At 65.4% G+C, this 55592-nt stretch carries 50 protein-coding genes and 1 riboswitch (1 of these 51 running past the window's edge); of the genes, 21 read left to right on the top strand and 29 right to left on the bottom strand.

The features are described 5' to 3' along the window. The 4 genes from PQU96_RS07755 to PQU96_RS07740 form a co-directional block, all read right to left on the bottom strand. Positions 1 to 693, bottom strand: the 5' portion of a protein-coding gene (locus PQU96_RS07755) for a cobyrinic acid a,c-diamide synthase CobB (RefSeq protein WP_272771719.1). The gene continues 612 nt to the left of window position 1, outside the view; the window shows 693 of its 1305 coding nt (coding positions 1-693); the start codon lies at positions 691 to 693; its stop codon lies off the left edge, out of view. 147 nt (positions 694 to 840) lie between these two features. After that, on the bottom strand, positions 841 to 1458 hold the full coding sequence (gene cobO / locus PQU96_RS07750; protein ID WP_272771718.1) for a cob(I)yrinic acid a,c-diamide adenosyltransferase: 618 nt from the start codon (positions 1456 to 1458) through the stop codon (positions 841 to 843). Then, positions 1455 to 2204 carry an ABC transporter ATP-binding protein gene (locus PQU96_RS07745; protein ID WP_272771717.1) on the bottom strand — a complete coding sequence of 250 codons (750 nt, stop codon included), beginning with the start codon at positions 2202 to 2204 and terminating at the stop codon, positions 1455 to 1457. The genes cobO and PQU96_RS07745 overlap by 4 nt, the downstream gene beginning before the upstream one ends. Beyond that, positions 2204 to 3232 (bottom strand): FecCD family ABC transporter permease, encoded by a 1029-nt coding sequence (locus tag PQU96_RS07740; RefSeq protein ID WP_272771715.1) that lies wholly within the window; start codon positions 3230 to 3232, stop codon positions 2204 to 2206. The genes PQU96_RS07745 and PQU96_RS07740 overlap by 1 nt, the downstream gene beginning before the upstream one ends. A gap of 105 nt (positions 3233 to 3337) precedes the next feature. Then, a riboswitch (cobalamin riboswitch) is annotated at positions 3338 to 3549 on the bottom strand. 134 nt (positions 3550 to 3683) lie between these two features. On the opposite strand from PQU96_RS07740, the gene PQU96_RS07735 reads away from it, so the two are divergent. The 4 genes from PQU96_RS07735 (at position 3684) to PQU96_RS07720 (ending at position 7847) form a co-directional block, all read left to right on the top strand. Next, positions 3684 to 4262, top strand: coding sequence for an RBBP9/YdeN family alpha/beta hydrolase (locus PQU96_RS07735; protein WP_272771714.1), 579 nt, complete (start codon positions 3684 to 3686; stop codon positions 4260 to 4262). Positions 4263 to 4346: 84 nt separating this feature from the next. Beyond that, a complete protein-coding gene (locus tag PQU96_RS07730) occupies positions 4347 to 5729 on the top strand; it encodes a PepSY-associated TM helix domain-containing protein (protein WP_272771712.1) in 1383 nt (460 codons plus the stop codon). Positions 5730 to 5842: 113 nt separating this feature from the next. After that, entirely contained in the window at positions 5843 to 6952 is a 1110-nt protein-coding gene (locus tag PQU96_RS07725) for a Card1-like endonuclease domain-containing protein (RefSeq protein ID WP_272771710.1), read from the top strand. 160 nt (positions 6953 to 7112) lie between these two features. After that, positions 7113 to 7847 (top strand): substrate-binding periplasmic protein, encoded by a 735-nt coding sequence (locus PQU96_RS07720; RefSeq protein ID WP_272771709.1) that lies wholly within the window; start codon positions 7113 to 7115, stop codon positions 7845 to 7847. A gap of 59 nt (positions 7848 to 7906) precedes the next feature. On the opposite strand, the gene trpE is transcribed toward PQU96_RS07720, so the two are convergent. Together trpE and PQU96_RS07710 are read right to left on the bottom strand one after the other, a co-directional pair. After that, positions 7907 to 9373: an anthranilate synthase component I gene (trpE, locus tag PQU96_RS07715; RefSeq protein WP_272771735.1), complete on the bottom strand. Its 1467-nt coding sequence runs from the start codon at positions 9371 to 9373 to the stop codon at positions 7907 to 7909. Positions 9374 to 9698: 325 nt separating this feature from the next. Then, the gene (locus PQU96_RS07710; RefSeq protein WP_272771708.1) at positions 9699 to 10394 is read right to left on the bottom strand and encodes a phosphoglycolate phosphatase; all 696 of its coding nucleotides are present in this window, start codon (positions 10392 to 10394) and stop codon (positions 9699 to 9701) included. Between the two features lie 179 nt (positions 10395 to 10573). Between PQU96_RS07710 and PQU96_RS07705 the strand changes: the two genes are divergently transcribed. Continuing rightward, entirely contained in the window at positions 10574 to 11746 is a 1173-nt protein-coding gene (locus tag PQU96_RS07705) for a hypothetical protein (RefSeq protein ID WP_272771707.1), read from the top strand. 136 nt (positions 11747 to 11882) lie between these two features. Here PQU96_RS07705 and PQU96_RS07700 read toward each other — a convergent pair whose 3' ends face one another. Then, positions 11883 to 12611 (bottom strand): SDR family NAD(P)-dependent oxidoreductase, encoded by a 729-nt coding sequence (locus PQU96_RS07700; protein WP_272771706.1) that lies wholly within the window; start codon positions 12609 to 12611, stop codon positions 11883 to 11885. Continuing rightward, positions 12608 to 13294 carry a ribulose-phosphate 3-epimerase gene (gene rpe / locus PQU96_RS07695; RefSeq protein ID WP_272771705.1) on the bottom strand — a complete coding sequence of 229 codons (687 nt, stop codon included), beginning with the start codon at positions 13292 to 13294 and terminating at the stop codon, positions 12608 to 12610. Before rpe ends, PQU96_RS07700 begins: the two co-directional genes overlap by 4 nt. Positions 13295 to 13435: 141 nt before the next feature. On the opposite strand from rpe, the gene apaG reads away from it, so the two are divergent. The 3 genes from apaG (at position 13436) to PQU96_RS07680 (ending at position 16491) form a co-directional block, all read left to right on the top strand. Continuing rightward, positions 13436 to 13813, top strand: coding sequence for a Co2+/Mg2+ efflux facilitator ApaG/CorD (gene apaG / locus PQU96_RS07690; protein WP_189372643.1), 378 nt, complete (start codon positions 13436 to 13438; stop codon positions 13811 to 13813). A gap of 48 nt (positions 13814 to 13861) precedes the next feature. Next, positions 13862 to 15655: an ABCB family ABC transporter ATP-binding protein/permease gene (locus tag PQU96_RS07685; protein WP_272771704.1), complete on the top strand. Its 1794-nt coding sequence runs from the start codon at positions 13862 to 13864 to the stop codon at positions 15653 to 15655. Positions 15656 to 15738: 83 nt separating this feature from the next. Next, the gene (locus PQU96_RS07680) at positions 15739 to 16491 is read left to right on the top strand and encodes a substrate-binding periplasmic protein (protein ID WP_272771702.1); all 753 of its coding nucleotides are present in this window, start codon (positions 15739 to 15741) and stop codon (positions 16489 to 16491) included. Between the two features lie 2 nt (positions 16492 to 16493). Here the strand turns inward: PQU96_RS07680 and PQU96_RS07675 are convergent, their stop codons facing one another. The 5 genes from PQU96_RS07675 to PQU96_RS07655 all read right to left on the bottom strand — a co-directional run bounded on the left by PQU96_RS07675 (position 16494) and on the right by PQU96_RS07655 (position 22783). After that, positions 16494 to 17207: a 3'-5' exonuclease gene (locus PQU96_RS07675; RefSeq protein WP_272771701.1), complete on the bottom strand. Its 714-nt coding sequence runs from the start codon at positions 17205 to 17207 to the stop codon at positions 16494 to 16496. Next, positions 17204 to 19105, bottom strand: a complete 1902-nt coding sequence (locus tag PQU96_RS07670; protein ID WP_272771700.1) for a DUF294 nucleotidyltransferase-like domain-containing protein — start codon at positions 19103 to 19105, stop codon at positions 17204 to 17206. Before PQU96_RS07670 ends, PQU96_RS07675 begins: the two co-directional genes overlap by 4 nt. 72 nt (positions 19106 to 19177) lie before the next feature. After that, positions 19178 to 21139 (bottom strand): acetate--CoA ligase, encoded by a 1962-nt coding sequence (gene acs / locus PQU96_RS07665; RefSeq protein WP_272771699.1) that lies wholly within the window; start codon positions 21137 to 21139, stop codon positions 19178 to 19180. A 409-nt stretch (positions 21140 to 21548) separates the two neighbouring features. Further along, positions 21549 to 22163: a UPF0149 family protein gene (locus tag PQU96_RS07660; RefSeq protein ID WP_272771698.1), complete on the bottom strand. Its 615-nt coding sequence runs from the start codon at positions 22161 to 22163 to the stop codon at positions 21549 to 21551. A 206-nt stretch (positions 22164 to 22369) separates the two neighbouring features. Continuing rightward, a complete protein-coding gene (locus PQU96_RS07655) occupies positions 22370 to 22783 on the bottom strand; it encodes a hypothetical protein (protein ID WP_272771697.1) in 414 nt (137 codons plus the stop codon). 83 nt (positions 22784 to 22866) lie between these two features. Between PQU96_RS07655 and PQU96_RS07650 the strand changes: the two genes are divergently transcribed. Next, the gene (locus PQU96_RS07650; RefSeq protein ID WP_272771695.1) at positions 22867 to 23778 is read left to right on the top strand and encodes a pseudouridine synthase; all 912 of its coding nucleotides are present in this window, start codon (positions 22867 to 22869) and stop codon (positions 23776 to 23778) included. Between the two features lie 181 nt (positions 23779 to 23959). Here the strand turns inward: PQU96_RS07650 and PQU96_RS07645 are convergent, their stop codons facing one another. Further along, positions 23960 to 24808, bottom strand: a complete 849-nt coding sequence (locus PQU96_RS07645) for a 23S rRNA (adenine(2030)-N(6))-methyltransferase RlmJ (RefSeq protein WP_272771694.1) — start codon at positions 24806 to 24808, stop codon at positions 23960 to 23962. 96 nt (positions 24809 to 24904) lie between these two features. Next, positions 24905 to 25666 carry a pseudouridine synthase gene (locus PQU96_RS07640; protein ID WP_272771693.1) on the bottom strand — a complete coding sequence of 254 codons (762 nt, stop codon included), beginning with the start codon at positions 25664 to 25666 and terminating at the stop codon, positions 24905 to 24907. A gap of 148 nt (positions 25667 to 25814) precedes the next feature. On the opposite strand from PQU96_RS07640, the gene PQU96_RS07635 reads away from it, so the two are divergent. Then, positions 25815 to 27635, top strand: coding sequence for a gamma-glutamyltransferase family protein (locus tag PQU96_RS07635; protein ID WP_272771691.1), 1821 nt, complete (start codon positions 25815 to 25817; stop codon positions 27633 to 27635). A gap of 671 nt (positions 27636 to 28306) precedes the next feature. Here PQU96_RS07635 and PQU96_RS07630 read toward each other — a convergent pair. The 4 genes from PQU96_RS07630 to PQU96_RS07615 all read right to left on the bottom strand — a co-directional run bounded on the left by PQU96_RS07630 (position 28307) and on the right by PQU96_RS07615 (position 33888). After that, positions 28307 to 29704 carry an EAL and HDOD domain-containing protein gene (locus PQU96_RS07630; RefSeq protein ID WP_272771690.1) on the bottom strand — a complete coding sequence of 466 codons (1398 nt, stop codon included), beginning with the start codon at positions 29702 to 29704 and terminating at the stop codon, positions 28307 to 28309. A gap of 173 nt (positions 29705 to 29877) precedes the next feature. Then, positions 29878 to 31461 carry an ABC transporter substrate-binding protein gene (locus PQU96_RS07625; protein WP_272771689.1) on the bottom strand — a complete coding sequence of 528 codons (1584 nt, stop codon included), beginning with the start codon at positions 31459 to 31461 and terminating at the stop codon, positions 29878 to 29880. 112 nt (positions 31462 to 31573) lie between these two features. After that, positions 31574 to 32674: a GNAT family N-acetyltransferase gene (locus tag PQU96_RS07620; RefSeq protein ID WP_272771688.1), complete on the bottom strand. Its 1101-nt coding sequence runs from the start codon at positions 32672 to 32674 to the stop codon at positions 31574 to 31576. Next, the gene (locus tag PQU96_RS07615; RefSeq protein WP_272771687.1) at positions 32671 to 33888 is read right to left on the bottom strand and encodes a BtaA family protein; all 1218 of its coding nucleotides are present in this window, start codon (positions 33886 to 33888) and stop codon (positions 32671 to 32673) included. Before PQU96_RS07615 ends, PQU96_RS07620 begins: the two co-directional genes overlap by 4 nt. Before the next feature lie 228 nt (positions 33889 to 34116). Here PQU96_RS07615 and PQU96_RS07610 point away from each other — a divergent pair, with 228 nt between their 5' ends. From PQU96_RS07610 to PQU96_RS07600, 3 genes are read left to right on the top strand one after another with little or no spacing between them, the layout of a single operon-like run. Next, entirely contained in the window at positions 34117 to 34386 is a 270-nt protein-coding gene (locus PQU96_RS07610) for a FeoA family protein (RefSeq protein ID WP_272771686.1), read from the top strand. Positions 34387 to 34393: 7 nt separating this feature from the next. Continuing rightward, the gene (gene feoB, locus PQU96_RS07605; protein ID WP_272771685.1) at positions 34394 to 36238 is read left to right on the top strand and encodes a ferrous iron transporter B; all 1845 of its coding nucleotides are present in this window, start codon (positions 34394 to 34396) and stop codon (positions 36236 to 36238) included. A 14-nt stretch (positions 36239 to 36252) separates the two neighbouring features. Further along, complete coding sequence (locus tag PQU96_RS07600) at positions 36253 to 36417, top strand: FeoB-associated Cys-rich membrane protein (RefSeq protein WP_272771684.1); 165 nt, start codon at positions 36253 to 36255, stop codon at positions 36415 to 36417. A 90-nt stretch (positions 36418 to 36507) separates the two neighbouring features. Here PQU96_RS07600 and PQU96_RS07595 read toward each other — a convergent pair whose 3' ends face one another. Continuing rightward, on the bottom strand, positions 36508 to 37410 hold the full coding sequence (locus PQU96_RS07595) for a LysR family transcriptional regulator (protein ID WP_272771683.1): 903 nt from the start codon (positions 37408 to 37410) through the stop codon (positions 36508 to 36510). 119 nt (positions 37411 to 37529) lie between these two features. Between PQU96_RS07595 and PQU96_RS07590 the strand changes: the two genes are divergently transcribed. After that, positions 37530 to 38393 (top strand): MBL fold metallo-hydrolase, encoded by an 864-nt coding sequence (locus PQU96_RS07590; protein WP_272771682.1) that lies wholly within the window; start codon positions 37530 to 37532, stop codon positions 38391 to 38393. After that, positions 38387 to 39082, top strand: a complete 696-nt coding sequence (locus PQU96_RS07585; RefSeq protein ID WP_272771680.1) for a DsbA family protein — start codon at positions 38387 to 38389, stop codon at positions 39080 to 39082. Before PQU96_RS07590 ends, PQU96_RS07585 begins: the two co-directional genes overlap by 7 nt. Positions 39083 to 39159: 77 nt before the next feature. Here the strand turns inward: PQU96_RS07585 and PQU96_RS07580 are convergent, their stop codons facing one another. From PQU96_RS07580 to PQU96_RS07565, 4 genes are all read right to left on the bottom strand, one after another. After that, positions 39160 to 39762, bottom strand: a complete 603-nt coding sequence (locus PQU96_RS07580; RefSeq protein WP_272771678.1) for a hypothetical protein — start codon at positions 39760 to 39762, stop codon at positions 39160 to 39162. Positions 39763 to 40008: 246 nt separating this feature from the next. Then, complete coding sequence (locus PQU96_RS07575) at positions 40009 to 41187, bottom strand: branched-chain amino acid ABC transporter substrate-binding protein (RefSeq protein ID WP_272771677.1); 1179 nt, start codon at positions 41185 to 41187, stop codon at positions 40009 to 40011. Positions 41188 to 41285: 98 nt separating this feature from the next. After that, positions 41286 to 42347 carry an ornithine cyclodeaminase gene (gene ocd, locus PQU96_RS07570; RefSeq protein WP_272771676.1) on the bottom strand — a complete coding sequence of 354 codons (1062 nt, stop codon included), beginning with the start codon at positions 42345 to 42347 and terminating at the stop codon, positions 41286 to 41288. A 66-nt stretch (positions 42348 to 42413) separates the two neighbouring features. After that, entirely contained in the window at positions 42414 to 43445 is a 1032-nt protein-coding gene (locus PQU96_RS07565; protein ID WP_272771675.1) for a histone deacetylase family protein, read from the bottom strand. Between the two features lie 124 nt (positions 43446 to 43569). Between PQU96_RS07565 and PQU96_RS07560 the strand changes: the two genes are divergently transcribed. Together PQU96_RS07560 and PQU96_RS07555 are read left to right on the top strand one after the other, a co-directional pair. Beyond that, entirely contained in the window at positions 43570 to 44049 is a 480-nt protein-coding gene (locus PQU96_RS07560; protein ID WP_272771674.1) for an Lrp/AsnC family transcriptional regulator, read from the top strand. 222 nt (positions 44050 to 44271) lie between these two features. After that, complete coding sequence (locus PQU96_RS07555) at positions 44272 to 45057, top strand: hypothetical protein (protein ID WP_272771673.1); 786 nt, start codon at positions 44272 to 44274, stop codon at positions 45055 to 45057. 218 nt (positions 45058 to 45275) lie between these two features. Here PQU96_RS07555 and PQU96_RS07550 read toward each other — a convergent pair whose 3' ends face one another. Then, positions 45276 to 46736: an efflux transporter outer membrane subunit gene (locus PQU96_RS07550; protein WP_272771672.1), complete on the bottom strand. Its 1461-nt coding sequence runs from the start codon at positions 46734 to 46736 to the stop codon at positions 45276 to 45278. Positions 46737 to 46827: 91 nt separating this feature from the next. Between PQU96_RS07550 and PQU96_RS07545 the strand changes: the two genes are divergently transcribed. From PQU96_RS07545 to PQU96_RS07530, 4 genes are all read left to right on the top strand, one after another. Continuing rightward, entirely contained in the window at positions 46828 to 47445 is a 618-nt protein-coding gene (locus PQU96_RS07545; RefSeq protein ID WP_272771671.1) for a TetR/AcrR family transcriptional regulator, read from the top strand. Between the two features lie 84 nt (positions 47446 to 47529). Further along, entirely contained in the window at positions 47530 to 48645 is a 1116-nt protein-coding gene (locus PQU96_RS07540) for an efflux RND transporter periplasmic adaptor subunit (protein ID WP_272771670.1), read from the top strand. Further along, positions 48642 to 51731, top strand: coding sequence for an efflux RND transporter permease subunit (locus PQU96_RS07535; RefSeq protein WP_272771669.1), 3090 nt, complete (start codon positions 48642 to 48644; stop codon positions 51729 to 51731). Before PQU96_RS07540 ends, PQU96_RS07535 begins: the two co-directional genes overlap by 4 nt. A 70-nt stretch (positions 51732 to 51801) precedes the next feature. After that, positions 51802 to 52608, top strand: coding sequence for an oxidoreductase (locus PQU96_RS07530; protein WP_272771668.1), 807 nt, complete (start codon positions 51802 to 51804; stop codon positions 52606 to 52608). Between the two features lie 247 nt (positions 52609 to 52855). Here the strand turns inward: PQU96_RS07530 and PQU96_RS07525 are convergent, their stop codons facing one another. From PQU96_RS07525 to PQU96_RS07510, 4 genes are all read right to left on the bottom strand, one after another. After that, positions 52856 to 53851: an aldo/keto reductase gene (locus tag PQU96_RS07525; protein WP_272771667.1), complete on the bottom strand. Its 996-nt coding sequence runs from the start codon at positions 53849 to 53851 to the stop codon at positions 52856 to 52858. Positions 53852 to 54250: 399 nt separating this feature from the next. Then, entirely contained in the window at positions 54251 to 55267 is a 1017-nt protein-coding gene (locus tag PQU96_RS07520; protein WP_272771666.1) for an NADP-dependent oxidoreductase, read from the bottom strand. 30 nt (positions 55268 to 55297) lie between these two features. Beyond that, complete coding sequence (locus PQU96_RS07515) at positions 55298 to 55441, bottom strand: alpha/beta fold hydrolase (RefSeq protein ID WP_272771665.1); 144 nt, start codon at positions 55439 to 55441, stop codon at positions 55298 to 55300. A gap of 60 nt (positions 55442 to 55501) precedes the next feature. Continuing rightward, positions 55502 to 55592 (bottom strand): IS3 family transposase (locus tag PQU96_RS07510; protein WP_272771416.1); only part of this gene is annotated, 91 nt, incomplete at its 5' end.

Here is a 55592-nt window from a genome sequence, read left to right as displayed (position 1 = left end):
CAGCAGTGGCGGCAAGGCCGGCTGCGCTTGCGCTGCCGGCGCAAACTCGGGCAGCGCCGCCAGCACCGCGTCGTCCAGCTGCAGCGCGTCGGCCAGCGCGTCCAGCCGCGCGGCGAGATCGGGCAGCTCGGACGGCAGGTGCAGGCCGAGGTGGCGCTCCGGCAGCGACTCGGTCTGTCGTGGCAGGTGGCCGACCACCGGCAGATCCGGCGTGCCGCAGGCGCGGATCATGTCGGCGTGGCCTGTGCTTGCGACGCGGTTGGCCAGCATCCCCGCCCACGGCAGCTGGCCGTGATCGCGCAGGCCGCGGGCGATGGCCAGCGCGGTGCCGACCATCGCCGAGCAGTCCAGCACCGCCAGCACCGGCACACCGAAGTGGCGGGCCAGATCGGCGCTGGACGGCTTGCCGTCGTACAGCCCCATCACGCCCTCGATCAGGAGGTAGTCACACTCCCGCGCCGCCTCGGCCAGCAGCGCGTGACACTGCGCCTCGGTGCACATCCACAGGTCCAGCACGTCCACATTGCTGCCGCTGGCGGCGGCCAGCAGCATCGGGTCGATGAAGTCGGGGCCGGTCTTGAACACGCGCACCCGCTGGCCGGCGCGCGCGAGCTTGCGGGCGAGGGCCGCGGTGACGGTGGTCTTGCCCTGGCCGGAGGCGATGGCGGAGAGGAGGAGGGCTTTGCAGCTCATGGGCTTGCTTTCATTTCGATGGGCGGGGCAGGCCACGCATGGGTGTGCCGTTGCCAGCACGATGGTGATGGCCGGCAAGGTTGGCCGCAATGCGGTTGCGGCCAACCTTGCGCCGAAACAGGGCCGGCGTGATGGTTTGTCGGGGTGTTACCACTCAATGCCCGGTTGCGCGGCGATGCCGGCGGCAAACGCGTGCTTGACCAGCGTCATCTCGGTGACGGTGTCGGCAGCGTCGATGACGGCCTGCGGCGCGCCGCGGCCGGTGACGATCACGTGCTGCTGTGGCGGGCGCGCGGCGATGTCGGCCAGTACCTGCTCCACGTCGAGGTACTTGTACTTCAGCGCGATGTTCAGCTCGTCCAGCAGCACGAGGCCGATGCTCTCGTCTTGCAGCATGGCGCGAGCCTTGTCCCAGGCCTCGCCGGCGCGGGCGACGTCGCGCTCGCGGTCCTGCGTGTTCCAGGTGTAGCCCTCGCCCATCGCGTGGAACTGCACCTCGTCGGGGAAGCGGCGCAGGAAGCGCTCTTCGCCAGTGGACATGGCGCCCTTGATGAACTGCACCACGCCGACCTGCATCTCGTGGCCGAGGCCGCGCATCACCATGCCGAAGCCGCTGGAGCTTTTGCCCTTGCCGTTGCCGCAGTTGACGATGAACACGCCGCGGTGCTGGTCGGCGGCGGCGATCTTGGCGTCCATGATTTCTTTCTTGCGCGCCATGCGCCCGTTGTGGCGCTCGGTGCGGCCTTGGTCTTCGGTGTGGCTCATGATGGGTGTCCGGGTAAAAAGCAGGGGTGGCCTGCGTGGTGGAGTCGGGTTAGCGGATAGCCGAGCACGGCGGCGAGGTGTTCGGCGCCAAGTTCGGCCAGCGGGTACTGGCGGTGCGCGCCGTGCTCGTCGAGCAGCAGCGCGTGGCTGGCGCAGGCCGGGGCCAGCTGCAGGTCGTGGCTGACCAGCAGCACCGCCTTGCCCTCGGCACGCCAGCGGCCGATCTGCTGTTGCAGCGCGGCCTGATGGGCGAGGTCGAGCGAATTGGACGGCTCGTCGAGCAGGATCAGCGGCGCGTCCTGCGCCATCACGCTGGCGAGCGCCACGCGTTGACGCTCTCCGCCGGACAGCGCCTGCAGCGGCCGCGTCGCGAGGCGGCCGAGATCGAAGGCATCCAGCGCTGCGGCGACGCGTTGCGTCTTGTCGCCAGCGTCCGGCCAGGCAAAGCGCGCGGCGGCGACGGCGTCTTGCACCGCGTAGTCAAAGGCGTCGTGGCTGGCCTGCGGCAGCAGGGCGAGGCGTTGCGCGCGCTGGCGCGGCGTCAGCTGCGACAAGGGTTGGCCGCAGAGGCGGATGTGGCCGCCGTCGGCGCAGCGCAGCGCGGCCAGCGTGGCCAGCAGCGTGCTCTTGCCGCAGCCGTTGCGGCCGGCGATCCACCAGCATTCGCCGGCGCGGACTTGCCAATCCAGTGGCTGCAGCAGCGTGCGGCGGCCCTGGCGAAGGGTGAGCTGGTCACAGTGCAGCATCAGGCTAGCCTCCGGCGGGTACGTTGCAGCTGCCAGAACAGCACCGGCACGCCCAGGAGCGCGGTCAGCACGCCGACTGGCAGCTGCATCGGCGCGACGACGGTGCGCGCCAGGGTGTCGGCCAGCACCAGCAGCGCGGCGCCGCTCAGCACGGCGGCGGGGATCAGCCGGCGCAGGTCCGGCCCGCACAGCAGGCGGCAGGCGTGCGGCACCATCAGGCCGACGAAGCCGATGCTGCCGCCCTGGCTGACGGCGCTGGCGGTCAGCACCGCGGCCAGCACCAGCAGCAGGCGGCGCAACGTGGCCACCGGCACGCCCAGCGTCAGCGCGTGGTCGCCGTGCAGCGCCAGCAGGTTGATCGCCGGCGCCTGCCACCACGCCAGCAGCGCGGCCGGCAGCAGTACCAGCCACGGCCACGGACGCAGCGGCGTACCGGCGATATCGCCGACCAGCCAGAACACCATGCCGCGCAATTGCGCGTCCGGCGCGATGGTGAGCAGCAGCGAGATCAGTGCGCCGCAGGCGGCGGACAGCAGCACGCCGGTGAGCAGCAGCAGCACCGTGCCGCTGCTGCGCGCGAAATCGCGGCGCGCCAGCAGGAACAGCAGCGCCGACAGCGTCAGCGCGCCGGCGACGGCGGCGCTGTCTACCTGCCACAGCGCCAGCCCCAGCCACAGCGCCAGCAGCGCGCCGACCGAGGCGCCGCCGGAGACGCCCATCACGTAAGGATCGGCCAGCGGATTGCGCAGCAGCGACTGCATCAGCACGCCGGCCAGCGCCAGCGAGGCGCCGGTGACCCAGGCGGTCAGCGCCCTCTCCAGGCGCAGGCTGAGCAGGGTGTCGGCAAGTGTGCTGCCGTGGCCGCTGGCGGCCAGCCACAGCTCGCCGGCGCCAAGCGCGATGGAGCCGCTGCCGCAGGCGAGCAGCAGGCTGCCGCCGCTGAGCAGCGCCAGCAGCGTCAACAGGGGCAGGGTGGGTAAGCGCAGGGCGCCGCGCAGCGGGCGGTCCAGCGTCAGGCTGTGGGACATGGGCGCGATATCGGAATCGCGGAAGGGGCAGGCGTCAGGCGCACGGATCAGCCATCTGACCGGATGCCGCCCTCCGCAGCATGTGTCGGGACGCACTGCCGGGCAGTGCGCGCGTTCGCCGTGGCCGGTATCCGGGCTGGTTTCGCCGTCTGCCCGCCTTCCCGTGATGACTCACAGTGGCGATGGGCAGGGCGGTCGTGACGGCAGGGCCGCTGGACCATAGAAACGCACCGTTGCGGGGGCAGCACAGGTCTCACCTGTTTCCCGTTTAACTTGCCGGCATGCGCCGGCGAAGCACCAAGGCAGTCTGCGATTTTAGCAGATCGGCATCGGGCGCTGCCGGCTTTTGTATTTCCAAAAAGAATAACAAAACAATAATTGATTATTTTTGGAAATATAGGGGCGCGGTTAAGGTGACGGCAGAATCTTTCCACACTTTGGGGGCAGCAGCATGGCGCACGATTTTTCCGGCTTCGACTACATCATCCAGCCGGGCTGGAACAATTCCGGCCCCGAGCACTGGCAGAGCCACTGGCAGCAAACGTTGGCCGCCACGCGGGTGGCCAACCACGACTGGCAGACGCCGCAGCTGGACGACTGGCTGGCGGCGCTGGACGCGGCGGTGGCCGCCGCCACGCAGCCGGTGATCGTGATCGCGCACAGCCTGGGTTGCGCCGCGGTGGCGCACTACGCGGCGCGCTACGGCAACCGGCTTGCCGGTGCGTTGCTGGTGGCGCCGGCGGACGTCGAGCGTGCCAGTGCCCCGGCCGCACTGCAGCCGTTTGCGCCTTTGCCGGAAGAGGCACTGCCGTTCCCGGCGCGGGTGGTGGCCAGCGACAGCGATCCGTTCAGTCTGCCGCTGCGCAGTGCGCGGATGGCGGCGCTGTGGCAAAGCCCGCTGCACTGGCTGCGCGACGCCGGCCATGTCAACACCGCCTCCGGCCACACCCGCTGGCAGGACGGCTTCACCCATCTGGCCGCGCTGGTAGCCGATATCCGGCGGCAGCGGCAGGCGTCGCGCTGCGCCTGAGCGCGGCTGCGACATAGTGTCGCACCGCCTTGTGGCCGTTGCGGCCAACCTTAACAATGCCGGCCTTCCCCCTCACCGAGAACGATGATGGCCGTCATTGCCGAAAAGAAGACCCCCCGCTACTACACGGTGGCCTGGCGCTGGCATTTCTATGCCGGCCTGCTGGTGGCCCCGTTCATGATCATGCTGGCCATCACCGGCATGGTCTACCTGTTCAAGCCGCAGCTGGATCAGATGATGTACGGCAGCCTGCTCAACGTGCCGGCCGCCAGCACCCCGGCGCACCCGGCCGACCACCTGGTGGCGGCGGTGAAAGCGCAGTACCCGGATGCCAGCGTGCTGCGCTACCAGCCGCCGGCGGCGCCGGATCGCAGTGCCAAGATCATCGTCAAGACCGCCGACGCCAGGCTGGGCGTGTACGTGGACCCGTACCAGGGCAAGGTGCTGGGCACGCTGGACGAGAACAACAACCTGCAGGCCATCATGCTGAAGCTGCACGGCGAGTTGCTGGCGGGCAAGCCTGGCGATTACCTGATCGAGCTGGCTTGCAGCTGGGCGCTGGTGCTGCTGGTGTCCGGCCTCTACCTGTGGTGGCCGCGCGGGCGCGGCAAGCTGGCGGTGTTCTGGCCGCGCTTCAGCGCCGGCGGCCGCGCCTTCTGGCGTGACATCCACGCCGTGACCGGCTTCTGGAGCGCGATCTTCCTGCTGTTCATGCTGCTGTCCGGCCTGGCCTGGACCGGCTTGTGGGGCGCGAAGTTTGCCGCGGTGTGGAGCCAGTTCCCGGCGCAGATGTGGGACGACGTGCCCAGGTCGGACCGGAAGGCGCTGAGCCTGAACAGCACCGAGGAGAAAGTCGTGCCGTGGGCGGTAGAGCCGATGCCGCTGCCCAAGTCCACCGATCCGCACGCCGCGCATAAGGGTGCGGCAGTGCAGGCGGCCACGCCGCAGGTCGCGCTGCAGCAGGTGGTGGACACCGCCAACGCCCGTGGCGTGGTGCCGGGCTACAACATCGCGCTGCCGGACGGCGACGAGGGCGTATTCACGGTGTCGGTATTCCCGGACGATCCGCGCAACGAGGCCACGCTGCACATCGACCAGTACAGCGGCAAGGTACTGGCCGACATCCGTTTCAAGGATTACGCGCTGGTGCCCAGGGTGGTGGAGTTCGGCGTGGTGGCCCACGAAGGCAAGTTCTTCGGCCTCGCCAACCAGTTGCTGATGGCGGCCATCTGCCTGCTGGTGCTGCTGGGCAGCGTCAGCGGCCTCGTCATGTGGTGGCAGCGCAAGCCGGCCGGCCGCCTGGGGGCACCCGCCGACGCGCCGGACACCCCGCTATGGCGGGGCGCGCTGCTGATCATGCTGGCGCTGGGCGTGGTCTTCCCGCTGGTAGGCGCATCCTTTGTCGTCATCCTGCTGCTGGACTGGCTGCTGCTGCGCCGCGTGCCGGCGCTGGCCTTCCTGCGCTGAGCGTTGCTGCCTGCGGCCAACCTTGGCCGCATGGCCGCATGCGGCCGGCGACGCGGACAGGGTGACGGCTTGCGTCTAGAATCAGGGAGACCATTCCCTGAAGGGCGCTCCCCGTGCACCTGCTCGCCTTTGTTGACCATGTCGTCAGCGACATCATTACCCCGGCGCTGGACGCGCGCTTCGAGATCGACCGGGTGACGCTGCTGTGCCACCGCGGTCATCTCGATCTCGCCTTCGATATTGTCGGGGTCTGCAACAAGCTGCACCTGAACGCGGCGGTGGAGACGCTGCCGGCGGACAGCCAGCCGCTGGCGCTGCGGCAGCGCCTGCAGGAGCTGGTGCAAAGCGGGGTCTGCTTCAATATCAGTGCCGCGTCGCCGGTGCAGGCGGCGCTGGCCTACGACCTGGCGCGCGAACACCGGCTGCCGCTGATGGCGGTGGAGCACGAGCGCGACCGACTGATCTGGCTGCTCGGCGGCGAGAACAGCCGCCTGCACAGCGGTACCGAGATCGCCGAGGGCTTGTCGCTGGAGGCGTACTTCGCGCTCTACGGCAGCCGCATCCTCGCCATCCACTACCGGCTGGAGCGGCGCAGCCCGCGCCACGAGCAGCTGGCACGCGATCTGGCCGAACACGCGGCGCTGCGGCCGAAGTCGCTGTCGCTGCTCAACCGGCTGTGCAACGACCTGGACGACGAGCAGTTCAGCCAGCATCCGCTGTCCAGCGGCGAGCACGTGCTGTACGACTGGCTGCTGGCCAGCGGCATGGTGGAATTCCGCGACAGCGGCCACATGCGCTGCCTCGATGCGCGGGCGCGCTTCTTTCTGGCCGGCGGCTGGCTGGAGGTGTGGCTGCTGTCGCAGGTGGCCGAGCTGGCGCAGATCCTGCCGGTCAGCGACGCCGCCGTCGGCGTCAAGATCAGCCATCGCAATGTCGAGAACGAGTACGACGTGGCGATCCTGTGCAACAACCAGCTGTACCTGATCGAGTGCAAGACCGCCGCGCCCACCAGCTTCCAGCAGCGAGGCGTGGGGCTGGAAAACCTGTTCAAGCTCAACAGCGTCGCCGGCCTGGGCGGCCTGCACGCCAGGGCGATGCTGGCCAGCCTGTACGTGCCCACCGAAAGCGAGGTCGGCCGCGCCGAATCGCAGCGCATCACGCTGCTGGCCGGGCCGCAGCTGCGCCAGGCGCGCGAGTACCTGCGCGAGTGGCTGATGAGCTGAATCCGGCCGGTCCGGATGGGTTGCGGGCGCTTTGGCGGCGTGCCTGGTGGTGTCACTGCCACAGTGACCAAATATGTCGCCGTATTTAAGAAAAAAATAATTCTTTGTGACAGGCTTTCTGCTATCTTTGCCGCCGATTTCATTCTGCCAGATGGTTGCCATGCGCCTGATTTTGACCTTGCTGCTGGCCACGGCCAAGCTGGCCAGCGCCGGCAGCCTGCTGATTGCCACCGAACACTTTCCACCGTACCAGATCGAACGCGAGCAACAAGTCACCGGCTTTGTCGCCGACAAGGTGATCGCGATGCTGCGTCAGGCCAATCTGCCGTACCGGCTGCGCGCCTATCCGTGGCAGCGCGCCTACAACACGGTGCTGGCAACGCCGGAATCCTGCCTGTTCTCGGTCACGCGTACGCCGGAGCGCGAGGCGCTGTTCCAGTGGATCGGGCCACTGACGCACAGCGAGTGGACGCTGTACGCGCTGCGCGGTCGTTTCATCCCGTTTTACCGTCTCGACGACGTGCGCCACCTGCGCATCGGCACCTATTACGGCGACGTGCGCGACAGCTATCTGCGCGAGCACGATATGAAGGTCGACGCCGCACCGCAGGACCGCGACAACATCGACAAGCTGCTGCAGCACCGCATCGACCTGTGGGCCAGCGACCGTTTCACCGCCAACGGCCTGCTGCTGCAGCGGCAGCTGGGCGCGCGCATCCAGCCGGTGCTGGCCTTCAACCGTGTCAACCTGTACCTGGCCTGCAACCGCAAGCTGGATGCCGGCGTGGTGCAGCAGCTGCGGCAGGCGCTGACCATGCTCAAGCGCGACGGCAGCTGGCACGGCATCGAGCAGCGCTACGCCCGCTGGCCGGACATGCCGCAACGCCTGCCCTGAAATGCATTGCGGCCAACCTTGTGACAAGGTTGGCCGCAGTGTTTTTCAGCGGATGTGAATCAGGCGTCGAGGCCGTGCTGCACCAGCTCGGCGGCCCGGATCACCGCGCGCGCCTTGTTCTGCGTTTCCAGCCATTCCGATTCCGGCACCGAGTCCGCCACCACGCCGGCGCCGGACTGCACGTACAGCACCTCGTTCTTGATCACCGCGGTGCGGATCGCGATCGCCAGGTCCATGTCGCCGGTAAAGCCCAGATAACCGACGGCGCCGCCGTACACGCCGCGCTTGGTCGGCTCGAACTCGTCGATGATTTCCATCGCGCGCACCTTCGGCGCGCCGGACAGGGTGCCGGCGGGGAAGGTGGCCTTCAGGATGTCGATATTGGAGACGTCGGGCTGCACCTTGCCCTCGACACTGGACACGATGTGCATCACGTGCGAGTAGCGTTCGATGATCATGTTCTCGGTGATCGCCACGCTGCCGGTGTCGGCGACGCGGCCAACGTCGTTGCGGCCGAGGTCCATCAGCATCACGTGCTCGGCGATTTCCTTCGGATCGGCCAGCAGGTCTTCCGCCAGCGCCAGGTCCTCTTCGCGCGTCTTGCCGCGCGGGCGGGTGCCGGCGATCGGGCGCACGGTCACGGTGTCGTTCTCGCGGCGCACCAGGATTTCCGGCGAGGCGCCGACGACGTGGAAATCGTCGAAGTGGTAGAAGAACATGTACGGCGACGGGTTCAGGCTGCGCAGCGCGCGGTACAGCGCCAGCGGCGATTCGGCGAACGGCATGCTCAGCCGCTGCGCCAGCACCACCTGCATGATGTCGCCGTCGAGAATGTAGTTCTTGGCATCGCTGACCGCCTGCTTGAACGCGTCCTCGCCGTATTCCGACACCGCCTCGGTGGCAACCGACGGCAGCGACAGCGGGATGGCCACCGGCTCGCGCAGCTTGCTGCGCAGCTGGCCGAGGCGGGCGTTGGCCTTCTGCAGCGCGTTCGGCACCGCCGGATCGGCGTACACCACCAGGTACAGCTTGCCGGACAGGTTGTCGACCACCGCCAGCTCTTCCGACAGCATCAGCAGGATGTCGGGGGTGCCGACCGGGTCCGGCTTTTGCGTGGCGGCCAACCTTTTCTCGACGTAGCGCACGGTGTCGTAGCCGAAGTAGCCGACCAGGCCGCCGGTAAAGCGCGGCAGTCCGGCGATAGGCGGGGTGTGGAAGCGCTGGCTGAAGGCCTCGATGAAGGCGAGCGGGTCGCCTTCGTGGCGCTCGATCACCTTGTCACCGTATTCCACCTGCACGCCCGTGCCCTGCACCCGCAGCCGGGTGGTGGCCGGCAGGCCGATGAAGGAGTAGCGGCCGGAGCGTTCGCCGCCGACCACCGATTCCAGCAGGTAGGAGTAGGGCTGGTTGGCCAGCTTCAGGTACACCGACAGCGGGGTGTCGAGGTCGGCGAACAGTTCGAGGGTGACGGGGATGCGGTTGTAGCCTGCGCTGGCCAGTTCGGAGAATTGTTGTGGTGTCATGATCGTTCCAGGGTGTCAGGTCAAAAGGAGCGGGGCGGGGCGGCGTCTAGCGTCGCCATCGCCAACTGGCACGATCGGGCTGGAATCTCATGATGCAGGCTTTATCAAGTGTGGATGCGTAAACGGAACGGCTATTCTTGCGCAAAAACGCCTGCGCCGTACAGAGGTAGCAGGCGTGGCCGCGCTTAGAACCTGTTCACGATCTGCTGCGCGTCGGCGATACGGCGTTAAAAACGGCTTCGGAATGCTCATTTACTACTTGTAAATTCCGCTTCCTCAGCCGTTTTCGCCTTGTCTCGCTCTAGCTCGCTAGATCGTGAACACGTTCTTATACGCGCAGGTTTTGCGGTACTTCGGCGGATTTTTTCAGCAGCGCGAACAGCTCGACCAGGCTGTCGATCACCAGGTCGGCGTGCAGGTTGGCCGCATCGCGGTAGCCGTAGCTGACGGCCACGGCGGCGCTGCCGGCGGCGCGGGCGCACAGCACGTCGTTTTCCGAATCGCCGACCATGACGATCTGCTGCGGCGTGATGCCCAGCACCTCGGCGACATGCTGCAGCGGCAGCGGCGACGGTTTTTTCTCGGGCAGGCTGTCGCCGCCGAGGATCAGGCTGAAGGCGCTGTCGATGCCCAGTTGCGCCAGCAGCGGCACGGCCAGCCGTTCGGACTTGTTGGTGACCACCACCAGCGGCAGGCCGAAGCCGTGCAGCAGCTTGAGGCCTTCGGCGGCGCCGGGGTACATGCGGGTGTGCACGGTCAGGTGGCGGTGGTAGTGCTGGATGAAGAAGGTGAAACCTCGTTCCCACAGCGCCGCGTCGGCTTGGCCGTCGCGTTCGTCGGTCAGTGCGCGGTGCACCAGGCTGGCGACGCCGTCGCCGACGTGGGACTGGATGCGTTCGGCGGCCAGCGGGGCGAGGCCCAGTTCGGCGCGCATGGCGTTGGCGCTGGCGGCGAGGTCGGCGATGGAGTCGACCAGGGTGCCGTCGAGGTCGAAGGCGACGGCCTTGATATGTGTCAGATTCATGGTTCGGCGAGGGCGGACGGTGTCGTGACGGCGGGCGCCACGGGTTGAAGATGGGGATCGATTATACCGGAAGCCGCGCCCGCCACCGCCATGCCTTGCTTGCCGCGTAAATGACAAATCAGTAGCATGGACGGTTTTGTCGCACCGGCATGGCCGGCGGCTTCCATCGAAAGGACATCATGAAACCTCGTGCACTGGCTGTTGCCGTGACGCTATCCGGCCTGATGCTGGGCGGCTGCGCGTCGCCGCTGGCCAACAAGACCGCAGACGCGGCGGCGATCCAAACCATCGAACAGAACGCGCGGCTGGCGCGCTACAACTTCGACGGCGAGGTGCGCGTCAAGGCCATCCGCCTGCCGGGCAAGGTGGAAAGCCTGGTGGAAGGCGACGTGATTGGCGAAGTGGCCAGATCGTTCAGCCTGGAGCTGCGCGGCGCGGTGGACATGAGCAAGAGCCGTGTCGAGATGACGCCGACCTTCCGCTTCAGCCGGCCGAACGCCGAGACCTGGCTGCGCCTGCCGATGCTGGCCGAGCTGAACACGCTGACGCTGTGGGTGGACGCCTCGGTGCTGGATCTGGCGATCCCGGCGCTGCGTGGTGAGCACAAGGGCAAGTACGTGATGTTCCAGGCGCCACAGGACAAGGTGAAGAAGCTGCCGATAGACGCGGTGCTGGCGGAGCTGCCACAGGTGGCGAAGAACATCTACGCCGCCATCGACAGCAAGGCCTACACCTTCCAGCCGCTGGACGAGGCGGCGCGCAAAGCCGGCGCCAGCTACCGCATCCGCCTGACGCTGGACCCGCTGGCCGAGGCGAAGATGAGCAAGCAGGCGGTGCAGGAATTCCTGCAGCTGGCACGCCGTCACGCCGGCGAGCACCAGAAGGAGGTGGAGGAATTCGCCACCGCCGTCGGCCCGCTGCTGGACGCGTCGCAGGAAGAACTGCAGACCAGCTCGCAGACCGACCTGCTGGTCAGCCGCAGCGGCAAGCTGCTGGGCGTCAGCGAGCTGCGCGAGTTCTCGATGCCGAAAGAGAAGGAACTGGCGGTGACGGTGGCGTCCACGTTGCGCCTGAGCAACCACGAGCAGCCGGTGTTCAGCATGCAGCCGACGGCGAACAATGTAGTGAGCTTCACCGATCTCACGCCGCCGTCGTGGCTGGGCGGCAAGCATCCTGCCGATGAGGGGGAGGATGCGGTCGAGGGCGACGACGAGGTGGCGGTGGACGAGGCGGCGCAAGCGGCAGAGGAGGCCGTTGCCGCGGCGCCGGCGGTCAAGAAGCCGGCCAAACCAGCCAAGCAGGCCAAGCCGGTGGCGAAGCGCAAGCCGAAGCCGGTCGCCCGCGCCCAGTAAGGCGGCAACAGCAAAACAGCCCGTCACATCGTGACGGGCTGTTTTGCATTGCGGCCAACCTTGTGTGCCATGACGGCGTAGCGCCGATGCGGACAGGACACGCAGTACGGCGGCGTAACGCAGGGTCAGGGGGCGCCTACAGCTGGCGGATGTCCAGCACCGGCACGCTGCCGAAGGCTGCGCTGTGCAGGTAGGCGACAATCGCCGCCGCGGCGGCGGCGGGCGACGTCAGCTGGCCGTCGGCCTTCAGCGCGTCGAAGCGCGGCTTGTGCGGAAACTGCGCCGGATCGGCGGCGCGGATCTCGCCCTGCATGCCGGTGTCGATCACGCCGGGATACAGCGACACCGCCAGCACTGGCCTGGCGACGCCTTGCTGTTCGGCGGCCAGGGTGCGGGTGAAGTGGTCGACGCCGGCCTTGCTGGCGCAGTACACGCTCCAGCCGGGGTAAGGGTTGGCTGCGGCGCCGGAGGAGATGTTCAGCACGCGGCGCACGCCGCCGTGGCCGGCGCTGTGCGCGACAAAGGCGTCGCACAGCAGCAGCGGCGCGGTCAGGTTCAGTGCGATGGCCGTCTCCGCCACGCCGGGCGGATAGGCGCCGACCTGCGCGATCGGCTGCACCGTGCCGGCGTTGTTGATCAGCGTCAGGCTGTCACAGTCGCCCAGCGCCGCCAGCGCACGTTCCATGACTAGCGGCAGCAGGCTGCTGTCGGTCAGGTCGGCATCCAGCGTGATCAGCTGCGGGTGTTCCGGCAGCGCGCTGCAGTCGCGCGCGACGGCGACCACGTGGCCACCGTCACGCAATAGCTGCGCGGTGAGCGCCGCACCCAGCCCGCGCGAGGCGCCGGTGACGACGTAGCCGTTCACTTGCGGCCAACCTTGGCCAGTTCGGCACGCATCGCGTCGATCACCGCCTTGTAGTCCGGCTGGCCGTAGATGGCGCTGCCGGCAACAAAGGTGTCGGCGCCGGCGGCGGCGATCTCGGCGATGTTGTCGACCTTCACGCCGCCGTCCACCTCCAGCCAGATCTCGCCGCCGTACTTGGCGGTGTACTCGTCGATGCGCTGGCGTACCGCGCGCACCTTGTCCAGCGTCTGCGGAATGAACTTCTGGCCGCCGAAGCCGGGGTTGACCGACATCAGCAGGATCATGTCCAGCTTGTCCATCACGTGGTCGAGGTGGGACAGCGAGGTGGCCGGGTTCAGCACCAGGCCAGCCTTGCAGCCGGCGTCCTTGATCAGGCCCAGGGTGCGGTCGATGTGGTGCGACGCTTCCGGGTGGAAGGTGATGATGTCGGCGCCGGCCTTGGCGAAGCTGGCGGCCAGTGCGTCGACCGGGGTCACCATCAGGTGCACGTCGATCGGGGCGGTGGTGTGCGGACGGATCGCCTCGCACACCAGCGGGCCGATGGTCAGGTTCGGCACATAGTGGTTGTCCATCACGTCGAAGTGGATGATGTCGGCGCCGGCGGCGATCACATTGCGGACTTCCTCGCCCAGGCGGGCGAAATCGGCGGACAGCAGGGACGGGGCAATACGGAATTGGCTCATGGCTTTATACGGGGCGGGGCTGGAAATGCCCGCCATTGTACGACATTGCCCCGCCGGACGGCGACGCGTGCGCCGGTTCGGCGCTACAATCGGCCTCTGCTGCCGGGCATGTTGCCCCGCACCATGCCGGAACCGCCACCCATGAACGACGACTACCAGATCACGGTCGAGGCCGAAGCCTTCTACCAGCAGCAATACTCCAACGCCGACGCCGGCCAGTACGTGTTTGCCTACCGCATCACGCTGCGCAATACCGGGCGCCACCCGGCCAAGCTGCTGTCGCGGCACTGGATCATCACCGACGCCAACAACGACGTGCAGGAAGTGCGCGGCATGGGCGTGGTCGGCGAGCATCCGCACCTGCAGCCGGGCGAGAGCTACAGCTATACCAGCGGCGCCACGCTGCGCACCCCGTACGGCAGCATGCAGGGCAGCTACCAGATGCAGGCCGACGACGGCACGCGCTTCGAGGCGCCGATTGCGGAATTCCACCTGATCGCGCCACGCACCCTGCACTGATCCCCGATCACCCGTACCCGACCCCTGTATCCAATCAAGAGCAGCCGAATGCGACCAGCCGCCCATCATCAAGCCACGCCCCCGACCGACCGGGATGACCTGAAAACACTGAAAACCCTGCTGCCCTACCTGTGGAGCTTCAAGTGGCGGGTGCTGTTCGCGCTGTCCTGCCTGGTGTCGGCCAAGGTCGCCGGCGTGATCACGCCGCTGTTCCTGAAGGACATCGTCGACCAGCTGTCCATCCCGGCGACCTTGCTGGCAGTGCCGGTGCTGGCCCTGGTCGGCTATGGTTTCGCGCGGCTGGTGTCCAGCGTACTGGGCGAATTGCGCGACGCGATCTTTGCGCGGGTGATCCAGGGCGCGGTGCGCTCGGTGGCGCGCTCGGTGTTCGCGCACCTGTTCCGGCTGTCGCTGCGCTTCCACCTGGAGCGCCAGACCGGCGGCATGAGCCGCGACATCGAGCGCGGCACCAAGGGCATCGGCTTCCTGCTGAACTTCACCGTGTTCAACATCCTGCCGACGCTGGTGGAAATCGCGCTGGTGATGGGCATCCTGCTGTATCGCTACAACGTGTGGTTCGCGGTGGTGACGCTGTCCACCATCGCCATCTACATTGCCTTCACGCTGATCATCACCGAGTGGCGCACCGTGTTCCGCCGCACCATGAACGACCTCGACTCCAAGGCCAACAGCAAGGCGGTGGACGCGCTGATCAACTACGAGACGGTGAAGTACTTCGGCAACGAGCGCTACGAGACCGAGCGCTACGACGGCAACCTGGCGTCGTGGGAGCACTCCGCGATCAAGAACCAGGTGTCGCTGTCCATGCTCAACGCCGGCCAGGGCGTGATCATCGCCACCGGCGTGACGCTGATCATGTGGCTGGCGGCGCGCGGCGTGGTCAACCGCGAGATGACCGTCGGCGACGTGGTGCTGGTGGCCACCTTCATCACCCAGCTGTGGGCGCCGCTGCACTTCCTCGGCTTCGTCTACCGCGAGATCAAGCACTCGTTGGCCGACATGGAGCGCATGTTCACGCTATTGAACGTCGACGCCGAGGTCGACGACCATCCCGCCGCGCAAACGTTGGCCGCAAAGCAGGTGGCAATCCGTTTCGACAATATCGGCTTCGGTTACGACGCCAAGCGCCAGATCCTGCACGACATCAGCTTCGACATCCCCGCCGGCCACACCGTGGCGGTGGTCGGCGCCAGCGGTGCCGGCAAGTCGACGCTGTCGCGGCTGCTGTTCCGCTTCTACGATGTCGGCAGCGGCGCGATCCGCTTCAACGGCACCGACATCCGCGAGCTGACGCAGGACAGCCTGCGCGCGCACATCGGCATCGTGCCGCAGGACACGGTGCTGTTCAACGACAGCATCTACTACAACATCGCCTACGGCCGCCCCGGCGCCAGCCGCGAGGAGGTGATCGAGGCAGCGAAGTCGGCGCACATCCACGACTTCGTGATGGGCCTGCCGGACGGCTACGACACCACCGTCGGCGAGCGCGGCCTGAAGCTGTCCGGCGGCGAGAAGCAGCGCGTGGCGATTGCACGCACCCTGCTGAAAAACCCGCCGGTGCTGATCTTCGACGAGGCCACCAGCGCGCTGGATTCGCGCACCGAAAAGGCGATCCAGACCGAGCTGTTCGACATTGCGGCCAACCGTACTACCCTGATCATCGCGCACCGCCTGTCCACCATCGCCGATGCCGACACCATCATCGTGATGGAGGGCGGCCGCATCATCGAGCGCGGCCATCACCGCCAGCTGCTGGCGGCGGGCGGCCGTTACGCCGAAATGTGGCGCCTGCAGCAGGAAAGCGAGCTGGTGGAGGGCTGAGCGCGCCGATTGGCGTCACCGTGGCGGGGATGTGCGGTATAGTATGTTTTGAATAAAAACTTAAAAATAATCAGGTCATTGTCATGGTTCGATTGCGAGTGGCACTGTGCATCTTGTTGGCCGGGCTCCCGGCCCTGGCCGGCGCCAAGGGCGTGGTCGAGCTGCTGTTCGCCGTCGAGGACGACTGGTATCCCTATGCCGGCGTCCGCGACGGCCAGGCGGTCGGCCTCACCGTCGACATCATGCGCGCCATCTACCAGCAACCGGGCGTGGTGGTGCGCTTCCAGCCGCTGTCCTACAGCCGCTGCATGGAGGTGGCGCGTACCGCACGCTACGCCGGCTGCTTCACTACCTCGCGCAACGACTTCTACGAGCCTTACTACCGCTATCCGCAGCTGCCGTTGCTGGAAGGGCAGATCCGCATCTACAGCCGCAGCAACCGGCCGGAGCGCGATCTGGACATGAAGTCGCTGGAAGGGCAGGAGGTCGGCGTGGTGCTCAGCTACGGCTACGGCAAGGAGTTCGACGCCAATACCGCGATCCGCAAGGAGTACTCCACCCGCGAGGTCAACGCCTTTCGCAAGCTGAAGGCGGGGCGCATCCCCTACGTGGTGGCGTGGGAAGGTACCGTCAACCACATGCTGCGACAGAACCCCGATCTGCGCGGCTGGCTGCGGCCGGTGGGCAAGCTGGCGCCGGGGCCGGTGTACGTGTCCTTCTCCAGGGCGCATCCCGATGTCGAGCATCTGGTCAGCCGTTTCGACGCCGGCATGGCGCAGCTGCGCAAGAGCGGCCGGCTGAGGCAGCTGGAAAGCCGCTGGCTGGACGGCGACTGACGTTACCAGCTGTCGCGGCGGCGCCGGCTCTCGCTGGCGGCTAGCGCCTGCGGCGTGTCGATGCCGCGCTCCGCCGCCCGTTGTAGCGCCACCTGCAGCAATTGCGCCGTCGCCAGACAGTCCGAGATCGCGTTGTGGCGCTGGAAGTTCTCGATGCCGAAGGTGTCCAGCCACTCGTCCAGCGCCACCGTGTTGCAATAGCGGTCCGGAAACAGCGCCGGCATCAGCCACGCCAGATCCAGCCACTTCGGCTGGTAGCGAATGCCCAGAAAGCGGCGCATCGCCTGCGCGATCATCGCCTGGTCGAAGTAGGCGTGGTAGGCCACCAGCGGCGTGTGGCCGCTGTACTCCAGAAAGCGCAGCAGCGCCTCGGCCGGCTCCAGTCCCTCGCGCTGTTCCGAACCGCTGATGCCGTGGATCAGGATGTTTTCGGTGGAGGACACCGTATCCTGGCGCAGCACCGTCTCGAAGGCGTCGGCGGGGTTGATCACGCCGCGATCCAGCGCCACCGCGCCGATGGAAATCAGGTGGTCGTGGCGTATGCGCAGGCCGCTGGCCTCGACATCGACCACCAGATAGCGCGTGCTGCGGCTGTCCTGCTGCCAGTCGTGCGCCGGCAGCGCCTGCCAGCGCCGCAGCCGCTCAAGCTGCCCGTCACTGAGCTGCGGTTTGCCGTCAGGGCGGAAACGGTCCAGCCAGCCGCTCAGCCAGTTCATAGTTGGTACATCACCTTCAGTTTCTGCTGCAGTTTGCGCGCCTGGCGGAACGACTCCTTCAGGATGCGGCGGTCGAGCGGGTTCAGCTTGTCCGGCTGGATCAGGTTGTCGCCGGGGCGGCCGTGCTCGTCTTCCAGGTGCTGGTGGCGCAGGCGCAGCATCTGGATGAAGTTGAAGGCGTCGATGATGGCGGCGGTTTCCTCCGGTGCCGAGCCGGTCTGTTTCGCCGCGCGTTCCAGGCGCTTGATGGTGCTGCTGGCGGCGATGCCCTTGGCCAGCGCCAGCACCCGCGCGGCGTCGACGAACAGCCGTGCCGCCGATTTCTTCAGGTCGATGTAGCCGCCCTGTCCGTTGTACTCCTCGGTGCTGAAGTCGCGCAGCAGGCCCAGCGGCGGTGCCACCGTCAGCGCGTTGTCGGCCAGCATGCGCTGGAACACGCTGTTGTCCTGGCTCAGCGCGAGCAGCCGCTTGTGCAGCTGGTTGGCCAGATAGCGCTTGCCGTACAGCGGACGGAAATCGAAGAAGATCGAAGCGTTGAGCAGCGCCACCGGGTCCGGAGCGCGGATCCAGCGCGCGAACTTCTCCTGCCACTCTTCCAGTGTCAGGCACCATTCCGGATTGCCGGCCATGATGTTGCCCTTGCACAGCGGGAAGCCGCAGCGGTCGAGGTCGGCGTTCACGTCGCGGGCAAAATCCAGCAGCCGCATGTTCAGCTGGTCCTTGTCCATTGCCTCCGGGCACAGGTAGATGATGCCGTTATCCTGATCGGTGCTGAAGGTCTGCTCCTCGCGCCCCTCGGAGCCGAACGACAGCCACGCCCAGTCGACGCCGTACAGGTCGTGCCGCTGCAGGTTCAGCTCGATCACGCGGCGGGTGATGCCGTCGTTGAGCGCGGAGATGAATTGCGTCAGCTGCTCGGCGCCGACGCCCTGGCCCAGCATGTTCATGGTGAACTGGCGCAGGTCGCGGCCAACCTGTTGCAGGGTGTCGATGTCGGCGGCGGTTTCCACCGCGTAGCGCAGCTGGCGCAGCCCGACGCGCTGCATGGCGAACAGGTCGCGTTCCGAGATCACGCCTTGCACCAGATTGTCGTCGTCCACCGCCAGCACGTGGCGGATGCCGTGCATCGCCATCGCCAGCGCCGCGTCGTAGGCGGTGGCGTCCTGGGGCAGGGTGTGCGGCTTGCGCGACATCACCTGCGAGATCGGGCAGTCCAGCGCCAGCTTGGGCAGCACCACCCGTTTCAGCACGTCGGACTGGGTGAAGATGCCCTGCGCGATGCCGGCCTCATTGACGATGACGATGGAGCCGACGCCGGTTTCGCCCATCAGCGTCAGCACCGTCTCCAGCGGGTCGTCGGCGCGGGCGGTGACCGGCGGCCGCTTGCACAGCTCGTGCAGCTTGGTGGCCATCGACTGCTGTTCCAGCGCCCGTTGCGAGAACTGCGCCTGCATCTGCTTGCGCGACTGGCTGAGCAGGGTGGAAATGTGGCTGGCGCAGAAGCGGTTGAACACCGGGCTGATCAGCAGCAGCTGCTGGAAGTCCTGGTTGTCCAGCTGGTAGCAGAACACGTCGTCCACCGCGCTGTAGGTGCAGATGGTGGCGCGCTGACCGCTGGCGGCGCCGATAGGGAAACACTCGCCGCTGCCGATGATCACGTTGCCGGAGGCGGCTTCGCCGTCCTCGCGCGACAGCACCTTGCCGCGCTGCACCACGAAGAAGTGCGGCGGCGGCCCCATGTCCGGGGTCAGGATCAGGCTGTCTTTCGGGTAGTAGGCGAGCTTGGCGTGCTGGCCGAGGAAGGCCAGCGCCGCGTCTTCCATGCGGTCGAACGGCGAGTGCTTGCGCAGGAATTCAACGGTGGCGCTGACCAGGGTCGCGTTGGCGGTACGGCTCATGGGACGGTTTCCGTCTGGCGAAAAAACGCCCCGGCAGGACCGGGGCGACTGAGGTTACGCAGCGAGCCAGGCTTACTGCGGTTCTTGCAACTGTTGCAGGATCTGCGGATTTTCCAGCGTGGACACGTCCTGGGTGATTTCCTCGCCCTTGGCGATCGAGCGCAGCAGGCGGCGCATGATCTTGCCGGAGCGGGTCTTCGGCAGGTTCTCGCCGAAGCGGATGTCGTCAGGCTGTGCGATCTTGCCGATCTCGTGTGCGACCCAGGCCTTCAGCTCGGCGGCGACTTTCTTCGCGTCCTCGCCAACCGGGCGCTCGCCCTTCAGTACCACGAAGGCTACCACCGCTTCGCCCTTCACCTCGTGCGGCTTGCCGACCACGGCGGCTTCCGCCACCAGCGGGTTGGCCACCAGCGCCGATTCGATCTCCATGGTGCCGAGGCGATGGCCGGACACGTTCAGCACGTCGTCCACGCGGCCCATGATCCAGAAGTAGCCGTCCTGGTCGCGGTTGGCGGAGTCGCCGGCGAGGTAGTACTGGCCGTTGAACTCTTCCGGGAAGTAGGTCTTCTTGAAGCGGTCGGCGTCGTTCCAGATGGTACGCACCAGCGACGGGAACGGCTTCTTGATCACTAGGAAACCGCCCTTGCCGGCATCCACCGGGCCGCCGGCTTCATCGACGATGTCGGCGATGATGCCTGGCAGCGGCAGGGTGCACGAACCCGGCTTGGTGGCTACCGCGCCCGGCATCGGCGCGATCATGTGGCTGCCGGTCTCGGTCTGCCACCAGGTGTCGACGATAGGGCAACGGCCGCCGCCGACGACTTCGTGGTACCACATCCAGGCTTCCGGGTTGATCGGCTCGCCGACGGTGCCGAGCAGGCGCAGGCTGGACAGGTCGTACTGTTTCGGCAGATCGGCACCGAGCTTGATCAGCGAGCGGATCGCGGTCGGCGCGGTGTAGAAGATGCTGACCTTGTGCGCTTCGATCATGCGCCAGAAGCGGCTGGCGTCCGGGTAGGTCGGGATGCCTTCGAAGATGATCTGTGTGGCGCCGAAGGCCAGCGGGCCGTAGGCGACATAGCTGTGGCCGGTGATCCAGCCCACGTCGGCAGTGCACCAGAACACGTCGTCATCCTTGGCGTCGAAGGTCCAGCGATAGCTGTTCAGTGCGCCCAGTAGGTAACCGGCGCTGCTGTGCTGGATGCCCTTCGGTTTGCCGGTGGAGCCGGAGGTGTAGAGGATGAACAGCGGGTCTTCCGCGTTCATGGTCACTGGCGGGCAGTCGGCGGACTGGTCGGCGGTCAGCTCGTGCCACCAGATGTCGCGCTCGCCCCAGGCCACCTGGCCGCTGGTGCGCTGCAGAACCACCACTTTCTGTACCGATTCGCAGCCGCCCAGGGACAGCGCCTCGTCGACGGTGGCCTTCAGCGGGATCTGCTTGCCGCCGCGCACGCTTTCGTTGGCGGTGATCACGATCTTGGCGCCGGCATCCTGGATGCGGTCGCGCACGGCGCCGGCGGAGAAGCCGCCGAACACCACCGAGTGGATGGCGCCGATACGGGCGCAGGCCTGCATCGCCACCACGGCGTCCGCCACCATCGGCATGTACACCACCACGCGGTCGCCTTTGGCGACGCCCAGCGATTTCAGGCCGTTGGCGAAGCGCGACACGCGCTCGTGCAGCTGCTGGTAGCTGATGTTTTCGACTTTGCCGTCATCGGCTTCGAAGATGATCGCGGTCTTGTTGGCCTTGGTGGCCAGGTGACGGTCGATGCAGTTGTAGGAAACGTTCAGCTCGCCATCGGCAAACCACTTGAAGAACGGTGCATTGCTGTCGTCCAGCACGGTGGTGAACGGCTTGCTCCAGGTCAGCAGCTCGCGTGCCAGATTGCCCCAGAAGCCGGCGTAGTCCGCTTCGGCAAGCGCGGCTTGGGCGTTGTAGGCTTCCATGCCGGACAGGGTGGCCTTGGCGCGGAAAGCGTCGGAAGGAGGGAAGCTGCGGGTTTCTTTGAGCACGGATTCGATAGCTGACATCGTTGGTTTCCTTTTGCTTTGCAGAGTGAGGTCGAGCGTTTGAGGCTGTTTGTTCGACGCGTCGGGTCAATCGTAATTTGTTATGGCGTGCTTGTTATGGCCCTGAAAACAGTGTGGGCTTGTCATGGCTTCAGAATGTACGAAAGCGGTGTTGCCTGACTAATCGCAAATTCTGATAGCAAAAATCACCCCGAGCGATGTTGCACTGCAAAAAATTATATTTATCAGTGGCTTGCGTTAGAGTTTTTGCTATTTTCCTGCTGCCGGTGCGGCGTGAAAATAGTGCGTGGCGGGGGTGGATGGGCTGTTGTTTTTGCGAGTGGGATGAGGTGCGGGAGTGGCGGAATGGCACGAAAAAGGCCGCGGCGGCGGGTGCCGGCGGCGGCCTGGATGACAGCGGCGGACGCGCTCAGTCGTCGTTGGCTTCGCTTTCCGCGTCTTCCATCTCCTGGCGCAGCGCGGCGAAGAAGTGGTAGATCTGCGCCACCGAGGCAGAGATCTCGCCCAGCCATTCGGCCTTCTGCTCGGCGCTGGCGCCGTCGAGGAAGGGGCGCATCTCCGGATCGGGATGGTGCTCGAACGCCAGCGCCATGATCGGCGCCAGCGCGCCGGCGGCCTCGGCATCGTCAAACAGCAGCGTCCAGTCGTCGTACAGGATCTGCATGCCTTCGCTGAAACCCTCAGCCCACTCGTTGCCGTGCACCACGCCGTGCTCGTCGGCGTCCAGCCACGGATGGAAGTCCTCGCCTTTTTCCAGCGTGCGCGCGATTTCCAGCCAGTGGCCCATCACCAGTGTCGCGAACTTGTCGAAGGCCTTGGGCGAGGGGAAGGCGGCCTCGTCGTCGAAGGCGGCGCCGAGGATGGTCGGCAGGCAGTCGACCGGCTTGATCGCCTCCGGCCCGGCGTGCAGCGCCGCGAAAAAGCCGTCCAGCTTCTCCAGCGACATCGCGCCCTGTGGTGCCAGTTGGCTCAGGGTTTCGCCCAGGCGCTGGTAGTCTTGTTCGGTCATCGGTTTGAATTTCATGGTCTGGCCTTGGCGGTAAGCGTTAGGGGCGGCGTGCGGCCAACGTTGGCCGCAGGGCAGTGTTCAGAGAGTACTCACGATCCCGCACGCTCACGCGAGACAAGGCGAAAACGGCTGAGGAAGCGGAGTTGACATGGGGTCAATGAGCATTCCGAAGACGTTTTTAACGCGGTATCGCTGAAGCGCAGCAGATCGTGAACAGGTTCTCAGGGCGGCAGCGGCCGGCCCGGCTTGGTGGACAGGTGGTAGTGCTCCATCAGCAGCTGGTGCGCCTGCTCGGCGACGCCGCGCAGCGTTTCGCCACGCGGGTGGTCGGCGAACTGCAGGCTGTCGTCCAGGCTGCGCAGCGCACGGCGGGCGGCGGTGCACAGGTCGACGGCGATGGCGTAGTCGGTGAGGCTCAGCACGCGGCCGTTGCGGATCTTGCGGAAATAGACGCCGGCCATCTGCGCGTATTTCTCGGCCAGCGGCTGCGCGGCGAGGCCGTCGTCGGCCAGCAGGCTGTCCAGCAACGACCAGACCGCGTTGACAGCGGCGTCGGCCCGCGCCAGGCGTTTGGCCAGCTGCGCGTTTGCTTCCTTGTTCGGCTTGGCGGCGGCCGGTTTCTTCTTTACAGCCATGTTTCTGCGCTTTCGCGATGCGGTGAAGCCGGCATTTTAACGCGCCTGCTGCCAACTGGCGCGCATCGCCTTACAATCGCGCGATGAATCAACGCGTTTCCCCCATCCCCGAGCGCGCCGGCGTGGCGCCGAGCTTCCTGCAACTGCCGGCCGGCGACTGGCCCGACCTGCTCAGTTTCCTGACCGAACGCTTCGCGCACATTCCCGCCGCGGTGTGGCGGGCGCGGCTGCAAAACGGCGAGGTATTCGACCACCAGGGCCTGCCGCACCGTCTGGACAGCCCGTATCCGGCCAACCGCCGCGTGTGGTACTACCGCGATGTGCCGGACGAGGTGCCGGTGCCGTTTGCGGCCACGGTGCTGTACCGCGACGAGCGGCTGCTGGTCGCCGACAAGCCGCACTTTCTCGCCTGCATCCCCGGCGGCCGCCACCTGCGCGAGACGCTGCTGGGCCGCCTGCGCCGCGAGCTGGAGCTGCCGCAGCTGACGCCCATCCACCGTCTCGACCGCGAAACCGCCGGCGTGATGCTGTTCTGCATCGACCCCGCGCACCGCGCCGCCTACCAGCGCCTGTTCCAGACGCGCGAGGTGCGCAAGACCTACGAGGCGATCGCGCCGTGGCGCGACGATCTGGCCCTGCCGCTGGTACATCGCAGCCGCCTGCTGGAGCGCGACGACTGCTTCCGCATGCACGAGGTAGCCGGCGAGGCCAACAGCGAGACGCGCGTCGAGCTGATCGCCCGTGCCGGCACGCTGGCGCACTATCGGCTGTCGCCGCTGACCGGGCGCAAGCACCAGCTGCGCGCGCACCTGACCGCGCTGGGCATCCCCATCGTCAACGACCCGTGGTATCCGGCGCTGCTGCCGGACAAGGCGGTGGACGACTTCAGCCAGCCGCTGCAACTGCTGGCGCGCAGCATCGCCTTTACCGATCCGGTCAGCGGCGAGGCGCGGCAGTTCCACAGCGAACGCCGCCTGCTGCTGGCGCCGGACTGAGGCCGCGCCGCCTTACATCGGGTGGGTTTGGAGCCTGTTCGCAGGCTCGCGCGCTTACGCGAGACAAGGCGAAAACGGCTGAGGAAGCGGCATTTACCTAGAGATAAACACGCATGCCGAAGGTGTTTTCAACACGCTATCGCCCGATTGAGATCAAGCGCAGCAGACCTTGAACAGGTTCTTAGTTGTTCTCGCGGTATTCCACGCTGTGCCACGCCCCCTTGTCCACCGCCAGCGCGGCGGTCAGCCACGGCAGGGTGTCGTTCAGCGTCGCTTGCAGCGTCCACGGCGGGTTGACGATGAACATGCCGCTGCCGTGCATGCCGAAGCCTTCCTTCGACGGCGTGCGCACCGTCAGCGTCACGTCCAGCCAGCTCTGGCACGGCAGCGCCTTCAGCTGCGCCACCATGTCCTTGATCTCCGGTCGCTGCAGCAGCGGGTACCAGATGGCGTAAGTGCCGGTGGCGAAGCGTTTCAGCGATTCCTGCATCGCGTTCACCACCCGCTGGTAGTCGCCCTTGTCCTCGTACGGTGGGTCGATCAGCACCAGCGCGCGGCGCGGTGGCGGCGGCAGGATGGACTTCAGCGCCTCGAAGCCGTTGTTTTTCTCGACCTTGATGCGGCGGCCGGCGTCGGCAAAGCACTCGCCAAGCAGCTGGAAATCGCTGGGGTGCAGCTCGAACAGGCGCAGCTTCTCGCTGCGGTTCATGGTCTCGGCGGCAAACCACGGCGAACCGGGATAGTGGCGCAGCTCGCCGTCCGGGTTGATGCTGCGCACCACCTCCAGATAACGCGCCACCGCCGGCGGCAGATCGTCGCGCTGCCACAGCCGCGCCACGCCATCGACGTATTCGGCGGTCTTGGTGGCGTAGCCCTCGGTCAGGCTGTAGGCACCGGCACCGGCGTGGGTGTCGATGTACCAGAACGGCTTATCCTTCTGGCCGAGGTAGTCGATGATCTGCACCTGGATCAGGTGTTTCAGCACGTCGGCGTGGTTGCCGGCGTGAAAGGCGTGGCGATAGCTAAGCATGGCGGTCGTTCGGACAAAATAGCCGCACATTGTAGCGCAAATCGCCGCCCGCCCTGAGGCCTTGCGGCCAAGGTTGGCCGCAATTGTGCTGTCGAGTCAGTCGCGGTCCGCGCCAGCATCACCCAGCCACGCCACCGGCAGCGCTTCGGCCCAGCTCAGCTCCTGCAGCAGCCGCGCAAAGTCGCCGTTAACGGGGGCGGTGATGGTCAGTGCCTCGCCGCTGTGCGGGTGGCGGATGCTCAGTTCCACCGCGTGCAGCAGCATGCGGCCAACGTTGAACTGGGTCTGGAAGAAGCGGTTGTGCACACCCTTGCCGTGGGTGGCGTCGCCGATGATGGGGTGGGCGATGTGCTTCAGGTGGCGGCGCAGCTGGTGGCGGCGGCCGGTTTCCGGATGCAGTTCGACCAGCGCGTAGCGGCTTTGCGGGTAGCGGTCCACGGCGTAGGGCAGGGTGCAGCGCGCCAGCGTGCGGTAGCGGGTGAAGGCCGGCTGCGCGTTCAGCTGCGCGTTGCCGTGCACGTATTCGCGCTCGTCCGGCTGGCGGGTGATGGCGTGGTCGATGTCGCCGCAGTCGGCCGGATGGCCGCGCACCACCGCGAGGTAGGTCTTGGCCGGCTGCTTGGCGGCAAAGTCCTGGTTCAGCAGGCGCGCGGTGTCGCTGTCCAGCGCGAACAGCAGCACGCCGCTGGTGCCGCGGTCCAGCCGGTGCACCGGAAACACCTGCTGCCCGATCTGGTCGCGCAGCAATTGCACCGCGAAGCGGGTTTCGCGGCGGTCGATCTCGCTGCGGTGGACCAGCAGGCCGGACGGCTTGTCGATGGCGATCAGGTGCGGGTCACGATAGAGGACGGTGAGCATGGGCGGGGCCGGCGGCAAAAGCGCGCATTCTAACAGCGCCGCCGCGGCCACGGCGCGCCGATTGGCTGGCGCCGCGTGCACGCCGGTTTTTCATTTGGCATGGCGTGTGCTATGGCTATAGTTCCCGCCGCCTGACAAGGACCCCACCATGAGCGCCCGCCTGTCCACCGTTGCCCTGTCGCTGCTGCTGGCCGCCTGTGCCGCCACGCCGCCAACGTTCACCTACAGCCCGCTGCCGCAGCAGCCGGAAGCCGCCTCCGGCTACCAGGACAAGCCGGGCTGGGCCACCCGCCGCTACGCGGTGGCCGCCGCCAACCCGCTGGCCACCGACGCCGGTCGTCAGGTGCTGGCCGCCGGCGGCAGCGCGCTGGATGCCGCCATCGCGGTGCAGATGGTGCTGGGGCTGGTGGAGCCGCAAAGCAGCGGCATCGGCGGCGGCGCCTTCCTGCTGTACTACGACGGCAAGCAGGTCAGCGCCTGGGACGGCCGCGAGACCGCACCGGCCGCCGCCGACGAGACGCTGTTCCTCGGCGCCGACGGCAAACCGATGACGTTCAACGATGCCGTGGTCGGTGGCCGCTCGGTGGGCGTGCCCGGCGTGGTGGCGATGCTGGAGCAGGCGCACCGCGAGCAGGGCAAACTGCCGTGGCGCGAGCTGTTCCAGCCGGCGATCCGTTTGGCCGAGCAGGGATTCGCCATCAGTCCGCGACTCCATACCCTGCTGAAGTCCGACGCCTTCCTGAAACAGGACCCGGTGGCCGCCGCCTACTTCTACCAGCCGGATGGCCAGCCGTATCCGGTCGGCCATCTGCTGCGCAACCAACCCTACGCCGACGTGCTGCGCCAGATCGCCGCGCGCGGCAGCAAGGCGCTGCTGCAGGGCGCGGTGGCCGAGGCCATCGTCGCCAAGGTGCAGGGCCACGCCAGCAATCCCGGCAAGTTGACGCTGGCCGATCTCGCCGCCTACCGGCCGCAGAAGCGTGACGCGCTGTGCAGCGACTACCGCGCCGTCAGCCGCGACTATCGCCTGTGCGGCTTCCCGCCGCCGAGCAGCGGCGCCATCGCCGTCGGCCAGATCCTTGGCATCCTGAACCACACGCCGGCCGCCGACCTGCCGTTGCAGCAGGGCGCGGACGGCAAAGCGCTGCCGTCGCCGCAGTGGCTGCACCTGTATACCGAGGCGTCGCGACTGGCGTTTGCCGACCGCGCCAAGTACGTCGGCGACCCGGACTTTGTGCAGCCGCCGGGTGGCAGCTGGCACACCATGCTGGCGCCCGGCTACCTGGCGGCGCGCGCGAAGCTGATCGGCGACAACAGCATGAAGACCGCGCAGCCGGGCCAGCCCGGCACCATGTCGCTGGCGCTGGGCATCGCCGCGCCACAGCCGGAGTACGGCACCAGCCACATCAGCATCGTCGATGCCGACGGCCACGCGCTGAGCATGACCACCACCATCGAGGCGCAGTTCGGTGCGCGGCAGATGGTGAACCCGTCCGGCAAGGGCGCCGGCGGCTTCCTGCTCAACAACGAGCTGACCGACTTCAATTTCGCCCCCAACGACGCGGCCGGCCTGCCCACCGCCAACCGCGTGCAGCCGGGGAAGCGCCCGCGCAGCTCGATGAGCCCGACCCTGGTGTTCGACAAGGCCAGCGGCCAGCTGCTGATCAGCGGCGGCAGCCCCGGCGGCGCGCTGATCATCCACTACACCGCCAAGACGCTGTACGGCATGCTCAACTGGGGCATGAACGCGCAGCAGGCGATCAACCTGCCCAACTTCGGCGCGACCGGTGCGCCGACGCTGCTGGAAGAAAAACGCTTCCCGGCCGACACTGTGCAGTGGCTGCAGGCGCACGGCCATGAGGTGCGCGAAACCGACATGACCAGCGGCCTGCAGGCCATCGGCCGCACTGCGGGCGGTTTCTTCGGCGGCGCCGACCCACGCCGCGAAGGCGTGGTGATGGGGGAATAGGGCGCCAGATCCATCTGGTAAATGCAAGCACGCGGCCAACCCTGGCAAGGTTGGTCGTTTGTTTTTTTGGGGTGGCTTCATGCGCTTGAAAGCGGCGGGAGAGGCATTCGTCTTCCGGATCAGGCGACGCTGCATCCGGGGATGTTCCAACGTTGGCCGCAAGGCAAAGCGCGGGTGGAGGAGATGACTCAATGCGCCGCGAGATGGATTCTTGTAAGGCGGGCAAGTCCCCGGATGCGCCTGCGGCTTATCAGGGCTACGGGTTACGCCCCATCCGGGCCGCATGCCCTGCAAAAACCAAAACCGTACCAACGCGCCCATCCCCGTTGGCGCAGGTCGTGCACACTGTCGCCAGCCCGGAAACAAGCCGCCCTCTGTCCGCGTAGCGTATGGGCGGTGCCGGGGTGGCGGCGGTTTGCACGGGAATTCTTGCGCCTTCGGGGAGCGGTCAGCGTGTGAATCTTTGATTCGCTCAGCGATATGAAAAGGGGGATGCGGTATCCCCCTTTTCCGCCGCCACGCAGAAAGCGGCAGATAAAAAACATCCGCGCAGCGAATGCCCCAGACAAAACAAGGTTGGCCGCAAGCCTGTTACGGCTTGCGGCCAACCTTTTCATTCAATTGCGGTAAACGTCGGGCCTTGCAGGCTCAGCCCGACCTGCCGCGTTGGCTCACACCCCTTCTACGCTGCTTTGTACCTCGCCTTCCTTCAGGACCTCCTGTGCCCACACCACCGCATCAAGGTAGAGTGCGGTGGCCTGTTCGGGGCTGACCTGCAGGATCCGGCACAGGCCGGCAATGGCCTCGCTGTCATCGTTTTCGCACGCCAGCGTCAGTTGTAGCGGCCTGGCGAACAGCCCCCTGTTACTCAGCAGCGCATCGGCGATCATCACCGGCAGGTCCAGCGGTGCCAGCGCCTCGGCCTGGCTGGTGTGCAGCAGGGCGCCGAGCATGGAAAACATGCCGGTCAGGAACAGGTGCTCGGCCTCCAGGCGGTTGCCATTGACCAGCCCCAGTTGCTCCATGAAGCGGCCGCGGATCAGCGATTTTTCCATCAGCGTCAGTACGGCGCCGTCGTTGCCTTCTGCGGTGAACAGCAGCAGCGACAGCCATTTGAACAGGTTGTCGCGCCCCAGCAGCATGATGCTCTCTTCGATGGTCTGCACCTTGCGTGCCAGGCCGTTCACCGGGGAATTGACGTAGCGCAGCAGCTTGAACAGCAGCAGGGAATCCAGCTTGAACTGCGCCTCGATGCTGGCCGGTGGTGCCTCGGCGCGCAGCAGGCGCATGATTTCCAGCACGCGCCCCTGATTGGGCGCCTCTTTCTTGCTGTGGCTTGCCGGTTGCGCCACGCCCAGGTAGGAGCCGTGGAACAGGGCAAAATGCTGGCTGCCCGGCGATTGCTGGCACAGCGCCAGTTCCTCGGCAGAGTTGATATTGCGGGCCAGCCAGCGCAGGTGGCTGAAACGCTGCGGTAGCTTCTCCAGTAGCGGAAAGAGTGCGCGGGTATTCGGCGCGGCAAAGTCCAGTATCAGGTAGTCCATGCGCTGGTACAGCGCCAGCGCATTGGCCTGGCTGCCAAAGCGTGCCGGTTCCGCGGCAAAGCGCCATCCGGCCTGGCGCAGTGCGTCAAGCTGCGCCAGTAGCGCGCCGTCCAGTACATCTCCGGTTTGTGGTTCCAGCACAAAGATGCAGCTGGCCAGCGGCAGATCCTGTGCCGGCAGGTCCGGCAGCGAGGCCAGCGACACATGGATGAAGGCACGGCGATAGGCCAGCAGGCGGAATACATTCATGTTGCGCAAGGTGTTCAGCAACAGCTGGTCGAAGCTGCGCTGGTGTGCCTGCGACCTTGCCTGGCCGAGGCTGGCCTTGACCACGAATTCGTAGGCTACCACCCGTTGCGACCTGTCTTGTAGCGGCTGGTGAGCGACAAAGCCCAGTGCTTGTATCTGGCCTAGCGGGGCGGCTTGCTCCGCCGGGGTGGCGACAGTCGCAGCGGTCACGGCCGGTGCGGCGGCGGGTACCGGCTTGTCCTTGCCCAGCAGGCCGCCAAGCAATTTTTTCAGCATGGGTGTTTCATCCGGAATTGAAGCGGGGACTGAGCTTTAACATAAAGACATGATGCCGCCAAGCCCGGAACGGTGGCGGCAGCCGCTGGCAGAGCACGGCTACCGCAACAATGCTTGCGGCCAACCTTGTCACCAAGGTTGGCCGGAGTCGTTTCAGGCGCCAGCCAGAATGCTTACTTCAGCACCACCTTGCTGAAGTCCACGCGCCCGAACGGGCTGACCTGGTAGCCGCTGACCTGCTTGCTGGTGATCACCGCGGCGGTCGGGTGCGCCAGCGGCAGCCACAGTGCCTGTTCCTTGATGATCTGCTGCGCGCGGGCGTAGTTGGCGGCGCGCAGTTTCGGGCTGGCGTCGCGACGGGCGTCGGTGATCAGCTTGTCCAGCGTCGGGTCGCAGTAGCGGGCGAAGTTGGTGCCGGATTGCACCGCGGCGCAGCTGAATTGCGGGGTGAGGAAGTTGTCGGCGTCGCCGTTGTCGCCGGCCCAGCCCATGAACAGCAGGTCGTGCTCGCCGGCCTTGCCGCGCTTGATCAGCTCGCCCCATTCGATGACCTTGATCTCGGCGCGGATGCCGATTCTGGCGAGGTCGGCCTGCAGCAGTTCGGCGCCGGCTTTCGGGTTCGGGTTCAGCGTGCTGCCGGTGGGGCGGATCCAGATGCTGGTGTCGAAGCCGTTGGGGAGGCCGGCGTCGGCCAGCAGTTTTTTGGCGCGGACGATGTCCTGCGGGTAGTCCTTGATCGCCTTGTTGTAGCCGAAGGTGGAGGGCGGGAAGGGGTTGACGGCGGCGATGGCGCTGCCGCCGAACACCGCTTTCAGGTAGCTGGCCTTGTCGAAGGCGAGGTTCACCGCCTGGCGCACGCGCTTGTCGTCAAACGGCTTGTGCTGGCTGTTGAGTGCGACGAAGCCGGTCATGAAGGCCGGGGTGGTCAGCACGCGCAGGCGGCTGTCGGCGCTGGCTTCCTGCACGTCCTGCGGTTTCGGGCCGATGGCGATCTGGCATTCGCCGGCCTTCAGCTTTTGCACGCGCACATTGCTGTCGGGGGTGATGGCGTAGGTCAGCCGCTCCACCGCCGGTTTGCCGCCGAAGTAGGCAGGGTGGGGCGCGTAGCGTACCGCGCTGTCCTTGGCGAAGCTCTGCAACAGGAAGGGGCCGGTGCCGACCGGCTGGCTGTTGAGTTTTTCCGGGGTGCCGGCGCGCGCCAGTTGTGCCGCGTATTCGGCGGAGTAGATCGAGGCAAAGCCCATCGACAGCGTCGGCAGCAGAGTGGCGTCCGGCTGGTTCAGCTCGAAGCGCACGGTGCGGGCATCGACGCGCACCACCGCCTTGATCAGCTTGTCGAGCTGGAACGATTTGGCGTGCGGGTAGCCGGTGGGCGAGGTCCCGTACCACGGGTGCTTGCTGTCCAGAATGCGCTGGAAGCTGAACACCACGTCGTCGGCATCCAGCGCGCGGGTGGGGTTGAACCAGGCAGTGCGGTGGAAAGCGACCTTGTCACGCAGGGTGAAGGTGATGGACAGGCCGTCCGGCGCCACCGTCCAGCGCGTGGCCAGCGACGGCACCAGCTTGCCCTGGCGGGCGTCGTATTCCACCAGCCGGCTGAACAACACGTCGGCGCTGGCGTTGGTGGTGCTCACCGTGTTGTAGCGCACCACGTCGAAGCCTTCCGGGCTGGCGTCGGTGCAGACGGTGAGCGGCTTGGCCAGCGCGGTGGCGGACAGGGCGAGCAGGGACAGGGGCAGCAGGGTGCGCAATTGCATGGTGGGGTCCTTTGTACAAACGTTCATGCCAATGGCGCAGCATAACGTCATTGACGGGGCTTGTGCCAATGCTTGTTTCTGCTAAGCAAAGTCCCGCGCCCGCCCGCCGTGCTCAGCCGTGGCGGCTGAGAATCGGCCCGGCCATGCGCTGCAGGATACCGGCCAGCGTGCCCAGCGCCAGCCGTTGCCGCCCCGGCAGGTGGCCGCTGAACACCGCGCTGTATTCCAGCGCCGGCACGCCGCCGCGGTGCTGCTTGAAGGCGCCGGCGCCGGAGCTGTAGTGCAGGCGCAGGCCGCGCGCCTGTGCCTCGCGCAGCAGCAGCGCCATCAGCCGCCGGTACAGCCCCAGCTCCGGCGGCAGCGTGGTGTCGTAGCCCAGCAGCGGCGTGGTCAGCCAGCCGTAGCGCTGGTAGAAGCCGATGACGCCGACGATGCGGCCGTCCAGGCGCAGCGCGTGCAGTTCCAGGAAACGCTTGTCGAGACACAGCGCGAAGAACTCGGGCGTGAAATCCGGATTCAGCACCGAGTACTTGTCGATGAACAGCGCGCGGAAGCAGCGGCGCAGCGCCGGCAGGTCGTCTTCGGTCAGCGTGTCCGGGCCGCACAGCTGCAGGTCGGGCTGCGCCAGCAGCTTCTGGTCGCGCCTGACGTTGGGGCTTTGCCACACCGCCGGGTCTTGCGGATCGCAGGTGTAGATCTGACGCGCCGGCAGCAGTGTCCAGCCCTGTGCGGCCAACCTTTGCGCAAGGCCGGGGTTGACCGCGTCGCTGACGTTGCGCAGCAGCAGCGGGCTGTCGCAGTGGCGCGCCATCACCGATTCGGTCAGCAGCGACAGGTCGCTGTCCTGCCATTGCGGGTGCAGGTTGGTGGAGATCAGCCAGTTGTTGATCACCGCCGCCTCGTCCAGCCGCGCGGCGGTGATCAGGCCGGACAGCGGCAGCGCGGCGACCTGCGCCAGCGTGCCCAGCGAGCGGCTCTTGCGCTGTGCCTCGTCCTGCGCGTAGCGCAGCCACGCCGAGCGTGCGCTGGCGACGTAGCTGTCCTGTGCGCTGAAGGTGTGCAGGCGGGTGACGGGGATGGGCGGGTTGCCGGCGTCGCTGCAGCAGACGTCGCAGGCGGCATTGCGCACCCAGTGCTGGCCGCCGCTGAGCCGGGCCTGGCTCAGCCAGCTGGCGTGGCGGTCCAGCAGCAGCGCGGGTTCGAGTCGGTTCATGTTTGCTTGATATAGAGGTGGACGCCGCCGTAGATGGCGGCGCGATCGCGCCGGTGCAGCGCGCGGTTGTGGTCGGGGTCGGTGTGCCAGGCGGCGCGCACCTGCGGCGCCAGTCGCGCGTCCAGCGGCGAGGCGCTGCCGCCAGTGCGGAACACCACGCGCGCGCCGCGGGCGGCGGTGCGGGTCACTTCGCGCCACAGCGCGTTGAGCTGGGCATCGTCCATCCAGTCCTGCGCGTCGAGGAACAGGTAGGCGTCCAGCGAGTGCGACGGGCGGTTGACGAGGAAATCGGTCAGCGAGCAGTGGTGGCTGTAGAGGCGTGGGCTGTACTCGCGGATGGCGGCATAGTGCTGCTGTTGCAGGTACATCGGCAGCGCGCTCTGGCGGCCGGTGTCGTAGCGGCGGGCAAACGCCTGCTGCGCGTACGGGTTGTCCGCCAGCGGGAAATCGCAGGCCAGGCGGCGCATGCGCTCGCGGAACAGCGCTGGCAGGTCGCCGTCGGCATCGTGCAGCAGCGCGGCGAACTGCGCCGGTGGAATGCCCATGCTGTACAGCATCGCCGGGCGGCGGGCGAGAAAACGCAGCAGCGGATGGTCGAACAGCGGTGCCAGATGGCGATCGAACAGCGCCTGCTGCTCGTCAAGGTTGGCCGCAGTCGCCAGCCGCGACAGGTTGCCGCCCATGAGTCGCCCCAGGCCGTGTGCGACGCCGATAAAGCGGCCGAGCAGGCCGTGGCGGTAGGCGTGGCGCGCGAACAGGCTGTAGCGCGGCCGGCCGCGCCAGTCGTTCTGCTCCCAGTATTCGCGCGCGGCAGGCGGCAGCTGCGGCGCCAGATACTGGCGGTAGCGTTGCAGGTTGGCCGCATCGTCGGCGCCGCCAAGAAAGGCCAGCAGCGCCGGGTAGTCCGGCAGACTCTGGAACGCGGCGCGCTTGAGCGCCAGCATCGCCAGATGGCTGGCGTTGAGGTCTACCGCGTGCACCTCTTGCGGCGCGCAGGCGAGGTAGGCCAGCGCATTGCATCCGCCGGAGGAGATGGTCAGCACCCGCGCGCCGGGCTGCAGCTGTAGCGCGTCGATGTCGACTTGCGGGTCTTCCCAGATCTGCGCGTAGACCAGCTGGCTGAACCAGCGCGCGAACAGCCGGTCGCCCAGCGCGCGGGCGCCGGTGCTGCGGCTGTTGTGGACTGCCTTGTTGACCAGGGTATGGGTCTGCATATCGCCTCCGGAGTTGGGCATCCCGGCATTGTGGCGGCGGCGGGTGGCAGGCATGTGACGGCTTGATGTCAGTACCGTGACGCGGGGCGTGCCGGCCACGGCGACAAGTGCGCTTTTGCTTGATATGGATCAAACCAGGATGTCTGTACATGGCGCTGGCTTATTGTTACGATAAAAAGAATTAATCGCATTTAATTTTTCTCGCATACGCTGGCCAAGGAGCACGCTTTGTCACACTCTGCCACCCCGCTGCATCTGCTGCCCAAGGGCGCCCGTGCCACCATCGTCGATATCGCCAGCCACAGCCACTTTGGCGAGCTGGACGCGCAGGTGACGCTGCGCCTGAAGGAGCTGGGCTTTTTACCCGGCGCCGTGCTGCAGGTGATCGGCTTCGGCCTGTTCGGCGCCGATCCGGTGGCCGTGCGCATCAACGGCACCAAGTTCGGCCTGCGCCGCAGCGAAGCGGCCAAGATCCTGACCACCCTCCAGCCTGCCTGATTCCGCCATGTCCCTATCCCTTTTGCGTTTTGCCCTGGTGGGTAACCCCAACTGCGGCAAGACCGCGCTGTTCAACAGCCTGACCGGCGCCCGCGCCAAGGTGGCCAACTACGCCGGCGTGACCGTGGAAAAACGCCTGGGCACGCTGACCGGCCTCGGCCGCCCGGCCGAACTGATCGACCTGCCCGGCACCTACAGCCTGTACGTGGCCTCGCCGGACGAGCAGGTGGCGCGCCGCGTCATCCTCGGCGAAATGGCCGGCGAGGCCGCACCGGACGTACTGGTGGCGGTGGTGGATGCCACCAATATCAAGCTGGGTCTGCGCCTGGTGCTGGAATTGCAGGCGCTGGGCCTGCCGATGATCCTGGCGCTGAACCTGGCCGACGCCGCGCGCCGCCGCGGCATCACCATCGATACCGCGATGCTGTCGCAGCAGCTGGGCATGCCGGTGGTGGAAACCGTGGCCGTGCGCAAGCACGGCGTGGCTGAGCTGCAGGCGGCGCTGGCCGAATGCGCCGCCAACGCCGGCAGCCGTAGCGGCAAGCTGGCGCTGCCCGAGCGTGGCGAAGCGGTGGAAGACCTGTACGCCCGCATCGACAAGGTGCTGGCGGCCTGCGTGTCGGCGCCGTCGCACGCGCCGGCCTGGCAGGACAAGTTGGATGCGCTGGTGATGCACCCGGTGCTGGGTCTGGTGCTGCTGGCTGCCATCCTGCTGCTGATGTTCCAGGCGGTGTTCGCCTGGGCCGCGCCGGTGATGGACGCCATCGACGGCGGCATGGGCTGGCTGGGTGAGACCGCCGGTGCGCTGCTGCCGGCCGGCATCCTGCACGACTTCGTGGTGGACGGCCTGATCGCCGGTGTCGGCGGCGTGCTGGTGTTCCTGCCGCAGATCATCATCCTGTTCGCCTTCATCCTGGCGCTGGAGGATTCCGGCTACCTGCCGCGCGCCGCCTTCCTGCTGGATCGCATGATGCGCGGCGTCGGCCTGTCCGGCCGCTCCTTCATTCCGATGCTGTCCAGTTTCGCCTGCGCGGTGCCGGGCATCATGTCCACGCGCAGCATTGCCGATCCGAAAGAGCGCCTGGTCACCATCCTGACCGCGCCGCTGATGACCTGCTCGGCGCGGCTGCCGGTATACGCGCTGGTGATCGGCGCCTTCGTGCCCAAGCAAAGCGTGGGGGGCGTGTTCAACCTGCAGGGCCTGACCCTGTTCGCGCTGTACCTCGCCGGTATCGTCAGCGCCGCGCTGGTGGCCTGGCTGATGCGCCGCCGCGAGTCGGCCGGCCACGGCTTTCCGCTGTTGCTGGAGTTGCCCAACTACCGCTGGCCCAATGCCTACCACTTCCTGCTGGGGCTGAAGGAGCGGGCGTGGATCTTCCTCAGTCGCGTCGGCACCGTCATTCTGGCGCTGTCCATCGTGCTGTGGTTCCTGGCCACCTATCCGCACGCGCCGGTGGACGCCACGCTGCCGGCCATCGAGTACAGCTTTGCCGGCATGCTGGGCAAGGTGATGCAGCCCTTGTTCGAGCCGCTGGGCTTCAGCTGGCAGATGTGCATCGCGCTGATTCCGGCGATGGCCGCGCGCGAGGTGGCGGTCAGCGCGCTGGCCACCGTGTACGCGGTCGGCGGCGAGGATGCGCTGGGCGGCGCGCTAGCGCACGACTGGGGCCTGCCGGTGGCGCTGGCCTACCTGGCGTGGTTCGTGTACGCGCCGCAGTGCCTGTCCACCATTGCCGTGGTGCGGCGCGAGACCAACTCGCTGCGCGCGACCGTTATCTTTACCGGCTACCTGTTTGCGCTGGCCTATTTCGGCGCGCTGCTGGTACGCCAGATCGCGGCCCTGTGGGCCTGATGGAGGAGTAGACGATGAGCGAAGGCATCCAGATGGCCATCGTGGGCCTGATGGTGGCGGGGGCGGCCTTGTACCTGCTGCGCAAATACCTGCCGCGTGGCCGCACCGCCGGCGGCAAGAGCACGCAGGACGGCGCCTGCGGCAGCTGCAAGCGCTGCAATAGCGGCAGCTGCCACTAGCCGACAGACGGCACAAGCCGGCCACAAGCGCCCGATGCACGGCATCGGGCGTTTGCCTGTTGGCGAGTGCCGCAGGTCGTGAGCGGGGGTTTACGATACGCGCACCCACGGCGGGGCGGCAAACCTCTGTACCAGAAAATCCAGCAGTGCCCGCACCGCCGGCGACAGGTGGCGGCGCGACGGATACAGTGCGTAGATGGTCATCGCTGGCGGCTGCCAGTCTGGTAGCACCGGCTGCAGCCGGCCATCCTGCAGTAAAGCATTGGCCAGATAGGTTGGCTGCAGGCTGATGCCGCCATCGGCCAGTGCCGCGTGCAGCAGCACGGTGGCGTCGTTGGCGGTGAAGCGGGTGCTGACTTGTACCGTTTCCTGCACCTCATCGCGTTGCAGGCGCCAGCTGCTGCGGCCAACGTTGCTGTGCCCCAGGCAGCGGTGACTGGCCAGCTCGGCCGGTGTCTGCGGCGTGCCGGTGGCGGCCAGATAGCCGGGGCTGGCCACCAGCACCGAATCGCACACCGCCAGCGGGCGCGCGATCAGCGCCGGGTCCGGCTCGCTGCTGATGCGGATCGCGAGATCGATGCGCGCTTCCACCAGGTTCAGCGCGGCGTCGCCGACGTTCAGGTCGATCTTGAGCTGCGGATGCCGCGCCAGAAAGTCGGCGATCGCCGCCGCCAGATGGGCGTGGCCGAAGGACATGCTGCTGGTCAGCCGCAACTGGCCGCGCAGCCCGCCGTCCGCCGGTGCCACCTCGTCTTCCACCTCCGCCACCAGCGCCAGCAGCTGCAGACAGCGGCGCAGCGCCTGTTCGCCGGCGTCGGTCAGCGTCACGCGCCGGGTAGTGCGTTGCAGCAGTCGCGCGCCCAGCCATTGCTCCATCTCCGCCACGTAGCGCGTGACCATCGCGCGCGACATCTCCAGCCGTTCGGCGCTGGCGCTGAAGCTGCCGCTGGCGGCCACGTCGGCGAATACCCGCATCGCAGTGACTCTGTCCATGTTGTCTGCTCGATTCGTGCAACAAATATGCGCTGATTATCCGGTTTATCTGTGCGGATGGGGAAATTATAGTGACGTCCATCAACCACGCGGCTGCCGCCGCCATGAAAGGACAGAACATGATTCGCACCACTCTGATCGCCGCCTCCATCGCCGTTGCCAGCACTGCCGCCCACGCTGGCCAGCCCTTGCAGCTGAAGGTCTACAACGCCGGAGAGGGCAGTTTCCACGCCAATGCCGTGGTGGTCAGTGGCGAGCACGAGGCGATGGTGATCGACAGCGGCTTCACCCGCGCCGACGGCTACCGTATTGCGGCCAACGTGCTGGACAGCGGCAAGACGCTGAAAACCATCCTGATCAGCAACGCCGACCCGGATTACTATTTCGGCGCCGAGGTGCTGAAGCAGCTGTTCCCGCAGGCCGAGGTGGTGGCTACCCCGGCGGTAGCCGGCAAGATCCAGGCCAAGCTGGCCGGCAAGCTGGCGTTCTGGGGGCCGAAGATGGGCGCCAACGCACCGCAGCAGCCCATCGTGCCCAGTGCCTTGAAAACAGACAGCCTGAGCGTGGACGGTGAAAAGATCGAATTGCGCGGCACCCGTGGCGTGCTGGCGCACCGTCCGTATGTGTGGATTCCGTCGCTGCGCGCCATCGCCGGCAATGTGGCGCTGTTCAGTGGCCTGCACGTGTGGACCGCCGACACCCAGCAGCCGGCCGAGCGCCAGGCGTGGCTCGCGCAGCTGGACGAGATGGCCGCGCTCAAGCCCGCCATCGTGGTGCCCGGCCACATGGCCGCCGGCAGCGCGCTGGACGCTACGGCCATCAGCTACACCCGCCACTACCTGCAGCGTTTTGACAGCGAGGCGGGTAAGACCAACAATGCCGCCGGACTGATTGCCGCCATGCAGCGCGCCTATCCGCAGGCCGGCATGGGGCTGGCGCTGGATATCGGCGCCAAGGTGAACAAAGGTGAAATGAAATGGTAAACGCCACCCTGCATTACTACTACGACCCGCTGTGCGGCTGGTGCTACGGTGCGGCGCCACTGCTGGCCGCTGCGGCCAACGTTGACGGCCTCGCCATCACGCTGCACGCCGGTGCGATGATGAGCGGTCCGAACCGCCAGCCGGTGACGCCGCAATTGCGTCAGTACGTGATGGGGCACGACCAGCGCATCCAGCAGCTCACCGGCCAGCCGTTTGGCGACGCTTACTTCAACGGCCTGCTGCTGGATAACCAGGCCGTCTTCGACAGCACGCCGCCGACGCTGGCGATCCTCACCGCCGAGGCACTGGGGCTGGACGGGCTGAGCATGCTGCATCGCCTGCAGCAGGCGCACTACGTGGAAGGGCAGCGCATTGCCGAGCCGGCGGTGCTGCAGCAGTTGGCGCAGGAACTGGGGCTGGATGACGCCGCCTTCGCCGCCGAGTACCAGCGCCAGCAGGGCGAATTTGCCGCCCACGTTGGGCGCAGCCACCGCGACATGGCAACACACGGCTTGAGTGGCTTCCCCTCGTTGCTGCTGGAGCTGAACGGCCGCCTGCAGCGGCTGGAGCTGTCGCCGTATCTGGGCAAGCCGGACGCGTTTGCCGGCTACCTGCAAGGCCTGCTGGCCGGTGCGGCCAACCTTGGCACGGACGACGCACCGTTCTGCACACCGGACGGCTGCCAGTAGGCGAGGTCACTCAGTCAAAACAAAACCGCCAGTCACGCAAGACTGGCGGTTTTTTTGTGGCCGGAGCCCGGTCCGGATCATTGCCCGGGACGGTAATCCACCAGCTCGTCCAGCCACCAGCTGCCGACCTCGCCACTTGGTGTGAATTCCTTGTACTCGGAGCGCACTACCCAGCCCAGCTCCGGCGATAGCCAGTCGGTGGCCACCCGTTTGCCGCTCTGGCCGTTCTGTGTCCAGGTGCCAGTGTACTCGTGGCGGGTAACGGTGACAGGTTTGCCCTGGAAAGTCAGTGTTTCCACGCCGGCAATCGTGACCTGCATGTCCACGCGCATGCCGCTGCGGGAGGTGGCGCTGTAGCTGTGGCTTGCCCCGACCACCAGCGGCCAGCGGTACAGCTCGCGCACTTCCTTGCTGCCCTTGCTGAGCCGCACCGGGTTGAGGTTTTCGTTCCTGTAGAACGTCGAGCTGCCGTCGGCGGAGCGGCTCTCGAACTTGTACAGGCCGCCCTCCATGCCGACCAGGGTGTCCTTCCAGCGATCCACCTCTTTTTGCTGCTGCATGTCGGTGTGACGGGTCTCGAATACCGTGCCGGGTTTCAGCACCGGGCGATTGAAGGAATCCGCCGCGTATGCCAGCGGTGCGCACATCAGTAGCGGTAGGAGCAGGTGCAGGGGCCTCATCGTCTCTCTCCATGATGTATGGGTTTACTGAGTGTAGACAAAAACCCCGGCAGTGCTAGCGGGGGCTTCAGGACCTGCGGGCTGATTGCACCGGTGCTCGGGAGCGGCGCCGAAGGTACGGCTCTTGCGGCCAACCTTGGCCGCCGGCGCAAAAAAAAGCCAGCACGAGGCTGGCCGAAGTACTTGCTTTCAGAGGAAAAACAATCCGTGAGCCGGCGTGCTCAAGCCGGCTCACGGCATGGCCGCTCAGGCGCCGCCGACGGTGGACACCACCTGCCACTTGCCATTCTTGACCTGGTAGACGGTGACCGCGCCGTTGTTGATGTCGCCCTTGGCGTCAAACGACACCTTGCCGGTAACGCCGGTGTAGTCGGTCTTGCCGACTTCGCTCAGGTATTTCTTCGGGTCGCTGGAGCCGGCGCGCTTCATCGCCTCCACCAGCACGTGCACGGCATCGTATTCGTACGGCGAGAACACCTGGATTTCGGTGTTGAACTTGCTCTGGAACTTGGTGTTGAAGGCGGCAAAGCCCGGCATCTTGTCGCGCGGCAGGCCGCAGGCGGAGGCGTACAGGCTCTCGGCGGCATCGCCCGCCAGCTTGATGAATTCCGGGGTCTGCATGCTGTCGCCGCCCATCAGCTTGGCCTTGATGCCGAGACGCTTCATCTGCTTGGCCATCGGCCCGGCCTGGGCGTCCATGCCGCCGTAGAACACCACATCCGGCTGGGCACCCTTGATCGCGGTCAGGATGGCATTGAAGTCGGTGGCGGTATTGGTGGTGAATTCGCGCTTCACCACCGTGCCGCCCTTGGCGGTGACGGCCTTGGCGAATTCGTCGGCCAGACCTTGGCCATAGGCGGTGCGGTCGTCCACCACCGCCACCGTTTTCGCCTTCAGCGTATCGATGGCGAACTGCCCCAGCGCCGTGCCTTGCTGCACGTCGTTGGCGATCATGCGGAAGGTGGTCTTGTAGCCTTGCCGGGTGTAATCGGGGTTGGTGGCGGATGGCGAGATCTGCGGGATGCCGGCATCGGAGTAGATGCGCGAGGCCGGGATGGTGGTGCCGGAGTTCAGGTGCCCGACCACGCCCACCACGCCGGCGTCGATCAGGCGCTGCGCCACCTGGGTGCCGATCTTGGGGTCGCCCTGGTCGTCCTCGGAGACCAGCTCGAAGCGCACTTTCTTGCCGCCGATTTCCACGCCGGCGGCGTTGAGGTCATCGATCGCCAGCTTGGCGCCGAATTCGACATCCTTGCCCAGGTGCGAGATCGGGCCGGTCAGCGGCGATACCTGGCCGATCTTGATGGTTTCGACGCCGGCGGCGGCCGCATTGTCCGGCGCGGTGGCGCTTGCTTCCTGCTTGCCGCAGGCGGAGAGGGTGAGTGCCGCGGCGGCAAACAGGCCCAGTTTCGCAAAGTTTCTCATGTGTTCTCCTGAATGTAGATCGGGATTGCCGTGATGCCGGGGCAGGCTGCGTCTGGGCGCAGTGTTTTCTCCCGCGGTCTGGCGCTGGGTGGAACGCTTTATTGCAAAACCGGTACAGGACGCGGCGTGCGCTCGGGCATAGCTGCTACGCGCATGAAGCCGTACAAGTCTTTGGGATCGGGGGCGGCCGGCACCAGGTCGATGACGCTGCCGATATGGTGGGCGGGGGCCAGCTCGTGCAGATAACGCAATGCCGCAAAGTCTTCGATGGCAAAACCGACGGAATCGAACACCGTCACTTGTGTCTCGTGTTCGCGACCGGGGGCTGATTGGCGGAGAATCTGCCACAGCTCGGTGACCGGGAAGTCGGCAGGCATTTGCTGAATTTCGCCTTCGATTCGGCTTTGCGGCTCGAACTCGACCACTACCCGTGCCGCGGACAGGATGTCGGCATGGAGCTCGGTCTTGCCGGGGCAGTCGCCGCCCACTGCATTGAGATGCATGCCCGGCTCAATCATGTCCGGGGTCAGGATGGTGGCGTAATTCTTGTCGGCGGTGACGGTGGTGACAATGTCCGCGCCGCGTACCGCTGCCGGCACCGATGGCGCGGCGATGATGTGCAGGCCGGGGACGCCGGCCAGATTGCGCTGCAGCTTGGCCGTGGCGGCGGGGTCGATGTCGTAGACGCGTACCTCGTTAATGCCGAGCAGGGCGCGGAACGCGAGAATCTGGAACTCGCTCTGCGCGCCGTTGCCGATCACCGCCATGCTGCGGGCGTTCTTGCGGGCCAGTACGCTGGCGGCCAGCGCCGAGGTGGCGGCGGTGCGCAAGGCGGTGGTAATGGTGAATTCGCTCAACAGCAGCGGGAAGCCGCTGTCCACGCTGGCCAGTACGCCAAACGACATCACTGTCAGCAGGTTTTGCCCGGTGTTTTTCGGGTGGCCATTCACATATTTGAAGCCGTACAGTGCCTCGTCCGAGGCCGGCATCAGCTCAATCACGCCATCGGGAGAGTGATTGGCCACCCGGGCGCATTTCTGGAATTCATCCCAGCGCAGATAGTCGGCCCGGATATAGTCGACCAAGCCCAGAATGAACGGCTCGGTGCCGATGGTTGCCAGGAGTTGTTTGATATCGTTTACGTCGATGTAACGCGTCATGTTCCGTCCTTCAGTGCATGGCGGGCGTGGCCCGCGGCTGGTGATGCCCATGGCGGGCAGGCTGGCTCAGCGCTGGCCCTCGAAGCCGCGCAGCACATTCACCGCGTTGACGCCGATGTCGTCGACCATGTAGCCGCCTTCCATCACGAACAGGGTCGGGCGGCCGATGCCGGCGATGGTCTGGCCGATCTTGAGGAAGTCTTCGCTTTCCAGCCGGAAGTGGCTGATCGGGTCGTCCTTGAAGGTATCCACCCCCAGCGAGATCACTACCGCGTCCGGGGCGTAGGCGGCAATCGCGTCGCAGGCATGGGCAAGCGCCGCGCCGTAGCCGTCCCAGCCGGTGCCGTGCGGCAGCGGGTAGTTGTGATTGAAACCCAGACCGGCGCCACGGCCGGTTTCGTCACGGTGGCCGAGGAAGTAGGGGTAGGAATGGAGCGGGTCGCCGTGCAGCGAAGTGAACATCACGTCGGCGCGGTCATAGAAGATGCTCTGCGTGCCGTTGCCGTGGTGGTAGTCCACGTCCAGCACCGCCACCCGTTTGGCGCCGTTGTCCAGCGCGTGCTGGGCGGCGATGGCGGCATTGTTCAGGTAGCAGTAGCCGCCCATGTACTCGGCGGCGGCGTGGTGGCCGGGCGGGCGGCACAGGGCGAAGGCGCTGTGTTCGCCCTGCGTCAGTGCGGCCATGCCGGTCAGCGCCAGATCGGCGCTGGTCTTTACCGCCTGCCAGGTGCCGGCGGTGATGGCCACGCCGGCATCCATGGCGTAGAAGCCCAGTTTGCCGTCGATATGCTGCGGCTCGATATCGCTGCGCAGGTCGCGCACCGGCCAGATCAGCGGCAGCGCGTCGTGCTGGCGGCCCAGCGCCTGCCATTCGCTCCACGCCTGTTCCAGAAAGCGTACATAGCGCTCGCTGTGCACGCGGGCATAACTGGCGCTGCCGAATTCACGCGGCGCGATGACCTCGCCGAGGCCGACGGCCTGCACCCGCGCCAGGATGGTGTCGGCGCGGCTCGGCATCTCGAAACAGGGCTTCAGGACGCCGTCTTTCAGCTCGGTGGCGTGGTGCAGACGATGGGCATTGCTGTAGATGGTAAGCATGACGTTGTGCCGTACAGGGGAAGGTGACGGCAATCAGTATGTGGCGGCACGGCTGGATTTACTTTGCTTTAAGCGCCCGCCATTCGCTATCCTGCGATATGAACAGACTCTCTCAGTGGCGAAAATGAGTACAAATAAACCAAAAATCGAACTGGATGCCGCAGACCGGACTATTTTGCGTCTGCTGCAGCAGGACGGCACGCTGTCCAACCCCCGGCTGGCGGAGCAGCTGTCGCTAAGCGTGACGCCATGCTGGCGGCGCCTGAAACGGCTGGAAGACGAGGGCTATATCAAGGACTACCAGGCCAATCTCGACCGCCGCAAGCTGGGGCTGGACGTGCTGGCCTTCGTGCAGATCCGCTTCAGTGCGCACGGCGGCAACGAGCCGAACGCGTTCGAGGCGGCGATGTGCGCGCAGCCGCAGGTACTGTCCTGTCACAAGATCACCGGCGACGCCGACTACCTGATGCAGGTGGTGGCCACCTCGCTGGACGCCTACAGCGATTTTGTCGAGAACGTGCTGCGCCAGATGCCGGGCGTGGCGTCCATCCACTCCAGCCTGGCGCTGCGCGAGGTGAAGGCCGGTAGTCGCCTGCCGGTGTAGTTGCAGCGGGGGTGAAAGGTTGGCCGCAAGCGGAACAGGGCTTGCGGCCAACCTTGTGGCTTGGTGGGGAGACGAGGCAGGGGGTCAAAGCGACGGATTGTGCCTATGTGCTAGCATGGCTGCTGTCGGCCAAAAGTGGACATAGAGTCGTTCATCCCAAAGCAGACCGTTAAGGTTGCCGGTGAATTCAGACGTTATGCATTTACATATGGTGTTGTCACAATGATTAGCGAAAAGTCAAAATTTGAGCTGAGGCATGTTCTGTACTGCGACCTTCTCGGTTTCTCCAAGTATTCGAAAAGTGAGTTCTTTGAGGCAGCCAGGTGCTTCCGACTTTTCAAGCAACTCGATGAATTGATCGCAGACGCCTCTAGGCACATAGCGGACGACGAGCTAAATGAAGTATCTGGCCGTAAATATGATTACATCGTGAAGCCAGAAGTAATTTACTGTTCAGACAGCCTCGTTATTTCAACGCCTGCAACGAATATTGATGCAATGTGGCTCTTTGAGGCCGCGGCACGTATCCAAAATGGCATATGTGCTCACGGCTTTCTTCTCAGGGGCTCAATTGTTACTGGAAATTTGTATCATTCAGGAAACACGATTTTTGGTCCAGCAATTGTCGATGCCGTTGCCAAAGACAAATCAGGTGGTGCCCCTGTAATCGTGATTGATGAAGATTCCCTTAAGTATTTTTGCTTGGCAAACTCAGACGAAGATGAAGAGATCGTTAAAATAAGAAAGCATCAGCTCGTGGCAGAGGATGACTATGACGCGCCATACATTGATCCATTTTGGATTTCAAAAATTGCCGCTAACCAAACAGCCATCAACTTCGAAACACGTATCAACCTAGATTATTGGAGAGCGCTAATTGAGACGGGACTGAAAAATAGGAGCGCCAACATTCTTGGAAAATACACATGGATGGCAAATAGGTTCAATAAAGTTATTTGCAACAAGGCAAGCAACATCAAGCCAATTGTTCTTCCACAGCCAATCTAGTACTAAAACATGCCTAACTTGGCGGATCGAGCGGGCCTGTGCCGCTTTTTGCGCAGGCCCGCTCACTTATATATTGAACGGCCGCTTTCCTCACACAGCAACTTCCGTTTTGGGTCGGGAGCAGTCACCTAGACCAACTACTTAAGGACAGTACATCAGCCAAAGCAGAGAGATGAGCGGTAGCTGGTTTGCTCAGGAATTCGGGTTCGCCCCTGTTGCTACCGGACTGCCAGAACCGCTGATTCGTGAGGCTGCCAACCGCCGCCCAGCGCCTTGAAGGCTGCGACCGCTGCGCGTGCCGATTCCGTTTGCGCCTGTGCTTGCGCGTCGGCGGCACGCAGCAGGCTTTCATCGGCTTGCAGCACCTCGATCAGGCTGACGACCCCTTTTTGATAGGCGGCAAACGACGCCGACCGGGCGCGACCAAGCGAGTCCACGCCCCGGGCAAGGACGGCTGCCTGTTCCTCGCGTTTGACAAGGGCAGAGAACGCGTTTTCCACATCCTCTGTAGCCCGTAGTACGGCCAGCCGGTATGCGGCCAACCTTTCGGCCTCCTGGCCCCTGGCCTGGTCGATCTGCGCGTTGATGCGCGCAAAATCGAACAGGCGCCAGCGCAGCCCCAGCACGCCGGCGGCCTGGCTGGCGCCACCGCTGAACAGATTGCCGGCGGACACCGCGGTTGCGCTGCCGAGCAGTCCGCTCAGCGTGAGCTTGGGGTAATACTCGGCAAGGGCGACGCCGATACGTGCATTCGATGCCGCTAGGCGGCGCTCGGCCACGATCAGGTCTGGCCGGCGGCGGAGCAACTCGCCCGGCGATCCGGTGGCGGCAAGGCGTGGGGCGGCAGGGATGGAGCCAACCTCAGCCAGCTCGGCGCGATGCGTGCCGGGTGAGGAACCCAGCATCACATCCAGTGCGTTCATGGCCGCGTCCAGCCCCGTTTCGAGCACGGGCACCGCGGACTGGACCTGGGCCAGCGCCCCTTCGGCCTGGTCCACCTGCAGTTCGGCCGCCAGCCCCTTGCCATAGAGCAGCCGGATGGTCGCAAGCAGCGCCTGCTGTTTCTGCAACTGACGGTGGGCAACGTTCAGTCGGGTCTGCAATCCGCGGATGCTGATATAGATGTCGGCGGTCTGGGCCGCCACCGCCAGCCGCGTGGCCGTGGCGCCGGCTGCCGACGCCTGATACTCGGCCAGCGCGGCTTCTTGCCCGCGGCGCAAGCCGCCGAACAAGTCCAGCTCCCAGCTGGCAGCGAGACCGGCCTCATAGGCATTGCCGTAACGGTCGAATCCTGGTGTCGAATTCAGGACCTGCCCCACGGGCGTTTCAACGGACTGGTAGGCCCTGGCGGCCTGGCCACTGACATTGCCGGCCGGCAGCAAGGCGGCATGGGCTGCTCCCAGGCCGGCCCGCGCCTGGACGACGCGGGCGGATGCCTGCGCGAGATCGAGATTCTGCGCCAACGCCAGCATGACGTATCGACTCAGTTGCGGATCACCGAACCCCGTCCACCATGCCGCCAGGTCGGCACCGGTGGAGGCATTTCGCTGTTCCACTGCGGTAGCGCCCAGATAGCGTTCAGGCATCGGCATGTCGGGCCGGGCATAGTCGGGACCGACGGCACAGCCGGTCAACAGGCTGGCGGTGATGAGCAAGACAAGAGGACGTTTGGCTGGCACGGGTGGCTCCGAATCAGAATGAACTATTGTGACCATAATACATTCTAGTCACTCGTTGTCAATTTTTAGAAGTCCCGCTAAGCTAAAGCCCATGAAAAATGCCAATGCCTCCCCCAGTCCGGCCCGCGGCCCGGCCGACCACGACGTGCGCGATCAGATCGTTGCTGCCGCCACCGAACACTTCAGCCTCTATGGCTACGAGAAGACCACGGTGTCCGATCTCGCCAAAGCCATCGGTTTTTCCAAGGCCTATATCTACAAGTTCTTCGAGTCCAAGCAGGCCATCGGCGAGATGATCTGTGCCAACTGCCTGCGCGAGATCGAGAACGATGTCAGAGCCGCAGTAGACGCCGCAGAGCGACCGCCGGAGAAACTGCGGCGGATGTTCAGAACCATTGTGGAATCCAGCCTGCGGCTGTTTTTCCAGGATCGCAAACTCTATGAGATCGCCGCGTCGGCTGCGGGCGAGCGCTGGCAGGCGACGGTCGCCTACGAGGCGCGTATTCAGGGCCTGCTGCAGGACATCGTGCAGCAGGGGCGACTAAGCGGGGACTTTGAGCGCAAGACTCCACTCGATGAAACCGCCAAAGCGATTTACCTGGTGATGCGCCCTTATCTGCATCCGCTACTGTTGCAGTACAACTTCGAGAACACCGAGGAAGCACCCGCGCAACTTTCCAGTCTGGTGCTGCGCAGCCTGTCGCCGTGATGATACAGATAAGTTGTGACCATTGACTAAGTTAGTCACAAGAACAATACTGAAAGTCCCGATCACTTAGTCAAAGGGACTTTCATGCTTCGGCATCGCCTTGCTATCTCTACAGTCATTTGTGCTTTGCCGTTTGCCCTGGTCGCTTGCGGCGAAAAAACACAATCCGACCCACGCACCGGCACACCCCTGGTGCGTGCCGCTATCGTTCAGGGGGTCAGCCCTGAATCACGCTCCTTCACTGGCACCATAGCCGCCCGGGTACAGAGCGATCTCGGCTTCCGGGTCTCCGGCAAGGTGCTGGAGCGTCTGGTGGACACCGGGCAAACCGTCAAGCGCGGCCAACCTTTGATGCGGATCGACCCGGCCGATCTCAAGTTGGCCGCACAGGCACAGCTGGAGGCGGTCGCCGCGGCGCGGGCGCGGGCGCAACAGACGGCACAGGACGAAGCCCGCTATCGCGACCTGCGCGGCACCGGGGCGATATCGGCTTCCGCCTACGACCAGGCCAAGGCGGCCGCCGATGCCGCCAAAGCCCAGCTCAGCGCGGCCGAAGCGCAGGCCGACGTGGCCCGCAATGCCAGCCGCTACACGGAACTGGTGGCCGATGGCGATGGGGTGGTGATGGAAACGCTGGCCGAGCCCGGCCAGGTCGTGGGTGCAGGACAGGCCGTGGTGCGTCTGGCCCACACCGGTCGCCGCGAGGCGGTCATCCAGTTGCCGGAAACGCTGCGCCCCGCGGTCGGCTCCAGTGGGCAGGCCACGCTGTTCGGCAGGGAAGACGTGAGCGTTCCGGCCAGACTCCGCCAGCTTTCCGGTGCCGCCGACCGGCTCACCCGCACCTTCGAAGCGCGCTATGTGCTGGAGGGTGATTTGGCTGACGCTCCGCTGGGAGCCACGGTAACCATCCGGATTCCGGACGGGCATGCCGCAGTGAACGGCAGCATGCAGGTGCCAATCGGTGCGCTGTTCGATGCGGGCAAGGGGCCGGGGGTATGGGTGATCGCTGGCAAGCCAGCCAAAGCTTCCTGGCGGCCGGTCAGCATCCTGCATCTGGGAGACGATGGCGCGCGCATTGCCGGCCAGATCAGGCAAGGCGACCGGATCGTCGCGCTCGGCGCGCACCTGCTGCGCGAAGGCGAGCAGGTCCGGGTGGCTGACCAGACCGCCGCCACTGCCGCAGAAGGAGTCCAGCCGTGAGCGTGGGCCGTTTCAACCTGTCGGCGCTCGCGGTACGCGAACGTGCCGTGACGCTGTTCCTGATCCTGCTGATCTCGCTGGCGGGCGTCGTGTCCTTCTTCAAGCTGGGACGGGCAGAGGACCCCTCATTCACGATCAAGGTGATGACCATCGTCACCGCCTGGCCCGGCGCGACCGCGCAGGAGATGCAGGACCAGGTGGCCGAGAAGATCGAGAAGCGCCTGCAGGAGTTGCGCTGGTATGACCGTAGCGAGACCTACACCCGCCCGGGCCTGGCTTTCACCACGCTGACCCTGCTGGACAGCACCCCGCCGTCGGAAGTGAAAGAGGAGTTCTACCAGGCCCGTAAAAAGGTCGGCGACGAAGTGCGGAATCTGCCACCCGGCGTGGTCGGGCCGTTTCTCAACGACGAATACGCCGACGTGACTTTCGCCTTGTACGCGCTCAAGGCCAGGGGCGTGCCGCAGCGCGAGCTCGTTCGCGACGCGGAAACGCTGCGCCAGCGCCTGCTGCACGTGCCGGGCGTGAAGAAGGTCAACATCGTTGGCGAGCAGGCGGAGCGGATCTATGTCGAGTTCTCACACGATCGCCTGGCCACGCTGGGCGTCAGCCCACAGGACGTGTTCGCCGCCCTCAATAGCCAGAACGCGCTGACGCCGGCCGGCGCGGTGGAGACCAGGGGGCCGGAGGTGTTCATCCGTCTGGATGGTGCCTTCGACCAGCTGCAGAAAATCCGCGACACACCGGTGGTGGCGCAAGGCCGCACGCTGAAGCTGTCGGACATCGCCACCGTCAAACGCGGCTACGAAGACCCGGCGACATTCATGATCCGTAATGGCGGCGAACCGGCGCTGTTGCTGGGTGTGATCATGCGCGATGGCTGGAACGGGCTGGATCTGGGCAAGGCACTGGATAGCGAAGTCGGGGCGATCAACGCAGAGCAAGCGCTGGGCATGAGCCTGAGCAAAGTAACCGACCAGGCCGTCAACATCAGCTCGGCGGTCGATGAGTTCATGGTCAAGTTCTTCGCCGCGGTGCTGGTGGTGATGCTGGTGAGCTTCGTGAGCATGGGCTGGCGCGTGGGGCTCGTGGTCGCCGCGGCTGTTCCGTTGACACTGGCTGTCGTGTTTGCGGTGATGTTGGCGACCGGCAAGAACTTCGACCGCATCACGCTGGGCTCGCTGATCCTGGCGCTGGGCCTGCTGGTGGACGATGCCATCATCGCCATCGAGATGATGGTGGTGAAGATGGAAGAAGGCTACAGCCGCGTCAAAGCTTCGGCCTACGCCTGGAGCCACACCGCAGCGCCCATGCTGTCGGGCACGCTGGTCACGGCGGTTGGCTTCATGCCCAATGGCTTCGCCCGGTCCACGGCGGGCGAGTACACCAGCAATATGTTCTGGATTGTGGGCATCGCACTCATCGCCTCGTGGGTGGTTGCGGTGGTGTTCACCCCCTACCTGGGCGTCAAGCTGTTGCCCGACTTCAAGAAGGTGGCAGGCGGTCACGAGGCGATCTACGACACCCCACGCTACAACCGCTTCCGTCAACTGCTGGGGCGCGTCATTGCCCGCAAGTGGCTCGTCGCCGGCGCGGTGATCGGCCTGTTCGTGGTGTCGGTGCTCGGCATGTGCCTGGTCAAGAAACAGTTCTTCCCGATCTCCGACCGGCCGGAAGTGTTGGTCGAGGTGCAGATGCCCTATGGCACGTCGATTACCCAGACCAGCGCCGCGGCCGGGAAGGTGGAAGCCTGGCTGGCCAGGCAGGCGGAAGCCAGGATCGTCACCGCCTACGTTGGCCAGGGCGCGCCGCGCTTCTTCCTCTCGATGGGGCCGGAGCTGCCCGATCCGTCGTTTGCCAAGATCGTGGTGCGCACGGACAGCCAGGACGAGCGCGAAGCGTTGAAACACCGGCTGCGGCAGGCTGTCGCCGACGGTCTGGCCCCCGAGGCGCGGGTGCGCGTCACTCAGCTGGTGTTCGGCCCGTATTCGCCGTTCCCGGTGGCCTACCGGGTCAGCGGCCCGGATCCGGAGGTGCTGCGTACACTTGCCACCGAGGTGCAGCAGGTCATGGGCGCCAGCCCGATGATGCGCACCGTCAACACAGACTGGGGAGTGCGCGTGCCCACGCTGCACTTCACCTTGCAGCAGGACCGCTTGCAGGCTGTCGGGCTGAGCTCCAGCGCGGTGGCGCAACAGCTGCAATTCCTGCTCAGTGGCATTCCGGTGACGGCGGTGCGGGAAGACATTCGCACGGTGCAGGTCGTCGCGCGCTCAGCGGGCGACAGCCGGCTCGACCCGGCCAGGATCGGCGATTTCACCCTGGCAGGCGCCAACGGGCAGCGCATCCCGCTGTCGCAGGTGGGCAAGGTCGAGGTGCGCATGGAGGCACCCATCATGCGCCGGCGCGACCGCATGCCGACGATCACGGTGCGGGGCGACATCGCCGAAGGCCTGCAGCCGCCGGACGTGTCAACGGTCATTACCCGGCAACTCCAGCCTATCGTGGCCAGGCTGCCGGCGGGCTATCGCATCGTGGAGGCCGGCGCCATCGAGGAATCAGGCAAGGCGACGGTCGCCATGCTGCCGATATTCCCCATCATGCTGGCCATCACCCTGCTCATCCTCATCCTGCAGGTGCGCTCCATCGCGGGCATGGTGATGGTGTTCCTCACCAGTCCGCTGGGGCTGATCGGCGTGGTGCCGACCTTGCTGCTGTTCCAGCAGCCCTTCGGCATCAATGCGCTGGTCGGCCTGATCGCGCTGTCGGGCATCCTGATGCGCAACACGCTGATCCTGATCGGGCAGATTCGTGAGAACGAACAGGCCGGGCTGGCCCCCTTCCGCGCGGTGGTCGAAGCGACCGTGCAGCGTGCACGCCCGGTGATCCTGACCGCGCTGGCCGCGATCCTGGCCTTCATCCCGCTGACCCATTCGGTGTTCTGGGGAACGCTGGCCTACACGCTGATCGGCGGCACCTTCGCCGGAACGATCCTGACCCTGGTGTTCCTGCCGGCGATGTACGCGATCTGGTTCAGGATCCGTCCCGACAGCGTCAGCCGACCGCTGGCTGGGACGCCGGTGTGACGACGGGCCGCCAAGGCGGCCTGTCCTGCGGTACACAATCGCTGTCTTTCTGTATCGAAAAGGAATTGTCATGAAGCATCAGACTGTTGTCCTCATCACCGGCGTGTCGTCGGGTATCGGTCGTGCCACCGCAGGGAAGTTCGCCGAGCAGGGGTGCTGCGTATTCGGCACGGTGCGCAACACGGCCAAAGCACAGGCCATACCGGGTGTTACCCTCATCGAAATGGACATTCGCGACGACGCCTCGATTGCGCGCGGCATCCAGACCATCATTCAGCTGGCCCAGCGTATCGACGTGCTGGTCAACAGCGCGGGTACGACCCTGCTGGGTGCGGCAGAAGCAACGTCGATTGCCGAAGCCCAGACGCTGTTCGATACCAACCTGTTCGGCCTCCTGCGCGTGATCAAGGCCGTGCTGCCGCACATGCGCGAGCAGCGTTCCGGCCGCATCGTCAATGTCAGTTCGGTACTGGGTTTCCTGCCCGCGCCGTACATGGCGCTCTACTCGGCGTCCAAGCATGCCGTCGAAGGGCTGTCCGAGACCCTGGATCACGAGGTACGCCAATTCGGCATTCGCGTGGCGCTGGTCGAACCCTCCTTTACCAAAACCAATCTCGATCTCAACGCGCCACAGACCGCTTCCAGAATCCCCGACTACGACGCTGAACTCGGCGTCGTGACCCGGGCGATCCAGGACAATGTACAGAAAGCGCCCGACCCCGATGGCGTCGCCGCCACGATTGTCAACGCCGCCCTGGGCGCCTGGAAGATGCGCCATACCCCGAAAGGCGAGGCCTCTCTTCTGGCCAGGTTGCGCCGCTTCATGCCCGCCGGCCCTGTCGAGAAGGGCCTGCGGAAAACGTTTGGGCTGGCCTGAATCGATCCCGATCTATTCGCAGTGGCAAGCACCCAAAAGAGCTTGGTGCTGAATGAATCGCCACAAAGTTACTAGATACGTAGATGGCTGTTTTCTTATTGAAAACAGCCACTCTTGATCTAACTATGAGTGGCTGTTGCTGGTCGTCGGCCAAAGCGGACGATTGCAAGTACGAGTGCTATGCCTGCTTTCGCCTTGGCTGCTGTCACAAAGTTTCTAACAAATCAGAGCGATTTATATGCCCTGCTTACACAATAGTAAGATCATCCCAGGAAATCGGCCTTCTGGCTGACGTCGAAAGCCCCAGACTACTCACCGCATCAAGACGATTAATCTGCTCGGGTGACAGAGGCAGAGCCAGTGCGTCGAGATTGTCCCTGAGTTGAGCCTGCGAACGCGGCCCGATAATGGGCACGGCGCCATGTGTCCCTGCCCAGGCGATGGCGACCTGGCTGGCACTAACACCCAGCTCCTCTGCAATTGCCAGCACTGAATCAAGAGTCAGCGTGCGCTGGGTTGAGTTCTCTGGCTGAAAAACACGTCCTCCGAAGCCTTCGGCACGCCCCTTATCCCCTTTTCGATACTTGCCAGTCAGCATGCCACCGCCCAATGGCGACCAGGTAACGATCCCAAGGCCTAACTCAAGCGATGCCGGAAAGAGATCCGCTTCTGGCTCGCGGTGCACCAGACTGTGCTCGAACTGTGCCGCCGCGATAGGGACCGCATGAGTTAATTCGGCGAGCGTGACTGCACGGGAAAGCCGCCACGCGGGAAAATTAGACAATCCGGCATAAAGAATCTTGCCGGCGCGCGCCAAGTCCTCAAAGCCACGGACAATCTCCTCGATGGGGGTTACTCCATCGGGATGGTGCGCCCAGTAGATATCGATCCGATCAGTCTTGAGACGTTTCAGGCTGGCCTCCACTGAGGCAACCATTGCCTTGCGGCTATTGCCGGTTACTAGCCGGTTGGCATTGGGCGTGGCGCCATTGGTGAATTTGGTGGTCAAGACAAAATCCTCGCGCCGTCCGTTCAGGAGCGCTCCAAGCAACTCCTCTGCCTGGCCGAATTGATAGATGTCTGCGGCATCAATGAAATTACCACCCGCCTCGGCATAGGTGTTGAAGATGGCCGCAGCCACATCCGGGTCTGCGCCATATCCCCAACCAGTGCCGAAGTTTCCCGTGCCCAGTGCTACCTGTGATACACGCAAGCCGGTTTTGCCAAAAGCTTTGTATTTCATATTATTTCCATTAATAAAATGTGTGTTAGATAGAAATTTTCAGCATGGTTTCATCTGGCTGAATAGAGCTAATCAGGGGGGGTGTTCAAATATCCCTGGTATAAAACCAGGGTAAAACCGGACTAAAGTAGAGCAGGGGCTTATTCGATGCCTTCCCGGATTTGAGCAGTAAATAATTCTGAATTTCAAATATTATTAGTCCAAGAATATTCAACCTGAAGGAACGTTTTTCTGTGGCGGAATAAACTATGAACGCGGTACGGCACTTGGCTTTCAATCGTAGAGGGTGCCGGGATGCTGGTGCCGGCCGGTGTGCTCGCAGGATGGTTGGTCCGTCCGGTGTGCATCCGTTACACAAAAATCCGGCCCCCGGCCCGATTGACGCCATCGGCTACCCGTTCACCGCATCTTGACCACCACCTTGCCCCTGGCATGACCCTGGGCGAGGTAGGCAAGCGCCTCCTTGGCCTGTTCGAACGGGAACACCTTGTCGATTACTGGCTTGATGCGTTCTGTCTCAAGCAGCTGGCTGATCTGCCCCAGCTGGGCACCGTCCGGACGCACGAAGAGAAACGCGTAAGTAACGCCCTGCTTCTTCGCAAGCCGCATGATCTTGCGGCTCATCAGCCCGAATACGAACCGTAGAACAACGTTCAGGCGCTTGGCGCGGGCGAATGCGGCATCCAGCGGGCCGATGAGCGAGACGATCCTGCTTCCCGGCTTGAGGATGGCGAGGGACTTTTCAATGGTGTCCCCCCGCACGGTGCCCAGCACCGCGTCGTAGCCATGCAGCACGTTCTCGAATGCCTGCTGCTTGTAGTCGACCACCTCGTCTGCGCCCAAGCTGCGCACCAGTTCGACGTTGCCCGTGCTGGCGGTGGTGCCCACTTTAGCTCCCAGGTGTTTGGCCAGCTGGATGGCAAAGGTACCGATCCCGCCGGAACCGGCCGGGATGAATACCTTCTGGCCGGCCTCGAGATTGGCGCGTTCCTTTAGCGCCTGCCACGAGGTAAGGCCGACCATCGGGATCGACGCGGCCTGCACGAAGTCCAGATTGGCCGGCTTCAGCGCGGCGGCGCGCTCCGGCACCACCGCGAACTCGGCCAGCGATCCCGTGCCAAGGTCGAATATGCTGGCGAAGACGGCATCGCCCGGCTTGAAGCGGGTCACGTTGCGGCCAACCTCGGTCACCACGCCGGCCAGGTCGCTGCCCAGCGTGGCCGGCAGCTGGAAACGCAGCACCGGCTTGAACATGCCGGTTGGAATCATGTTGTCGATCGGGTTCAGGCCGGCAGCGTGAACCTGTACCAGTAGTTCGTCGTCCTTGAGCGTGGGGCGGGGTACATCGCGAAGCCCGATCTCGGGCGACTTGCCGTAGCGTTTGAAGGTGAGCGCTTTCATGCTTTGATTTTCCATTCCGGTTTTTTCCATTCTTTTCTGAGCGGATCAGTCCGCGAGGAAGTCCAGCACTGCGGGCACAAAGGCCCGGTAGTACTGGAAAACGCCCCCGTGCCCCGAGTTGGGGTAGAGCGTGAGCCGTGCATTCGGCAGGCGGCGGGCCATATCGGCCGAATGCTGGCTGTCGACCATGAGTGTCAATCAGCGTCGAATTTTGACCAGCAGGGGGTGCGGACAAAATCTTGGACTTGTTTATGCTGCCAAACCAAGACTTTCCCGATACTCTAGGGGGCTGCGTGCCCCTAGGGAAAGCTTGATTCGCTTTTCGTTGTACCAGCGAATG

The sequence above is a fragment of the Vogesella margarita genome (assembly GCF_028548475.1).
Lineage (GTDB): Bacteria > Pseudomonadota > Gammaproteobacteria > Burkholderiales > Chromobacteriaceae > Vogesella > Vogesella margarita.
The sequence above is the reverse complement of the archived record's forward strand: the minus strand, read 5'-3'. Positions and strand labels throughout refer to the sequence as shown.

Bases quoted from the DNA above. Each gene is read 5' to 3' on its own strand.
- cobO (WP_272771718.1), bottom strand. From the start codon at position 1,458: ATGAGCCACACCGAAGACCAAGGCCGCACCGAGCGCCACAACGGGCGC.
- PQU96_RS07745 (WP_272771717.1), bottom strand. From the start codon at position 2,204: ATGCTGCACTGTGACCAGCTCACCCTTCGCCAGGGCCGCCGCACGCTG.
- PQU96_RS07740 (WP_272771715.1), bottom strand. From the start codon at position 3,232: ATGTCCCACAGCCTGACGCTGGACCGCCCGCTGCGCGGCGCCCTGCGC.
- PQU96_RS07735 (WP_272771714.1), top strand. From the start codon at position 3,684: ATGGCGCACGATTTTTCCGGCTTCGACTACATCATCCAGCCGGGCTGG.
- PQU96_RS07730 (WP_272771712.1), top strand. From the start codon at position 4,347: ATGATGGCCGTCATTGCCGAAAAGAAGACCCCCCGCTACTACACGGTG.
- PQU96_RS07720 (WP_272771709.1), top strand. From the start codon at position 7,113: ATGCGCCTGATTTTGACCTTGCTGCTGGCCACGGCCAAGCTGGCCAGC.
- PQU96_RS07710 (WP_272771708.1), bottom strand. From the start codon at position 10,394: ATGAATCTGACACATATCAAGGCCGTCGCCTTCGACCTCGACGGCACC.
- PQU96_RS07705 (WP_272771707.1), top strand. From the start codon at position 10,574: ATGAAACCTCGTGCACTGGCTGTTGCCGTGACGCTATCCGGCCTGATG.
- rpe (WP_272771705.1), bottom strand. From the start codon at position 13,294: ATGAGCCAATTCCGTATTGCCCCGTCCCTGCTGTCCGCCGATTTCGCC.
- apaG (WP_189372643.1), top strand. From the start codon at position 13,436: ATGAACGACGACTACCAGATCACGGTCGAGGCCGAAGCCTTCTACCAG.
- PQU96_RS07685 (WP_272771704.1), top strand. From the start codon at position 13,862: ATGCGACCAGCCGCCCATCATCAAGCCACGCCCCCGACCGACCGGGAT.
- PQU96_RS07680 (WP_272771702.1), top strand. From the start codon at position 15,739: ATGGTTCGATTGCGAGTGGCACTGTGCATCTTGTTGGCCGGGCTCCCG.
- PQU96_RS07675 (WP_272771701.1), bottom strand. From the start codon at position 17,207: ATGAACTGGCTGAGCGGCTGGCTGGACCGTTTCCGCCCTGACGGCAAA.
- PQU96_RS07670 (WP_272771700.1), bottom strand. From the start codon at position 19,105: ATGAGCCGTACCGCCAACGCGACCCTGGTCAGCGCCACCGTTGAATTC.
- acs (WP_272771699.1), bottom strand. From the start codon at position 21,139: ATGTCAGCTATCGAATCCGTGCTCAAAGAAACCCGCAGCTTCCCTCCT.
- PQU96_RS07660 (WP_272771698.1), bottom strand. From the start codon at position 22,163: ATGAAATTCAAACCGATGACCGAACAAGACTACCAGCGCCTGGGCGAA.
- PQU96_RS07655 (WP_272771697.1), bottom strand. From the start codon at position 22,783: ATGGCTGTAAAGAAGAAACCGGCCGCCGCCAAGCCGAACAAGGAAGCA.
- PQU96_RS07650 (WP_272771695.1), top strand. From the start codon at position 22,867: ATGAATCAACGCGTTTCCCCCATCCCCGAGCGCGCCGGCGTGGCGCCG.
- PQU96_RS07645 (WP_272771694.1), bottom strand. From the start codon at position 24,808: ATGCTTAGCTATCGCCACGCCTTTCACGCCGGCAACCACGCCGACGTG.
- PQU96_RS07640 (WP_272771693.1), bottom strand. From the start codon at position 25,666: ATGCTCACCGTCCTCTATCGTGACCCGCACCTGATCGCCATCGACAAG.
- PQU96_RS07635 (WP_272771691.1), top strand. From the start codon at position 25,815: ATGAGCGCCCGCCTGTCCACCGTTGCCCTGTCGCTGCTGCTGGCCGCC.
- PQU96_RS07630 (WP_272771690.1), bottom strand. From the start codon at position 29,704: ATGCTGAAAAAATTGCTTGGCGGCCTGCTGGGCAAGGACAAGCCGGTA.
- PQU96_RS07625 (WP_272771689.1), bottom strand. From the start codon at position 31,461: ATGCAATTGCGCACCCTGCTGCCCCTGTCCCTGCTCGCCCTGTCCGCC.
- PQU96_RS07620 (WP_272771688.1), bottom strand. From the start codon at position 32,674: ATGAACCGACTCGAACCCGCGCTGCTGCTGGACCGCCACGCCAGCTGG.
- PQU96_RS07615 (WP_272771687.1), bottom strand. From the start codon at position 33,888: ATGCAGACCCATACCCTGGTCAACAAGGCAGTCCACAACAGCCGCAGC.
- feoB (WP_272771685.1), top strand. From the start codon at position 34,394: ATGTCCCTATCCCTTTTGCGTTTTGCCCTGGTGGGTAACCCCAACTGC.
- PQU96_RS07600 (WP_272771684.1), top strand. From the start codon at position 36,253: ATGAGCGAAGGCATCCAGATGGCCATCGTGGGCCTGATGGTGGCGGGG.
- PQU96_RS07595 (WP_272771683.1), bottom strand. From the start codon at position 37,410: ATGGACAGAGTCACTGCGATGCGGGTATTCGCCGACGTGGCCGCCAGC.
- PQU96_RS07590 (WP_272771682.1), top strand. From the start codon at position 37,530: ATGATTCGCACCACTCTGATCGCCGCCTCCATCGCCGTTGCCAGCACT.
- PQU96_RS07585 (WP_272771680.1), top strand. From the start codon at position 38,387: ATGGTAAACGCCACCCTGCATTACTACTACGACCCGCTGTGCGGCTGG.
- PQU96_RS07580 (WP_272771678.1), bottom strand. From the start codon at position 39,762: ATGAGGCCCCTGCACCTGCTCCTACCGCTACTGATGTGCGCACCGCTG.
- PQU96_RS07575 (WP_272771677.1), bottom strand. From the start codon at position 41,187: ATGAGAAACTTTGCGAAACTGGGCCTGTTTGCCGCCGCGGCACTCACC.
- ocd (WP_272771676.1), bottom strand. From the start codon at position 42,347: ATGACGCGTTACATCGACGTAAACGATATCAAACAACTCCTGGCAACC.
- PQU96_RS07565 (WP_272771675.1), bottom strand. From the start codon at position 43,445: ATGCTTACCATCTACAGCAATGCCCATCGTCTGCACCACGCCACCGAG.
- PQU96_RS07560 (WP_272771674.1), top strand. From the start codon at position 43,570: ATGAGTACAAATAAACCAAAAATCGAACTGGATGCCGCAGACCGGACT.
- PQU96_RS07555 (WP_272771673.1), top strand. From the start codon at position 44,272: ATGATTAGCGAAAAGTCAAAATTTGAGCTGAGGCATGTTCTGTACTGC.
- PQU96_RS07545 (WP_272771671.1), top strand. From the start codon at position 46,828: ATGAAAAATGCCAATGCCTCCCCCAGTCCGGCCCGCGGCCCGGCCGAC.
- PQU96_RS07540 (WP_272771670.1), top strand. From the start codon at position 47,530: ATGCTTCGGCATCGCCTTGCTATCTCTACAGTCATTTGTGCTTTGCCG.
- PQU96_RS07530 (WP_272771668.1), top strand. From the start codon at position 51,802: ATGAAGCATCAGACTGTTGTCCTCATCACCGGCGTGTCGTCGGGTATC.
- PQU96_RS07525 (WP_272771667.1), bottom strand. From the start codon at position 53,851: ATGAAATACAAAGCTTTTGGCAAAACCGGCTTGCGTGTATCACAGGTA.
- PQU96_RS07520 (WP_272771666.1), bottom strand. From the start codon at position 55,267: ATGGAAAATCAAAGCATGAAAGCGCTCACCTTCAAACGCTACGGCAAG.
- PQU96_RS07515 (WP_272771665.1), bottom strand. From the start codon at position 55,441: ATGGTCGACAGCCAGCATTCGGCCGATATGGCCCGCCGCCTGCCGAAT.